Here is a 55541-nt window from a genome sequence, read left to right as displayed (position 1 = left end):
GCCGCCAGCGGCCCGGTCACGTCCTGGATCTGGAAGTCGCGGAATACAAGGAAGGCGACGTCCCGCGAAGCGGGACTCGCGCTCGATGATGTTGGGTTCATAACACTCTTGCACAACGGTCGGAAGCAGGCTCCACCGCATCCTGGCTACCGGCCCGTGCGTGGACGAGATCTGATAGTACACACCCAGCATGGTGGCGGGTAAGACATATATACCTCAAAAACCGTCACCCCGGCACGACGAGACACAGCCTGCCAGACGCAAGGGCGAATCACGTATTCCCACCCCTGAACGAAGAGAGTTTCACCGTTATGGCGCGCATTAACTGACGCATCGCATCGTCCCAGCATCGAAAATTTCAGAATATCCAGTCCGCACGCCATGACCCTAAAAGAGGGAACTTAGTCCTTTTGCCATTGGCTCGCCGGCCGGAGAATCTGCACACGTTGAAAGCCTGGGATAACCCGGATTCACATCGCTCGACGCGACTCCCTCACGCGCCGGGCGGATTGTCTCGGGCCAACGAAAGCGTCTATGCCAACGGATAGTCCGTAGAAGCGTGGCCGACGTACGCATGGCGCATTCGAGTCCTCTTACATAGCGATATCCAACATGATGCATAGAGAGTCCAACCCTGCGTGGAGTGCAGCCGCATGACCCGTCCACGCCTTCCCTCCCGCACGGGAGCAAAACCGACCTTCCTGCGCGTGGCTCTGCTGGCCGCGGGGCTCACCACCGCAACGGCATGCGCCTTGTTTCTACTGCCCGGCAAGAAGTCGTTGTCGGCCGGTACCTTGGAGCCTCCCACGGTATCCGTCGCATTGCCGGTGCAGCGCACCGTTATCGAATGGGACGACTATGTCGGCCGTTTCGAAGCGAGCCGCCGCGTGGAAGTCCTTCCCAGGGTGTCGGGCCAAATCGTAGGGGTGCATTTCAAGGACGGCGAAATCGTCCAGCAGGGCCAATTGCTTTTCTCCCTCGACCCGCGCCCCTACCAGGCCGCCTACGCCGAGGCGCAAGCCGGCCTCGCGAGCGCGACCAGCGAGCTCACGCTGGCACGCGCCGACCTCGCGCGAGCGCATCGACTGGCGGGCGACAGCGCGATTTCAAAGAGCGACATCGATCAGTTGCAGGCGCGTGTGCGGACGGGAACGGCAAACGTCGCCGGCGCTCAAGCCCGCGTCGCGCTGAAGTCACTTGAGCTGGAATTCACCCAGGTACGCTCGCCCATTACGGGCAGAGTCTCTGACCGACGCGTCGACCCGGGCAACCTGGTCATGAGCGGAGAGGCCGGTAGCGGCACCCGCCTGACCACCATCAACGCGCTGGATCCGATCTATTTCACATTCGACGCGTCGGAAGCCTTGTACCTCAAAGCTATGCGCGCACAGGAACCAAGCGCGGCCCAAACCCAGGTCGAGATACGTCTTCAGGATGAGCCTGATTACGCCTGGCGCGGCAGGCTCGACTTCACGGATAACGGGATCGACCCCCGCTCGGGAACCATACGGATGCGTGCCGTGATCGAGAATCCGAGATTGTTCCTGACACCGGGATTATTCGGAAACATGAGGCTAGCAAGCGGATCCGGCACGCCTGCCTTGCTGATCCCCGATTCCGCGGTCCAGATGGACCAGACGCGCAAGACGGTTCTCACCGTTTCCGCCGAAGGCACTGTGCTCGTCAGGGCCATCGAACTCGGCCCGCTCATTGATGGGCTCAGGATCGTACGTGGCGGCCTGGCCGCCGACGACCGAGTGATCGTCGCCGGGCAACAACACGCCATTCCAGGCGCAAAAGTACAAACGAAGCCGGAACCGGCGGCCTCCCAAAGCGGGATAGGGAACTCGAACCCTCTCATTTCCGGCAGCAAGCCCGCGTCCGCGTCGTAATGATGCGCTGGCGGCTGTCCTAAAGGAAAAATCTCATGCGCCTGTCGCGCTTCTTCATTACGCGCCCGATATTCGCCGCGGTGCTGGCGATCGTCATCACGATTGTGGGTGCGATCTCCTACTTTGCACTTCCCGTTGCGCAGTATCCGGACATCATCCCTCCCACCGTGGTCGTTTCCGCGACCTACCCTGGCGCGTCGGCGGAAACCGTCGCGGAAACCGTTGCCGCTCCTATCGAGCAGGAAATCAATGGCGTAGAGAACATGCTCTACCAGTCCAGCCAGTCCACGGCGGACGGGAAGGTGTCCATATCGATTACGTTCAAGGTCGGGACCGATCTCGACGCGGCCCAGATGCTCGTTCAGAACCGGGTGGCGGCGGCCGTGCCTCGCCTGCCGCAAGAGGTTCAGCGACTGGGTGTCACCACCCGCAAGACTTCGCCCAGTGCCCTGATGGCGATCAACCTGGTTTCTCCAGATGGCTCGCGGGATCAAACCTATCTTTCAAACTATGCCCTGACGCAGTTGCGCGACAAGCTGAGCCGTATCGACGGAGTCGGCGAGGCTCGAATTTTCGGCAGCCGTGAAGTGGCCATGCGCGTCTGGATTGACCCACGGCGCGCCGCCGCGCGTGAGCTGACGGCCGGCGAGATCGTCGCCGCCATCCGTGCCCAAAATGTGCAGGTTGCCTCGGGAGCCCTAGGCCAACCGCCCACCCCGAGTGCCGACGCCTTCCAGCTAAACGTTCGGACACAGGGCCGGTTGAGCGAGCCGGAGCAGTTCGCCGACATCGTCATCCGCACGGATCCCGCTGGCCGGCAGACTCGCGTTCGCGACGTCGCTCGCGTGGAGCTGGGTGCCGACGACTACGGAACCAATGCCTATTTGTCAGGCAAGCCATCCATCATGATCGGCATATTTCAACGGCCCGGGACCAACGCGCTTGAAACCGGCATCACTCTCGAACGCGAGATGCAGGCAGCGGCCAAGGCATTTCCGCCAGGGCTTGAGTACCGGATTATGTGGAACTCAACGCGTTTCATCGCGCAGTCTACCGAAGCCGTCCGGGATACGCTTTTCGAAGCCGCGGCACTCGTTGTGCTCGTCATCTTCATCTTCCTGCAGAACTGGCGCGCCGCCATCATCCCCGTCGTGGCGATTCCCATCTCGCTGGTCGGCACCTTCGCCTTGCTGGCGATGTTTGGCTACAGTCTGAACAGCTTGTCGCTGTTCGGGCTGGTCCTCGCCATCGGCATAGTGGTGGACGATGCCATCGTCGTGGTTGAAAACGTGGAAAGAAACCTCGCTCAGGGCCTGAGCCCGCTAGAAGCGGCTCGCATCTCGATGGACGAGGTTTCGGCGGCGCTGGTGGCCATAGTGCTCGTGCTTTGCGCGGTTTTCATTCCCACGTTCTTTCTGACCGGCCTTTCTGGGGCGTTCTACAAGCAGTTTGCGCTCACCATTTCCGGCGCTACCGTCATTTCGCTCGTCTTGTCGCTAACGCTCTCGCCGGCCTTGGCCACGGTACTTCTGCGGGCGCACACGAAGGAGAAAAGTCGGCATCAGATCATTCGGCGTATGCAGTTTGCCGGCGACTGGTTCAACGAACGATTCGACCGGTTCAGCGCGAGCTACGGCCGATTGACGCAATGGCTCGTGGTGCGCCCGAAGCGTGTCTTGATCAGCTACTGCGGACTTGTGCTCGCGACCATAGGCATTTTCTGGGTAACGCCCACCGGCTTCGTGCCCTCACAAGACCAGAGCTATCTAATATCGATCACTCAACTTCCACCGGGAGCCTCGCTGGCGCGTACCGATGCCGTCGTGCAAGAGGTGTCCAAGCGCTTGTTGAAGATCGATGGGGTCCGAGGCACGATCATGCTGCCCGGCTACGACGCCGCGTCGAACACGAATTCCCCGAACACCGCCACCGCCTTCATCCCGCTCAAGCCATTTGAACAGCGGTCCCGCCCCGCCAGCGACATCCTCGATGAAGCACGCAAGGCCGTCTCGGACATCGATCAAGCGCGGGTTCTCATCATTCCTCCTCCGCTGATCGACGGCATCGGTTCGGCGGGCGGCTACCGGATGATGGTGCAGGATCGCGGCGGCCACGGCTACAAACCGCTGGGGACGATTTCCGATCAACTCATGGCCAAGGCGAACGGCACCGAAGGTTTATCGCAGGTCTATTCATTCTTCAACACATCAACCCCCCGCATCTTCGCCGACATCGACCGGCGCAAAGCCGAGGTGCTGGGCGTCCCGCCAGATCGCGTCTTCGAAGCGCTGCAGGTCTATCTCGGCTCGGCCTATGTGAACGACTTCAACCTACTAGGGCGCACGTTCCGGGTGGTTGCCCAGGCAGAGCAAGGCCAGCGCAACAGCGAATCCGACATTGCCAATCTGAAGACGCGCTCCGATAGCGGCGCCATGGTGCCCATCGGCTCGGTCGCCACGTTCAAGAGCGAAACGGGGCCGTTTAGGGTCGTGCGCTACAACCTGTTCCCCGCGGTCGAGGTCGACGGAGACACGGCCCCGGGTTCTTCCACGGGCCAGTCGCTAGCCACGATGGAAAAGCTCGCCGACCAGATGTTGCCCCCGGGATACGGCTACGAATGGACGGGCATCGCGTTCCAGCAGAAGATCGCGGGCAACACGGCTGGCCTCGTCTTCGCGCTGGCGGTGGTGTTCGTGTTCCTGGTGCTGGCGGCGCAATACGAAAGCCTCACTTTGCCCCTGGCCATCATCCTCATCGTCCCCATGTGCCTCTTCGCGGCCATGGTCGGCGTGAATCTTCGCGGAATGGACAACAACGTCCTGACGCAGATCGGGCTCGTGGTGCTGATCGCCCTTGCCGCGAAGAACGCGATCCTGGTGGTCGAGTTCGCGAAACAGGCGGAAGAGGAAGACGGCTTGAGGCCGGCCGCCGCGGCGGTGCGCGCCGCGCAGACCCGCCTGCGCCCGATCCTGATGACGAGTTTCGCCTTCATTCTTGGCGCTGTGCCGATGCTCCTAGCCTCGGGCGCGGGCGCCGAGTTGAGGCAGGCCTTGGGCACCTCCGTTTTCTTCGGCATGGTCGGCGTCACCGTCTTCGGCCTGCTCTATACCCCGACGTTCTACGTCGTTTGCCGCAATCTCGGAGATCGGCTGTCCCGGCAGACCGGCGCCCGCTCGCTGGAATCGCGGCACGTACCATCAGGAAGCATCAAGTGATTCGATTGCACACCCTATCGATGCTGGTTGCGCCGCTGCTCTTGAGCGCGTGCGCGGTCGGCCCGGACTATGAGACACCGCCATTCCCGGCTTCCGCGGCGGGGCCTTTCCTGACCCAAAGCGATGCGACCGCGCCCGACGCCACGCCCGTTTCCGCCGACTGGTGGAAGCTCTACCACGACCCGGTGCTGGACAGGCTGGTACAAGATGCGCTCGCCTCGAATACCGACCTGCGCGTGGCGATCGCTCGGCTCGCCCGCGCGCGCGCCCAACTTCGCCAAACGTCCGCCGATCGGCTGCCCAGCACTGAGATCGCCGCAGGCGTGAACCGCCAGCGGCAATCCGCCATCCAGGCCTCGCCCGGCGTCGATCGCGAGAATACCGTTGTCGATGCGGGCCTGTCCGTCGCGTACGAGGTAGACCTTTTCGGCCGCGTACGGCGGAACATCGAAGCCTCGCGGGGCGACTACCAAGCGGCACAGGCCGAGCTGGACGCCGTGCGGGTATCGACCGTAGCGGCGACGACCCGCGCTTATCTGGGAGCCGCCAGCGCCGCGCACCGCCTGGCCGTGGCGCGGCAGATCGTCGAGTTGCTGGACCGCTCGGTCGGCGTGACGAGCAGCAGGGAGGACGCCGGCCTGACGACTTCGCTCGACACCGCGCGCATCACGGCGCTTCGGGAGCAGCGACGATCCGACATTCCCAGGATCGTTGCCGAGCGCCAGGCCGAGCTGTTCCGGCTCTCCCTGCTCACCGGCCGGGCGCCCAAGGACCTCCCGTCTGAGGCCAGTGCCCTCGCGGCACCGCCCACGATCCTGCAGCCCATCCCTCTCGGCGACGGGATGGCCCTCCTCACCCGGCGGCCGGACGTGCGCGCTGCGGAACGACGGCTGGCGGCGGAAACGGCCAGGATCGGCGTGGTGACGGCGGATCTGTATCCGCGCGTCTCCATCGGCGCGTCGGTCGGCTCTACCGGGTTACACCTAGACGACTTCTTCGGAAGTGGCCCGCTACGCTGGCTGGCTGGATCGCTCCTCTCCTGGTCGTTTCCGAATCAGGAAGCGATCCGCGCCCGCATCGACGGCGCGACCGCCGACGCCCAGGCCGCGCTGGCGGCGTTTGATGGGACGATATTACAGGCCTTGAGCGAAACGGAAACCGCGCTCTCGAACTACGCCCAAAGCCTGGACCGGCGCTGGTCCTTGGCCGCGGCCAGGAACCAGGCGGAGAACGTGGCGCGCATCGTTCGGGCACAAGCGCGGGAGGGACGCGCCGACAGTCTGGCTCTGCTCGACGCCGAGCGCACCTATGCTGACGCACAGGCACAGCTTGCCGAAAACGAAGCGCGGGTCGTGAATGCTCAGGTGGACCTGTTCAAGGCGCTCGGCGGTGGCTGGGAGTCGGCCCGCGCTGACCGCGCGGTTGCCAAGTAGTTCACCGTCTTCTGGATGGGCTCAAGGCGGATTATCCCTGGATGGAGGGCGTGGCGCATGAAGGCAGATATCCCGACGGCGATTCTGGGCCCGGCCCGCTCGTCATCCAACGCGCTCCGAGCGAACATACAGCTGAACGACATTGCCATGTTTATCGAGGTCGCGAGGCGGGGCAATTTCAGCCTGTCCGCCGCGGCGCTGGGCGTTCCTCCGTCGACGCTCTCCCGGCGAGTGAGCGGATTGGAACGCGATCTGGGAGTGCAGTTGCTCAGGCGCAGCACTCGGAAAATTGGCCTGACCGAGGCCGGCGCGCTCTACTTCGAGCGTTGCCGGGACCTCATCGATGAAGCTCGTGTTGCGCATGAGCAGCTGCATACAAGCATCGCCTGCGCCAGCGGGCAACTGAGCGTGTCGCTACCCGCCTCACTGGCCCAGGCACTCGTACCTAAAGTGATCGACGCCTTCCACCGCCGGTATCCCGATATCCATTGTCATTTCGAGTTGGGCAATCAGTACGTCGACCCGATCAGCAGCACCTGCGACGTCGCGTTGCGCTTCGGCCATCAACCGAGCTCCAGCCTGATTGCCCACGTAATCAGCGCGATGACGCCGCGCCTTTACGCATCCGTTGACTATCTTGACAGGCATCGCGCGCCCCGGTCACCGGCCGACTTGGCCAGGCACCAATGCCTTGCCGGCGCGCGCAGGGGCGAGTTCGAATGGGTGTTGCAATCCGGGGCACGAGTGGATCGGGTGCGGGTATCGGGCAAAGTCGCGGCTAACGATTCCAGCATGATCCTATCATTGGTCCGCGCAGGAATCGGCATTGGCCCCCTCATGAAGTTCGAGGCCGCAAAGGCCGGCGGCGACGACAAGATTTCCCAGGTTCTGCGCCAATGGTCTTTGCTGCCTGTGCCGCTCGTCGCCTTGCTCCCTAGCCGGAAGGTGCCGGCGCGAGTCAAGGCGTTCCTGGATTTCATTCATCCTTATCTGCAGGATTGCTGATGTCTTCAAATGGCATCTATAGCCATTGCCACGCTGATCAGCACGACTGCAGCGATGGAAGCCGCGAACACCCGCCGCGCCCAGCGCACATCGTCGCCGGCCGTAAACCCGTCCATGGCAGTTTTCAGCCAGTACAGTCCGCCTAATAGAACTATAGAGATGTAGAGATTTCCCACGTATCCAAGCGCCGCCAGGGAAAGCGCGGCCACAAGGAATGCGGCAATGTACAAAACGATGCGCTTCTTCGCTTGGTGCCGCCCCTTCACCAGGGGCAGTATGGGGATACACGCCGCTTCATAGTCCTTCCATCTAAACATGGCGATGGCGTACGAATGAGGGATTTGCCATATTCCGAAGATCACGAAGAGCGCGACAGCGGCCGTGTCGATGGTTCCGCGTACCGAACAATAGCCCACGACAGGCGGGATCGCGCCCGATATGCTGCCGACCAATGTGGCGTGGACCGATCTGCGTTTCAGGAAAAGCGAGTACAGGCCTACATAGACAATGTATCCGATGAGCATCAGGACCAGCGGCTCAATTCGACGCGTCGCGGCATACAAAAGCCAGAACCCGACGAAACCCAGAAGACAGGCAAAGGTCAGAGCCGACCTTATCGAAATGCTGCCGGCGGCCATCGGGCGCGTACAGGTGCGTTCCATGAGTCGGTCGATGTCACGGTCAATCACGTTGTTGGCGGCGCATCCGGATCCGATTACGAGCGCGACTCCAGATATCACCAGTGCAATATGAATGGCATCCACGACGCCTCTCGATGCGAGCAGGTAGCCCCCGACGAGAGATACCAGGTTACCGGCCACGATGCCTGGCTTGACCAATTCGAAATAAGTGCGATGCATAAAATTTGGTCGGGTCGGACTGACCGCAGACAAGGAACAGCGAAACAGGCTTGGATGACAGGAAGAACCGTGATCACGCGATCGGTGGGCCAAAGCCGGGGCCTGTCGGATCAACCGGAAGTCACTGCGATACGTCGAATGTGGCGGAGGGGTCTTGAATTACGGAACGCTTCGTTGCAACTGAAGCTTTATACCTTCTGGACGAGAGAGCACGAAAGTGAAATGTCGGACAAAGATCCCGCAGATACCGACGCCACGAATGACCGATGACGACGGCCGTCTTGGGACGATTTTGTTGCTACCTTCGCTGTTCGGCATCATCGCTCCGAGACAGGCTTAGCCCGGCCCGGACACAACAGCCCCCCGGGCCGGCCCACGAGTCCACCACCATGTCATCAGACCGGCAGCCAGCACCACCGGCAACATGGCCGCGTTCAGCGCTTCCCACCCGAAGGCGTCCAGCGCCGGTCCGGCCGCCAGCGTGGCCAGCGCGGTAGCGGCATAACGCAGTATCTCGGCCACGCCTTGCGCGCCGGCGCGTTCCGAGGGACGGTAGGACTGCGCCAGCAGTACATGCCGACCAAGTGCCATTTTTAGATTGGACGGCATATGGGGCTGCGTAGGTGGTTGCATACGGCGTTACGCCAGAAGCGCCGCCGGGGCACGGCCGGCCATCATGTCTTCGAACAGGGCCTCGAGATTCGGGGAAACGACGCGGATGTCCTCGGATTCCGGCTCGATGTCGTGCACGATGCGGCCCGATTCGCGTTCTATCGCCATGCACTACCGACCTGTATATAGAACGCGTTCTGATCTTTGCTGTGAGCGATATCCACACCGACAGACAGTCCGAGTTTTTTTGCGATGAGGTACCGGAATCCAGTGCCAATGCTGGCAACATTGGAGGCTTCGCTGAAAGACTTCCAGCGGCCATAGGCTTTGCCAACACCACTAAAGCCAAGCAATGACCATCGCGGCGTCAAGTTCCAGCGCATTTCAACTTCAGTCGTAAGCGCTGTTTGGTCCTGATATCGTCCTCTGGACACTCCCCGCAAATCGACGTATGGCTGCGCATAAAAGGGTACCGAGCCGCTCGTCGTCTGTCCATCCGCACGCAACCCCAGCGTCCATTTCTGATTCAATGGCAGCCAGGTATAGCCCCGGGCCCGATAGGTTTCGAAGGACTGAGAGCTACCCAGCCATCCTCGCGCAAACTGTGCTTCCAACTCCGCGTAGCTACCCTTTCCGGGAAAAAAAATATTGTCCCTGCTGTCGTAGTCGACGACAACGCCCAGCTTGCCGATGCGGCGTGCCTGATCGGAAATGTTCAACTCAGAGGCGGATTCACCCGTGAAGTGAGTGGTCGAATTAAAGTAGGTATACCGCGGCCCCACATACCAGCGCGAATCGCCAATTCGAGCCAGAATTTGCTGAACCAGGAATGTTCCCTTGAGTTCATAGCTGCGCCCGCGATTGAGCAGCCCGTAGTAGTCCAAATTCATGCGGCCCTGTGCGAGAGCACCCAGATATCGGTAGCGATCTCCATCCCAGGTCCGAAAGTGAAAAAGTCCAGCGGCTCGAGACCCATTTTCCGTCATCATTCCGCCCACACCGGTCACATTAGGCGGCGACAGGGGCTGGCCTTTCTCCTTTGCTCTTTGACCCGCTTCAGCCATCGATTCAGAAAAGTAGAGCAACATGAGTCCGCCGCCGTACCCCACCGCAGGTTCCGTGATGATCGTCGGCACCGGCATCACGCCTTTGTGATGCAAGAGAAAGTCACTGATGTCGAAAGCACCATCTTCGGGGTCTTTGAACGACAGGGATTGTGCCGTTGCGGGCGGGGCATAAAGGCAAAGAGAGGCAATTGCACCCATAATGAGAAACCGGCCATCGCGAGACGGAGTTTTCATTGGTAAGCACGGCTGGTGAGGGGTTAGAGATCGTTTACTCCAGACAGTGGAAAGCGCACTCCCCAAAGCTGTGTGAGCGATGCTGCGAAGTCGCTGCCCGCAACACGGGTCAGCCCTGTTGACCGATGCCCGACTCAAAACACCAGCGTGGCGGTCCCCATGACCGTGCTGGTGCTATCAAGCCGGTTAGTGCTGCTTATCGTCGGAACCCAGCGCAGGCTCAGCGACAGTGAGCGCTTGTCCGCCAGTTTCGTATCGTAGGTCACGATCGGACCCAACGCCCAGTCACGTCCCTTGAAGCCATTGAGCCGATCGGCTGTCGGGCCTTTGTCGCTACCCAGCTGCTGCTGGGTGCCCAGGATCAGGCCAGCGCTGACGCCATTGCTGAACGTCTTGCGCCCCATCACGTCCAGGCTGAAGACGGGTGCGTTGCGGTAGTCCGTGGCGCTGTTGCGGGTATAGAACTGCACCCCGGCCACCGTATCCAGCTGGAAGCCCGACTCCGGAAAGATCTTGGTGTAGGCCACCTGCGGAATGAAGGTCCAGTTGTTCAGGCTGGGGTTGGCCATGTCGCTGGCGTTGTACTTGCCCGTGGGCGCCCAGATGTTCAGGCTGAGCGCCATGTGCGAGGTCTCAGAGAAGTGGTAGCCGGCGATGATGGGCGAGAAATACAGGTCGAACAGGTTCGACGCGGTATCGCTTTGCCCCACCGTCCGGCCGCCCGGCCCCGTCAGCTTGGAATCCACCTTGGTCCAGACATAGGGCAAAGTGAAGCTGGACGCGAAGTTCCAGCGCCCTGGCCCCGTGTCCCAGGTCTTCAGGACGGTGGCCAGCGTGAACGCCACCTTGCCGTCCAGCCCCAGCGACGTGCGTCCGCCCACCGGGACTTCACGACTGCCACCGATCTTGCCGTCCAGATAGATCTGGGCGAAATTGACGGCCCAGATCGGCTCGGGCGAAACGATGCCGGCATTCGTCTGCACGTTCGTGCCGGTTACCTGCCGTCCTAGCGCCCCTTCGGTCGCGACGGCGGCCCCGGGCAGTACCACCAGGACAATCGCCGAGCCCGCCAGAAGCCCTCGCAATTCCGCAAATACACTTTGCATGCGTTTACTCCGTCAATACAGAAGCCGCTTGCTGCCCTCAATGGCCAAACGTGATATTGAGGCCTGCGAAAACAGTAAACTGCGGCAAACCCTCGCCCTTGTGGGCCACCGTCCATTGCGGCTCCACAAATGCATTGAAGATATTCTTACCCACGCGCCAAGCCTTGCCCGCGCCAAGTCCCACAGGGATGTAGTAATTGTTCTTCTGCAGGTCAAAAGTCCATGTTCCCGTCGACCGCAGGTACCACCCCTGTGGCAGGTTGCGAATGACAAAGGGCTGCAAGGTCGCGGTATGAACCGTGTCGCGTTGACTCTGTCCCGCGAACGAATGCTGCCACTGCACCAACCCGCCGAGCAGGCCCTCCTTGCTGGAATGTACCGCCACCGCCGCCAGACCCCCCGACCACTTACCCGCACCCAGTTCAGAGCGGGTTGCCGTAGGCAGAGTCACTAGCGGCCCGACGCCGATGTCCACTTCGCCCTGCTTGAGCAGAAAGATGTCGAATAGATTGATGTCACCCAAACCTGTCTTGTAGCTACCGTCGGCCTCTGGACGAGTACTGAGAGGCGCGGTCATGCGCAGGATCTGTGGCACGCCGATCAAGTCACCTGGCGCAATGGGAATCGTGGGGCGCACGAGAAAATCGTTGGTGTGCGCGTTGGTGCCGAACAGCTTCGGGGTGTAGTAGTTCTGGAAATTGAGCGACGGGGCCAGATTGAGCGGATTGTTGCTCTTGTTCGCATCATCGGCCGACTGCGCAAAGGCGATGTGGCTCGCACTGCACGCAATGCTGGCCACGGCTAGTTTCTTCCACATTGTTGAATCCCTGGAAATTGGAGCCGCGCCTGCCCGCTCGCCGCGGCTAATCCTTGTTGGAGTGGATTCGTTCCGGCGCCCCGCTCTCGGATGGAGTCAGGGCGCGGAAGCTTCCTACGCCTGGTGTCACTTCACCTGTTCGATATCCCCTGGCTTCCAGCTCTTGTCGAAGGCGGCCGGCTCAGGACCATAAATGCGGATGTAGGCAAACCAGCCTTTGCCAGGCGGCGTTTTGATCCACCGGCCCTCCCCGCCTTTGGGCGCTTTGGGCCCGAAGTACAGATCGACGGGTTTGGTTTTATCCACGCCCTTCAGTTCGAACAACGAGCGCAGGGCCGCCATGTCCTGATCCGTCTGGACTTGCGAACGCGTCGCGGCGTCATACACCGTGACCGACCAGAACAGCTTGCCCGGCACGGGTTGGGGAATCGTCAGCTTGTATTGCTTGCTGCCATCCAGATAGGCGCCCTTGCTGTCGCGCGCGCCCAGCCAGTACAAAGAGCCGGCGCCGGCATCGCGCCGGAACATGGCGGGCGACGCCACGATGGCTTGGGCGAACCAGCGGTCGCGCGCTTCCAGGTCGATGCCCGCCGGCGTCTCAAATTGCGCGTTGGTCGGCACCAGGCCCGCCCACTCCCATTGCCGATCCGGCCAGTTCTTGCGATCAGGCCGCGTGCTGGCGAAGGCGCCCACCAGCATCTGGTCCCGACCTTCGCGCGCGGCGCGCGTCAGGATGCCTTTGGTGCGCGCATCGGGTTGGAAAGGCTTGCCCTTTTCAATGCCAAGTTCCGCCAGCAGGCCGTACATGGGCAAAAACTCGGGAACGCGTGCTTCGGCCTGGATGATGCCGTTGAGCTGCTCCCAGAATTGGAAGTTGTCTTCCCAGCGCAATGACGTGCTGTCCATTGCCTTTTTGGACGTGTCGACGGCAGTCAGGGGTTGCGGGTTATCGGCGCTGGCCAGCGGGTAGATCTTGATATTGCGCAGGCCGTCCAGCGCCTTTTGCAAATCGCCTTCGGCTGGCAAGGCTCGGACGGCGACCAGATTCTTGAAGGACTTCGAGTGCCCGACGTAGTAGCCCTCAGGGATCTTGCCGGAGTATCCCGGTGGCAGCACCAGATGCTTGCCGCCTTTGCCCGCGTCGGGACCGGGCAGGCCCATGTCCAGCACCCAGCCTTGGTTGTGGTCGTCCACCAGGCCGATGAACGGTCCGGGAGGCAATTCGATCACCATCGGACCCTCTTTCAAATCCAGCACGCCTGAACCGTACGGCGTATCGGAATTGAGCGTGAACCCCACCTGGCGCGGGCCCGTTGCCGCAATGCCCCACTGCTTGCCGTCTTCAATGCCGACGGCCCGGTTGCCGTTGAAGATGCCTTCCACGGACACGGTGGGATACCAGAAGCGGTACGCCACGATCGCGCGCTGCAACGCGGCGTCGTCGCGCGCGCGCTGGCTGGCCTTTTCAGTCGGGAAACCTTTGTTGAACGGGTAGGAAGGCGCCGCGGCGGGATCCGCGGCGTGGGCGGGCAGACCCGCGGCAAAGCTCAGGCTCAAGGCGGCCAGGAAGGTGCGTTTCATCGTTTCATCCCAGATTGAATGCATATGTGGCCGCCGTACCGTCGCGTGGCGCAGGCGGGATCCGCAGAGATCGGGTCAGGGCGCGCGCAGGCCAAGCCTGCGCGCCTTCGGCTTGCTACTTCAGTTTCTGGACATCGCCGGGTTTCCAGCTTTGGTCGAAGAACGGCTGTTTCGGCCCATACAGGCGCAGGATCACGAAGAAGCCCGAGCCGGGAACGGTTTTCAACCAGTTCTTGCCGTGTCCTGCCGGTTCGGTGGGGCCAAAATAGATATCGGTCGAACCGTCAGGATTGACGTCGGGCCGGTCCATGGTGTTGATGGAAGGGAATGGCTGCCCGTTGGCCAGGCCCGCCGCGGTTTCGGGCCGGTACACGGTGACGGACCAGAAGATGCCCGCCGGAATGTCCTTGGGCAGGTGAAGCCGGTAGGACTTGCCGCCGGATAGCGGGTCGCCGTCGGCATCCCGGAACGCGACGGGATACTTGGCGCCCATGCCCGCCATGTTCACGGCCATCGCCGGACTGGCGGAATACGCCAGCGCGAAAAAGCCGGTCCGCAGATCCAGGTACTTGAACGAAGGCCCCGTGAACTCGGTATTGACCGGGAAGGGATTCACCCATTGGCGGTCGGAATACCAGCGCGTATTGGGGACGACGGGCGGAGGGTCGTAGGCAATCGCGCGGCCAATCCGGTAGGCCGTCTTGCCGGCCTTGTCCAGGATTTCCCGCGTGTGGGCATCGGGATTGAACGGCTGGCCCTTGATGATCCCGATACTGGCGAGCATGCCCCGCATATCGGCGTCGACGGGGTCCACGTATTCGCTGTCGATGAACCGCGACAACATGTCGAAAGCCGTGCCGTCAGTGGGATACAGCATATTGGGCGCTGCCTTGGACCCATCCGGAAACTGCATGGGTTTGGCAGATGCCTCTTTACCCAACGGATAGATTCGGGTGCGGGTGATCAGGTTGACCGGGTCGCCGAGATTGGCGGGGTCCTTGAAGAATGCGCGCCAGAAAACGAAGACGTTGTAGGTGCGCGATTTGTAGACGATATAACCCTTGGGTATCTGGCCTTGGTAATCGGGCGGAATGACCAGGTATTTTGCACCCTTGCCTTTGTCGGGGCCGGGCAGGCCCACGTCGCCGCACCAGACATCCTTGGCGTACGGCTCGGGATACCAGGTTTTCTCCGTCACTGGCGTCGGATTGCATATGGGACGCTGGAAGAAGTCGTCAAGAATGCCCTGAAGGCCCGGTGGCACCTCCAGCACCATGGGCCCATCCTGCTTCAAATCCAGGTAGCCCATCGCGTAAATGACGTCCGAGTTCGGCGTCGTGACCAGCGTGTTGGCATTGAGCCGTTCTTTCCACACCGGAAGGACGTTGTAGCCCTTGCCGAACAGCCGTTCGGAGCCTTCCTTCATGGCGAAGATGTTCAGCGCCGGTTGCGCCCACAAGTAGCTTTGGACGGCTCGCTGATAGAGCAATTCGTCTTTGAGCGTTGCGGAATCCGCTTTGGAAAGATACCCCTCTTGCAGGGGAATTTGCGAAAGCTGGTCGTACCGGGAGGATTTCTGAGAAGGCGGCGTGCCGCAACCCGCAATCAGGGAAGCCACTGCCAGAGTCGAGCAAATTGCCTTGAGCGCCATACGGGTTCCTTAACAATGATTATTGATAAGTCACTTGAATGCCCCAACTGCGAATGCATCGAAAGAAAATGCCGAGCCAGATTATCACGATTTTTAAGACGAATGAATATAGTCGCGCAGCACCGCTCGTGCAGGGCCGCTTTGCGGGAAGCTGCCGGGCTGAAGCGCTGGACGCAATATTGCACTGACCGTCTGAATCCACAATCGCTAAAAACGGGGGGATCACCTGGCGACTTCACCAGGGCTCACCCCTCATCCGACGGGTGAGCCGCATTGAGCATTTCCTCAAGTGCCAAGGCCTCTTCGGTACTCAACAGGTAAATGGGATTGCCCCCGCCCTGGCCAGCTGCCCAATCCGCGTACTCGCCAGCCCTTCCGTTCGGGGCCGACACCCGATCACAGTAGTCAAGGCGCCCCTCGTAATAGCAGACCCAGACACCCCAATCGCCCACTTCGTAACGCGCTTCGCCCTTGTAGGGAACAGGCCCTTGCGCCGCGATGGCTATCTCTCGTCGTATGGCGCGCCGAAAATGCGCCGCGACCTCCTGCGCTGACAAGGTCTTCATGTCTTGCGTTGGCTCCTTGGTTGGCCGTCAATAATGCCTTGAATCCGTTCAGATGACGAATACAACGCGACACCTTGTCAGGTGCACTTTGCTCAGAAATCCATCTCCAGCGCGCTCTGGCAAGCGATTGACGCACTCAACTTCCGCCGGTCGTTTCCGGGCAGTTTCTTCAGGCAATCTCAGATCCGCTCGGCGCTGTTGTCGCGACGTGATCCCATTGATCGAAAGCCGACGTAACGGCAATCAGAAAAACTCATCCAGCAGGCAATAGAACGCCATGCGTTCGCGGTCGGGTTCCACGCCGTATTCACGGAAGAATGGCGCCACCCATGCTTGCCCGAGATTGCGCGCGATGCTTCGTGCGGTCAGTGCAAGATCCTGGTATCTGTCACTGACGCCTAAGCGGCCGCAGTCGATGAAGCCCGTGAAATCGCTTCCGGCTGCCATGAAATTGGGCAGGCAGGCGTCGCCGTGGGTCACGACTGGATCACAGGCCAGCGGACGCGTCGACAACAGCTCCACCAGCACATCCGAAGCGCGCTGCCCTTGGCGTTCATCGTCAAAATCCGTTTCGTCGACGAGTCCCAGGCGCACACGATTGCTGGCGACAGCGATACGTTCTTCCAAGAGGTGGTGGAACGGACACATTGCGATCGGCACCTCGTGGAGACGACGGAGTGCCTTCGCCAGAACATCCACGATTTGAGCGGAAGGCAGGTCATCCGCACTGGCCAGATCACGCCCGGGAACGGCAGTCATGAGCAGCCAGTGGCGGTTATTCTCCGATGTAAAACCGACCACGGTCGGCCCCGGCAGGTCCAGCCGCCGCAGCCACTGAAGGCGTTCAACTTCGCCAGGAAGCTCGCTCGACAACCCCATGGGTTCGGACTTCAGGAATAGTGCTTGCCCGTCATCGCAATGGATGCGAAAGACTTCCGCGCCGGATTCTCCAATGACTTGTCGTTCGATGACCGCGCCAGCCAGTCTTTGTTGCCACACTTGCGGGATATGCATGTTGTCCACGTGTTGTTTTCCAGCGGAATCTACGTTGCGCGCAGCCGTCTATCGCCGACGCCCTCGTGTTTCAGCGGCGCCGCCCCCCGGCCAAACTTATCCCGATATGCCGCGGGACTCGTCAGCACGATACGCCTGAAGTGCCTGCGCATCGATTCCTCCGACCCAAACCCCGCCAGCTCCGCAATCCGTCCAATCGGCAAGGCCGTCTGCGCTTCCAGCATGTCTCGCGCCGCTGCCACGCGTTCACGCACCAGCCATTCATACGGCGCCATGCCGGTGGCATCGTGGAATTGCCGTTGCAGCGTGCGCGGGCTCATCGCCGCGCGTTCCGCCAGCGAACGCAGCGTGTGCGGCAAGGCGGGATGCTGACGCATCCAGTCCATCAGCCTGGTCAGGCGTCCGCTGTCGTCCAGGGGCATGGGGCGCGGCACGAACTGCGCCTGACCGCCTTCCCGGTGCGGCGCCACCACCAGCCGCTGCGCGACCCGGTTGGCCACGGCGCCGCCGTAATCGCGCCGTACCAGGTGCAGCAGCATGTCCAGCCCCGCGGCGGACCCCGCCGACGTGATGATCCGGCCTTCGTCTATATATAAGGCGTCCGGCTCGACCCGCACGTTCGGATAGCGCCGCTGCAGCGCGGCGGCGTAGCGCCAGTGGGTGGTCACGGTCTTGCCGTCCAGCACGCCGGCCGCGGCCAGCACGAACACGCCCGAGCAGATCGAGCACAGCCGCGCCCCGCGCTGGTAGGCCCTGCGGATGCGCTTGAGCAGTGGCTCGGGCGGCAATTCGTCGGCGTCGCGCCAGCCGGGCACCACGATCGTATCGGCGCGATCCAGCATCTTCAGTGTGTAAGGGGCAGCGACCGTGATGCCGCCTGCGGCCCGCAGCGGGCCCGGTTCGCTGGCGCAGACGGCGAAGCGATACCAGTCGACGCCGAGCTCCGGGCGTTCCAGCGCGAACAGCTCGGTGACGCAGCCGAATTCGAAGGTGCAGAGCCGGTCGTAAGCCAGCGCAACGACAAGATGATTAGCCATGGCGTGATGTTACCGAAGAATGGCATTTACGCCACTACTGTCAATGGCGGCCGTCGGCCAGAATGACGTCACAGGAATCGGGTTTCCAGGCCCTTGTTCATCGAACCCTTCACGCAGAGCTCAACCATGTCGACCCCCAACGCCGTCACCGCCATCCCCGCCGCCCACAGCGAAACTGCGCTTGCCCATTTTCGTGCGGCGATGCAGTTCGAGACCGATTGTTCCGACGTTTCCAGCGCGCTGGCCAGCGGCGCACCGGGTTTCGTGCTGCTGGATGTGCGCAGCCCGGCGCTGTATGCGCACGGCCACGTGCCGGGCGCGCTGAATCTGCCGCACGGCAAGATCGTCGAGTCCAAACTCGTGGACTACCCGGCGGATACGCTGTTTGTGACGTACTGCGCCGGGCCGCACTGCAACGGCGCGACGCGGGGCGCGATACGGTTTGCCCAGCTGGGGCGGCCGGTGAAGGTGATGATCGGCGGGATTACCGGGTGGCTCGATGAAGGCTTCGCACTGGAGACGGGCGTTGCGGCGCATCGCAGTGAAACCGCTCAGCCGGGTTGATGGCCCGGCGCGGGACGACGATCCGGGCAGGGGCGGGTTGCGTCGGCTACCCGCGCACCACGCTGCGAAACGCGGCGGAAAGCGCGGCCAGCGCGTCCTGCGTGCGGGCATCCTGGCTTCGGGTGTGAAGCATGACGGGCAGAGACGGCAATTCGGGCAGCCCGAGTTTCGCGCCGATATCCACGGCGCCGAATGGCAGCATCCTCGGCGCCAGCGCGGCTACGCCCAGTCCCGCCATGACCGCCGCCGCGACGGCCGCCACGCCGCCGCCGACAAAGACTTCTCGCCAGGGAACGTGCGCGGCATCCAGAAGACTGGCGGCCAGCGCACGAACCCCGCAGGGCTCTGCCAGGGTCGCAAGCGGCAGGGGTTCGTCGGCCCGGTATTGCCAGCCCGGCGCGGCGAACCAGCCCAGTTTTTCTTCGGTAATCAGGGTCCCATCGCTGCGGCCGGCATTCAAACGGACAATGACCGTGTCGAGTTCGCGACGGTCGAAGCTTTGCAGCAGGTCGCCGGACGAGCCGATCCGGATGTCGATCAACAACTCGGGATCTTGCGCGTTCATGCGGGCGATCAGCGCAGGCAGTTCCGGTCCCGCAACGTGATCGCTGATGCCGACCGTGATGCGTTGCCGAGCGCTGGAAAATGCCGCCAGGGCGCGGTCATGGGCCGCCAGCAGTTCACGCGCATGTTCAAGAAACATTGCCCCGCTTGCGGATAGCTCGACATACCGGGGCGTGCGCTCGATCAGCCGGGTATCCAGCCGGTCTTCCAGCCGCTTGAGCTTCAGGCTGATGCCGGCCTGCGTCGTCTGCATTGCCTCGGCCGCCCGGGTAAAGCTTCCCAGCTCTACGATGCGGACGAAGGCCTTCACGGCATCGAGGTCAAGCGAATGCGCAGTCATTTCAGATATTTATCGTTGAAATAAACATCCATAGCTTATCAGAATGATTAGTATGGAGCGGCCCAACCTAAGGAGAGCCCCAACATGCCACTCGTTCATATCTCAATGCGCACCGGAAAGAGCGACGCCTACAGACAGGCCATCTTCGACAGCGTCTATCGCGCGCTGCGTGACACCTTCAACGTTCCCGAAGACGACCAGTTCATGACCATTACCCAACATGACGCGGCGGACTTCCGCTATGGCAAGTCGTACCTGGGCGTTGCGCGTAGCGATGACCTGGTGTTCATCCAGATCACCGCCAACAACACCCGCACCCTGGAACAAAAGAAGGCGCTGTTTGCGCGGACGGCGGAACTGCTCGCCGAAAGCCCAGGCATTCGCCCTGAGGACGTGTTCGTGAATCTGGTGGAGGTGGCGAAAGAGAATTGGTCGATGGGCAATGGCCTCGCGCAATATGCCTGATCACCTGCCCGCTACTCCCCCATCGAAAACCCCTGCTCGCGCAAGAACTTTGCCACGATCGGCTTCCACTTCTGCGGCGAATGGGTAAACAGGCTATGCCCGTTCTCGCCATCCGGCCCCATCGGCACAAACGTGGCGTGGCCGCCTGCCTGGTTGTAGGCGGCGACCCACTGCTTGGGCCAGTCGGCACCCCAGTACAGGTCGTTTTCGGTGTAGATCCATAGCATCGGCAGGCGAGTCGACTGGCCATAGGCGGCGTAGGTGGCCTGCAACCGATCCGGCCCGCAAGGCTTGCCGGGCGATCGCACGGGGTCGCCGCCTGCCCCGCCTGCGAAGTTGATGGCGGCCTTGACCCCGGGGGGATTCTGGGCCGCCAGCGCCACAGTGGAGCCTCCGCCCACCGACTGGCCCATCACGACGATGCGCGAGGCGTCCACGTCCGGGCGTTGCGACATTGCCTGCACCACCTGGCTGATCTGGCTGGCGGCCCGGTCGAACATGGGGGTGAAGCGCCGGTCGCCGCAGGGGCCGCTGTTTTCCAGGTCGGGGCCGCCGGTAGCGCCGTAGCCCAGGCGCACCGGCACGGCCACCACGAAGCCCGCGTTCGCGAAGAATTGCGAGGCCGCCGTATAGCGCGCCCGGCCCAGCTTGGCCCGGCCGACCGGGTCGCCCGCCCGGCCATGGTTGATGACGATCAGCGGATGCTTGCCGGCACCGGCGGGCGTGAACACGGTCACCACCAGATCGCCCGAGGCCATGCCGCCGTTTTCCAGCGCGACCTTGACGGGGACTTTCTGGATGCTTTCGTTGGCGGCCTGCCTGGGCGGCGGCGCGGCGCAGGCCGTCAGCAGACCCACGCTTGCGATCATTGCGATTCTTGTCAAAGCACCCATGTAGACCCTCGTCGTGAACAGGCTCGTCGCCCGGGTAGCGGCAAGACTACTCCCGCCGCGGCCGGATCGCCATTACCGTGAACCCGCCCCGCCGATTCATTCCACTTCAGACTTATTCCATGAAAATTACTTGTTTGTCGTGATCAACGACCGGGCCTAGGATGGCTGGCAACGCCAACGATTCCACGAAAAAGACATTGCCATGACCGCCCCCATTCCCGCCTTTGCCCACAGCCTCGTCCAGCGCGACGAGCGCGGCGTGTACACCTTGCAGATCCACGATGCCAAGAGCCTGAATATCCTGGCCACGCCCGTCACCCTGGGCCTGACCGAGGCCGTGCGCTGGATCGCCGCGCAGCCCGACGCCCGCGCGCTGGTCATCCGCGGCAGCGGCGACAAGGCCTTCGTCGGCGGCGCCAACATCTATGAAATGGCCGAACTGGACCCGGCCGGCGGCCGCGCCTTCATCACCAACCTGCGCCGCCTGTGCGACGCCGTGCGCGACGTGCCGGTGCCCACCATTGCCCGCCTGCCCGGCTTCTGCCTGGGCGCCGGCATGGAACTGGCCGCGGCCTGCGACATCCGCCTGGGGTCGCGCGATGGCGTGTTCGGCATGCCGGAAGTGCATGTCGGCATTCCGTCGGTCATCCACGCCGTGCTGCTGCCCGCCCTGATCGGTCCGGGTGCCACGAACTGGCTGCTGCTGACCGGTGCCACCGTCGACGCCGACCAGGCGCTGCGCTGGGGCTTCCTGCAATTCCTGTGCGAACCTGGCGCCGAGGCGCTGGACGCCCTGGTGGAACGCACCGTCGGCCCCATCGCCGCCAGCGGACCGCTGGCCGTGCGTTCGCAAAAGGCGCTGCTGCGCTATTGGGAAACGTCCACCCTTGAAGCCGGGCTGGACCGCAGCGTCGACGCCTTCGGCAACGCCTTCACTACCGACGAGCCGCGCCGTCACATGGCGCCCTTCCTGGCGCGCAAGCGCGCCCCGGAGGCGCAATGACCGCCGCCCCGGCCACCGGCCCGCTGGCCGGCGTGCGGGTGGTGGACATGACCTCGGTCGGCATGGGCCCGTACGCCACGCAGATCCTGGGCGACATGGGGGCCGACGTCATCAAGGTCGAGTCCCCGGACGGCGACGTGTTCCGGGCCTCGGTGCCGGCCGCCTCGCCCGGCATGGGCGCGGTGTACCTGAACCTGAACCGCAACAAGCGCAGCGTCACGCTGGACGCCAAGCAGCCCGACGACCGCCAGCGCCTGCTGGAACTGGTCGACGGCGCCGACGTGTTCATCTCGAACGTGCGGCCGCGCGCGCTGGCGCGGGCGGGGCTGGACGCCGCCAGCCTCTGCGCCCGCAACCCGAGGCTGATCTACTGTTCGGCGGTGGGTTTTGGCCAGGATGGGCCGTACGCCGCGCAGCCCGCCTTCGACGACATCATCCAGGCCATGAGCGGCCTGGCCGACCTGCAAGGCCGCAACAGCGGTGCGCCCGCCTATATCAACACCATCATGGCCGACAAGGTGGCCGGGCTGACCCTGGCCTATGCGATTCCGATGGCGCTGTACGAACGCGAGAAGTCCGGGCGCGGCCAGGCCATCGAGGTGCCCATGTTCGAGACGCTGGTGTCGTTCACGCTGATCGAGCATATGGGCGGACGCACCTTCGACCCGCCGCGCGGCGACATGGGCTACCGCCGGGTACTGTCGCCCGAACGCCGGCCCTACCGCACCCTGGACGGCCATCTGGCGCTGCTGCCCTATACGGATGCGCAATGGCAGCGCTTCTTTGCGCTGGCCGGGCGTGCCGACCTGGCCGCCGACCCACGCTACGCCAGTCCGCCCGCCCGCGCCCGCCACTTCGATGCGCTGTACGCCGACCTGGCCGCCATCGTGGCCTTGCGCACCACGGACGACTGGTTGGCGCGGCTGGCCGATGCCGACATCCCGCATTCCCGGGTCAATACGCCCGACGCCCTGTTCGACGACCCGCACCTGGCCGCCACGGGCTTTTTCCAGCAGGTCGAGCACCCCACCGAGGGCACCCTGACGGCCACGTCCATTCCGGTGCGTTTTTCGCGTACGCCGGGGTCGATTCGCAGCCTGGCGCCACGCCAGGACGCGGATCGGGATATGCTGGGTCGGCAATAGGCCTGCCGGGGTGCGACGACATCTGCCGCCCCCGGCCCGCCGCAAGCGTATCCCCTGCCCGCCCCGACCATGAATATCACTTTGAAGCAGTTGCGCGCGTTCTGCGCGCTGTATGAATTGCGCAGCTTCACGGCCGCCGCCCGCGCGGCCTTCATCACGCAATCGGCCGTCAGCAAGCTGTGCGCCGAACTGGAAGCCGAGGTCGGCCAGCCGCTGTTCGAGCGATCGACCCGCAGCGTCACGCCATGCGAAGGGGCGGCCGACTTCTACGCCTATGCCCAGGAAATCCTGGGCACCGTGCGCGCCGCCGAACGCAGCATGTCCGGCATGCGGGCGTTGGAGCGCGGCACGGTGGGCGTGGCCTGCTCGCCGATGATGATGGTGGGCCTCTTGGGCAACGTGATCGCGCGCTACCACCGCAGCCATCCGGGCGTGAAGCTGGACCTGTTCGAGCTGAACACGGACGAAACCATCGAACACGTGCGCCACGGCCACGCCGACTTCGGCATCGTGTCCACCGAGATCGCAGGCGACGGCCTGGCCGCCCGGGTGATCTACCGCGACGCGATGCACGCCGTCTGCGCCCCCGACCACCCGCTGGCGCGCAAGAAAAGCGTGCGCTGGGCCGACCTGGCCGCGTATGAACACATCACCCTGCGCAACGTCTACAGCGTGCGCCGCGCCGTGGACCGCATCAGTGGCGAACTGGATCTGCAGTTTCGCTCGGGCATCGAGGCCGGCATGCTGACATCGGTACTGAACCTGGTGCGCGCCGGCGTGGGCATCACCGTGGTGCCCGGCTACGTCTGCGCCTTTGCCCGCCAGTTGGGCCTGCGCACCGCACCTATTGGCGGTGCGGGCCAGCGTGGGCATGCGCTGTGGCTGATCCAGCGCCACAACGCCCGCCTGCCGCTGGCCGCCAGCGCCTTTCTGGCCAGCCTGGAAACGACGTTGCAGGCCCGCGAGGCCGCGCCGGATCCGACGCGGTTCGATGAGGCGCCAGACGGCGCTTCGGTCAGCGCGTCGGACAACGGCTGACATCGGCCGGCCTTGCCGCCGCGGCACCGCCGCAAGACCCGCCACTTATCGGGATACGGAATAGGTCTATGAAAATTAGTCCCTTGTTGGGATAAGCCGGGCGGCCGCATCATGGCGCAGGCCTGGACGACCCGCAGGCGATCCGGCGCGGACCACCCGCACACGGTTCGACGCACGGCCGGGCCCCAAGAAAAACACAGGAGACTTTCATGACCCCCATTGCGGACCGCAGCCACCCGCGCCTGTTCGCCGCCGCCTGCGCCCTGGCCCTGGCCGCCTTCGCCAGCGCCGCCCAGGCCGAAGACGCCTACCCCAGCAAGCCCATCACCATCGTCGTGCCGTTCTCGCCCGGCAGCGCCACCGACACCAGCGCGCGCATCCTGACCGAAAAGCTCGGCCCGCGCCTGGGCGTGCCGATCGTCATCGAGAACAAGCCCGGCGCCTCGGGCACCATCGGCTCGTCGACCGCCGCCCGCGCTACCGCCGACGGCTACACGCTAATCCTGACCAGCAGCTCGACCCACTCGGCCACGCCAGCCCTGTTTCGCAAGCTGCCCTATGACCCGACGGGCGATTTCATCCACGTCATCCGTATCGCCACCATCCCGATGATGCTGGTGGTGCGCGAAGATTCGCCCTACGACTCGGTGTCCAAGCTGGTCCAGGCAACCCGCGACAAGCCGCTGAACTACGCCTACGGCTCGCCCACCAGCCAGATCGCTGGCGCCACCTTCAACAGCGTGGCCGGTGCCGCCGCCAACGCCGTGCCCTACAAGAGCCAGCCCCCCGCCGTCACCGACCTGCTGGGCGGCCACGTCGACTACCTGTTCGCCGACCTGTCGGTCGTGACGTCGTTCATGCACAGCGGCAAGCTGCGCGGCATTGCCTTCACGGGCCAGGCGCGGTCCAAGGACTTTCCCGCGGTGCCGACGCTGGCCGAGCTGGGCTACAAGAATTTCGACCTGGTGGTGTGGGTCGGCGTGGCGGCCCCGAAAGGCACGCCTGCCCCCGTGGTCGAACGCCTGAACCGGGAAATCACGCAGATCCTGCAGGAACCCGACAGCACGACGAAATTCGAGACCCTGGGCATGCAGGTCGCGCCCAATACGCTGGCCGAACACCAGGCGTTTGCCCAATCGCAACGCCAGATCTGGACCCAACGGGCAATCGACGCGAAGATCGAGCCGCAGTAAGTCCAGTGCACGGCCTCAGCCCCTTCTGACCGGGGCGGAGGCCGCCTGCGCAAGGGGTGCCACGGCCAGCCGCAGCCCCATCGCTCGGAGGATGGCGAGCAGACTGCTCAGGGCGGGATTACCTTTGGGCGACAAGGTGCGATAAAGCTGAGTCGGATTCAGCCGAGCCTGTTCAGCCACCATCTGCATACCGCCGAAAGCCAACGCCATCTGGCGCAGCACGATAAGCAATTCTTCCTGATCTCCATCCGCGAGAATCTGATTGACCAGTTCCAGCGCAAAGGCTGGGTCATCGCGGTACATCTCGGCCATCGCCTGGTCATTAGGCTTACTTCTCATCGTCTGTTCTCCGTTGCCAATCCCGCCAGTACTCCACCGCACAAGCGATATCGGCGTCTTGCGTCCGCTTATTGCCGCCAGCCAGCAGCAGCACCAGGCGGTGTCCCGTCAATGCGTAATAAACGCGAGAACCTGGCCCCACATCGATACGCAGTTCCCAGACCCCATCACGGCAAAAGCGATGGTCGCCGAAATTGCCTTTCTCCAGCCGCATGATTCGGCGCAAGATCGCCATTTTGGCCGACGCATTCCGCAAGCCCCTGCAGCCAGACTATATAGGGATTCTTGAGCTTGTCGGCAGTGAGATAGTGATCGATCTGGTACATACAATTTTCGTCAATAAACGAATTTCAGTCAAGTTGGCATGGCCCACGTGCCATCGCTCGCCAACATAGAGCACCCTTGTCTTAGTTGCTAAGAGAAGAGAGAGCATTTCGTCACTGACGCCCGCCCCTCCGAACGCAGACTCGTCGAACTGAACACGAAAAAAACGGGCGCCGAAGCGCCCGTTCGTCTTGCCGGAACCGTACGATCAGAAGCGATACTGCGCCGTCGCCACCACCGTGCGCGGTTCGCCCACCAGGATCTGGCCGGCGCTGGTGGCCGAGGCGTAATAACCCTTGTCGGTGATGTTGCGCACGGCCAGGCGCCAGTCCCAGCGGCCGGTGCGATAGCCGACCAGCGCGTCCCAGGTGGCGTAGCCGGGCAGCACGGCCGAGTTGGCGTTGTCGGCGTAGCGCTGGCCGACGAAGGTCAGGCCGGTTTCGCCGTACAGGCCCTCGGCCGGCTTGTAGGTCAGGAACACGCTGCCGTTGCGCCGCGCCACGTTGTTGACGCGGTTGCCGGCCAGGCCGTTGTTGTCTTCGACGATGGCTGCGTTCTGCAGGCCGATGCCGCCGCGCAGGTACCAGTTGCCCGTCAGCCGCCCGGCCGCCGTCAGCTCGATGCCGCGCGAACGTTGCAGGCCGGTCAGCAGCACGATGGTCGGGTCCACCGGATCGGTGGTGCGGCGGTTGTAGAGCTCCAGCTGATACAGGGCCAGCGTGGTGCTCAACTGGCCGTCCAGCCAGTCGCTCTTGACGCCGACTTCGTACTGTCGCGTGTGTTCCGGGTCCAGGTCGTTGGTGTTGCCGCGCGCGTTCGGCGTGATGCCGATGGTGCCGCCGCCCGTGGGCGAGAACGTCTTGCTGTACGAGGCGTAGAAGGAATGGTCGCGCACCGGCGTCCACACCACCCCGGCGCGCGGGCTCAGGCCGTGGCTGTCGCGGTTGGCCGAGGCGTCCAGCAGGCGGTTGGTGGAATCGATGCTGAAGCGGTCCATGCGCAGGCCCAGCAGCACCTGCCAGGCGTCGTCCAGCTTGATCTGGTCCTGCACGTAGTAGCCCTGGCTCTTGACCTTGTGACGCGCGTCGCTGCTGATCGCCATGGCGCCATTGTGCTGCTGCGACAGGTCGGGGTCGTACAAGTCCAGCGACGGCACGGCCTGCGCGCCGGGGCCGCGGGTGGCGGTGGTGTAGAGCTTGGGCGAACGGTCCTGATTGGCCAGTTCGACGCCGAACAGCACACGGTGTTCGATGCTGCCGGTATGGAACAGACCTTCGGTTTCCAGGTTGTTGGTCAGGTTGCGGGTGGACAGGTCCTGCTGCCAGCGGGTGCGCGCGACCTTGCGGGTGGCGGCGTTGTAGCCCGTCAGGTAGGTGTTGTCGAACTCGCTGTCCAGCGCGAAAACGGCCAGCGTGTAGCGCAGTTGCCAGCCCGGAGCCAGCGCGTACGTCAGGCGCGAACGGAACGATTGTGCGCGGTCGTCAATGTAATCGCGGTCGGGGTTGCCGTAGACGGTGCTGCGGCCCACGTCGGCGGGGCGGCCGTTGACGCTGGGAATGCCGCGGTCGGGGGTGCGGTCGTAGCGGCTGTATTCGTATTGCACCAGCCAGTCCAGGTCAGGCGTGATGCGCCAGTTCAGCGACGGTGCGACCAGTTGGCGGGTGCCGCCGATCTTGTGGCGAAAGCTGTTGGTCTCTTCCTGGCCGATGTTCAGGCGCACGCTGACGTGGTCGGTGGGGTCGGCGCTCAGGTCGCCGTAGACACTGCGCAGGTCCCAGCTGCCGGCCTGGGCTTCGAAGGTGGATTCGCGGCCCGGCTGCGGCGCCTTGCTGACGCGGTTGACGATGCCGCCCTGGCTGCCGCGGCCATACAGCACCGCCGCCGGGCCCTTCAGCACGTCGATCCGTTCGATGTTGTGCAGGTCGCGCACGTACTGGCTGTCGTCGCGGATGCCGTCCAGGTAGAAGTCGTTGCTGGCGTCAAAGCCGCGGATGCGCAGCGAGTCAAAGCGCGTGTCCTGCGCGTTGGTGACGTTGGGTATGCCGGCCAGGGCGTCGCCCAGCGTGCGGATGCCGTAGTTCTGCAGGTTCTCGACCTTGACGCTGTCGATGGCCTGCGGCACGTAGCGGGCCGGGGTCTGGGTGCGGGTGGCGGTGGACGTTTCGGGCAGACGGGGGTCATCCGCATTGGCGCCTTCGACACTGATGGGCGCCAGCTGCGCCGGCTCGGCGGCAAGGGCAGAAAAAGGGAATGGCAAGGCAAACGCGGCGCCCAGGATCAGGGCGCGCGGAACAGGAAACGAAGACATCGCGAGCAGTATGCAGGTTTTATCGAGCCGCGATGATATCGATAATGAATCTTATTAGTAAATGAGATTATTCGCATTTAATGGGATTCCCTGATTTCTGTTGCAGCGTCACAACGAGGCCTCGTTCGCACCGCCGCAGCACGCGGCCACAAGCGTCTGCCCCCTCCTTTTGCATGAGGCCGCGGCCCCGCATCGCGGCAACGCCGATCCTCGCGAATTCGCGACGGTCCTCATCCGCATTGACGAGGCGCACGTCATCCACGTGCATGATCGGGCGCCGCCGATGCAAAGTTTTCCCAACAATCACTCGGATGTTTGCACTACAGAGAACTCTGGCCGGCCGAACGAGGTTTGCATGAGAGGGACTGGGCGCCAGCTGGTTTAGGCTGGCCCCGCAGTACTCCGACTCACCTTGATCGATTGGACGAAAGCTAATGAATCAACTCATTCATCCGGATTGCCATCCCTTCACCGCCGCAGGCACTCTGAAGCAAGTCTCCGCGTTCTACGAAGAAGGACGACGCGTCATGTGGATGATGCTGCGCGCCCAGCCGCGCCCCTGCTTTAACCATGAACTGATCGACGAAATCATGACCCTGGCGCGCGCCGCCAAGGACTCGGGCCTGCCCATCGACTTCTGGGTCACCGGTTCGCTGGTGCCGCAGATCTACAACGTGGGCGGCGACCTGAACTTCTTTGCCGAAGCCATCCGCACGGGCAAGCGCGAGGCGCTGCGCGCCTATGCGCGCGCTTGCGTGGATTGCGTGCACGCGGCCACGCGCGGCTTTGACACCGGCGCCGTGTCGCTGGCTATGATCGAAGGCACGGCCCTGGGCGGCGGCTTCGAGGCGGCGTTGGCGCACCACTTCGTGCTGGCGCAGAACAACGCCCGCATGGGCTTCCCCGAAATGGCGTTCAACCTGTTCCCCGGCATGGGCGGCTATTCGCTGGTCGCGCGGCGCTCGGGCATGAAGCTGGCCGAGGAACTGATCGGCTCGGGCGAATCGCACACCGCCGAATGGTTCCAGGCCCGCGGCCTGGTGGACGTGGTGTTCGAGCCGGGCGACGCCTACAAGGCCACCCGCACCTTCATCGACGTGATGCGGCCCAAGCTCAACGGCATGCGCGCCATGCTGCGGGCGCGCCAGCGCGTGCTGCAGCTGACGCGGTCAGAGCTGATGGACATCACCGAAGACTGGGTGGACGCCGCCTTCATGATCGACCCGAAGGACCGGGCCTATATGGAACGGCTGGTGATGGCGCAGAACCGGCGTTCGGCCGGCGGCGCCGAGACGACGCTGGACGCGACGATGCATTGAAAGGGGCAGGCCGCGGCGGGCCTGCCCGCCGCCACGCACGGCGTCAGGCGATGAGGTGCAGCCGGCGCCGCTGCGCCAGCCAGGCGGTGAATTCCGCCGCCGGCATCGGCTTGGCGTACAGGTAGCCCTGCTTGGCGTCCACGCCCAGCGTATCCAGGAAGGCGGTTTCCTCCTGGGTTTCCACGCCTTCGGCGATCACCTTCAGTTCCAGCGTGCGGGCCACGGCCACGATGGCCCGTGCCAATGCCTGCGACACCGGGTTCTCGTTCACGCCGCGCACGAAGCTGGCGTCCAGCTTGATCGCGTCCAGCGGAATGCGCGCCAGCTGCGACAGCGACGAATAGCCGGTGCCGAAGTCATCCAGGTGCACTCGCGCGCCCAGTTGGCGGAACTGCTTCATCAGCTCGATCGCGGCGACTTCGTCTTCGATCAGGCAGCTTTCGGTCAGTTCGATGTCGAGCAGGCAGGGATCCAGCCCGGCATCGCTGACCGCCCGCATGAATTCGCTGACCACGCCCTTGTCATCCAGTTGGCGCGCCGACATGTTGACGGCCACGCGCAGGTTCAGGCCATCGCGCTTCCAGGCCGCGGCCTGGCGCGCGGCCTCGCGCATCACCCAGACGCCCAATTGCGAGATCAGGCCGGATTCCTCGGCGTAGGGAATGAAGACGCTGGGGCAGATCATGCCGCGTTCCGGCGAGCGCCAGCGCAGCAAGGCTTCGACGCTGTCGACGTCGCCGCCGCGGCCGGCCAGCTTGGGCTGGTAATACAGCATCAGGTGGCCTTCGGCCAACGCCTTGCGCAGGTTGGTGTCCAGCCAGACGTAGTCGGCGTTGCGGCGGTCCATGTCGGGCTGGAACACGCGGTACGTGTGGCGGCCGGCCTCTTTGGCCACGTACATGGCGATGTCGGCGCTGCGCACCACGCTGTCCAGGTCTTCGCCGTGCTGCGGGTACATGGCGATGCCGATCGAGCAGCTGGTGTAGACCTCGATCAGCTCCTGGCGGAACGGCTCGCGCAGGCGTTCGATGATGCGCTCGGCGGTGGCTTCCAGCTGCCAGGCCTGCGCGCCTTCCTGCAGCACGATGAATTCGTCGCCGCCCAGCCGCGCCAGCGTCTGGCCCGGCGACAGGCAGCTGGAAATGGCCACTGCCACCGACTTGAGCAGGCGGTCGCCAAAGCCGTGGCCGTAGTGGTCGTTGATGCGCTTGAAATTGTCCAGGTCCAGGAACAGCACGCCGCCGCTGGCGCCCTCGCCTTCGGCCAGCGCCGCCTGCAACCGCGCCGTGATGGCGTGGCGGTTGGGCAGGTTGGTCAGCATGTCGGTGTTGGCCAGCACCCGCAGGCGCTCCTGCGCCTGGCGTTCTTCGGTGATGTCGGTGCCCGAGCAGATCAGGTAGACGCGCTTTTCGCCACTGCCGCTGGTGACGAACTTGTTGCGGAACAGGAACAGGCGCGGGCCCTTGACGGTGTTGATCAGCCGTTCGACCTCGTACGACTGGCCACGCTTGTAGAACTCGGCGATGTTGCGGCGCGAGGCCGCGGCCTCTTCGCGCGTCATGAACATGTCGAACACGCTGCGCCCGACGATGTCCTGTTCGCGCTTGCCGGTGTATTCCTCGCTGACCTTGTTGAAGCGCTGCACGCGGCCGTGCTGGTCGACGATGACGATGACCGAATTGGCTTCGGACACCACGGTCTCGGCGAACGAGAGGCCTTCGACCAGGTCGCGCGCGACCGAATCGGTATCGGTGTGGGCCGACGCGGTGCCGGCCCATTCGATGGGGTTGATCTTGCGGCCGACCAGGTGCAAACGTACCGGCTCGCCGTACAGCGAGATGTCGATACGCAGGCTTGAGGTGATGCCGGTCAGGGCGCGTATGGCTTGCGCCTGCTCGGGCTGCAGCGCCATGGCAATGTTGGTGGCGCCCTTGACGGCGGATAGTTCGATCGCATCGCTGTCGGCCGCCAGCCTCCAATACGGGCTAGGCGTACCGAAATGCAGGTACAGGATCGACTTTTCGTCCTGAGTCTCAGTCATTGGAGTCCCCCGCCGTCCTAGGAAGGCTGCAAAGAACATTACGGTGTAGTCAGTTTGGGGTCAACCACCCGGCGGACCGGCGCCGATGCTGTATTGCGGAATATTTCAATATAGTGGGCGAGTGTGCGGGCCTGCCGGACACCGGCGCTATGAATGATTCCTCAATCTATCCCAATCTTCATGTCCGTTGCGTGCTGCACCGCAATGCACGCAAACAATAACGCCGAAAATTTGTGACTATTTTTGGCATGTGGCGCAAAAACGGCATCCGGCAGACGCAACAATGCGGCCCGCCGGATGCCGGGGGGCCGCTAACGGGCGGCATCCCAGCATGCCGCCCTGTTTTCCGACAGAAGCGCCGGTTTATTCCGGCTTGACGCCGGCTTCGTCGATGACCTTGGTCCAGCGAGCCAGTTCGGCCGACACGCGGGCGCGGGCATCGGCCGGGCTGGTCCATTCGGCGATGGCGCCCTGGTTCAGCAGCGACGCCTTGACCGTGGGCTTGGCCAGGATCTTCTTCAACTCGCCATTCAGGCGGTCGATGACCGGCGCCGGGGTGTTGGCGGGCGCGACGATGCCGAACATGGAGCTGACTTCGAAGTCCTTCAGGCCGGCCTCGGCCGCGGTGGGCACATCGGGCAAGGCTTCGACGCGCTGCGGCGACGTCACCGCCAGCGCGCGCAGCTTGCCGGCCTTGATGCTGGCTTGCGAGGCCGGCACGGTTTCGATCATGCTCAGCACCTGGCCGCCCATCAGGTCGGTCATGGCCGGGCCGCTGCCCTTGTAGGGCACGTGCAGGATGTCCACGCCAGCGGCGCGCTTGAACATTTCACCGGCCAGGTGCTGCGGCGAACCGTTGCCGGCCGAGGCCATGGTGACGTAGCCCGGGCGCGACTTGGCCAGCGCAATCAGCTGCTGCAGATTATTGGCCTGCACCGTCGGGTTGACCACGAACACCAGCGGCACCGTGCCCACGATGGATACCGGCGCGAAGCTCTTTTCCACGTCGTACGTGACCCGGCCGCGGTACAGCGCGGCGTTGATGGCATGGCTGGTCAGCGCGCCCATCAGCAGCGTGTAGCCGTCGGGTTGCGCCTTGGCCACCTGGTCGGCGCCGATGTTGCCGGCCGCGCCCGCGCGGTTTTCCACGATCACCGACTGGCCCAGCGCGCCGGTCAGTTCCTGCGCCAGCACGCGGCCGATCACGTCGGTGGCGCCTCCGGGCGGGTACGGCACGATCAGGCGGATGGGCTTGTCGGGGTACGCATCGGCAGCCATCGCCGGGGTCGCGGCGCCGGCGCAGACGGCCAGCAGGGAAAGCAGCAAGGCGCGGCGGGGCCGCAGGCGCAGGTCGGACATGGGTAGGTCTCCTGCCGGGATGAGTATAGGAATGAAACGGACGCCCGGCTCGTCAACCGCGCCAGTGTAGGAGCCGACACTTGATAGATGAATCAGAATTTTTCTATCGACTGATCGTTTATTTTGATCAATAAAAAATCCTGCTGAAACCGCTTGCGGCGACTTTCAAAGGCTGGATATGATCATGCCCCTGGATTATCAATAATATTATCGGGAACAAAAATGACGGACGACACCCAGGGCGGCAAGCCCGCCAAAGGCCCCTTCGACAGCGACGGCGCGCAGTCGCGCGGCGTGGCGCGCGGGCTGACCAACTACGGCGACATCGGCTTTTCCCTGTTCCTGCGCAAGGCCTTCATCAAGGGCGCGGGCCTGTCCGACGACGCGCTGTCGCGCCCCATCATCGGCATCGTCAACACCGGCAGCAGCTACAACCCCTGCCACGGCAACGCGCCGCAGCTGATCGAAGCGGTCAAGCGCGGCGTGATGCTGGCCGGCGGCCTGCCGATGGACTTCCCCACCATCTCGGTGCACGAGAGCTTCTCGCAGCCCACCAGCATGTACCTGCGCAACCTCATGTCCATGGACACCGAGGAAATGATCCGCGCCCAGCCCATGGATGCCGTGGTGCTGATCGGCGGCTGCGACAAGACCGTGCCCGCGCAGCTGATGGGCGCCGCATCCGCCGGCGTGCCGGCGATCCAGCTGGTGACCGGTTCCATGCTGACCGGCTCGCATCGCGGTGAACGCGTGGGCGCCTGCACCGACTGCCGCCGCTACTGGGGCCGCTACCGCGCCGAAGAGATCGATGCGCCCGAGATCGCCGACGTCAACAACCAGCTGGTGGCCAGCGTCGGCACCTGTTCGGTCATGGGCACGGCCAGCACCATGGCCTGCATCACCGAAGCGCTGGGCATGATGGTGGCGGGCGGCGCATCGGCCCCCGCCGTCACGGCCGACCGGGTCCGCGTGGCCGAGCGCACCGGCGCGACCGCCGTCGCCATGGCCGCTTCGCGCCTGACGCCCGACCAGATCCTGACCGGCAAGTCCATCGAGAATGCGCTGCGCGTGCTGCTGGCCATCGGCGGCTCGACCAACGGCATCGTCCACCTGACCGCCATCGCCGGCCGCCTGGGCATCGACATCGACCTGGCGGGCCTGGACCGCATCAGCCGCGAGACCCCGGTGTTGGTGGACCTGAAGCCCTCGGGCCAGCACTACATGGAAGACTTCCACCATGCCGGCGGCATGCCCGCCCTGCTGCGCGAGCTGCGCCCCTTCCTGCACCTGGACGCCCTGACGGTATCGGGCCGCACCCTGGGCGAGGAACTGGACGACGCCCCCGCCCCCTTCAAGCAGGACGTGATACGCAGCGCCGCCGACCCGATCTACCCCGTGGGCGGCCTGGCCGTGCTGCGCGGCAACCTGGCCCCGGGCGGCGCCATCATCAAGCAGTCGGCCGCCAACCCCAAGCTGATGGAACACGAAGGCCGCGCGGTGGTATTCGAAGACGCCGAGGACATGGCCCGCCGCATCGACGACGAGGCGCTGGACGTGACCGCCGACGACGTGCTGGTGCTCAAGCGCATCGGCCCCACCGGCGCGCCGGGCATGCCCGAAGCCGGCTACATGCCGATTCCCAAGAAGCTGGCGCGCGCCGGGGTCAAGGACATGGTGCGCATTTCCGACGGCCGCATGAGCGGCACGGCGGCCGGCACCATCGTGCTGCACGTCACGCCCGAGGCCGCGATTGGCGGCCCGCTGGCCTACGTGCAAAATGGCGACCGTATACGCCTGTCGGTGGCGCAGCGTGAAATCGCGCTGCTGGTGGACGAGGCCGAGCTGGCCCGCCGCATGGCGGCCAGCCCGGTCGAACGCCCCACCGCCGACCGCGGCTACCGCAAGCTGTTCCTGCAGACCGTCACGCAGGCCGACCAGGGCGTCGATTTCGACTTCCTGCGCGCCGGGGTCACGCGGGATACGGTGCCCAAGAAATAACCCTGCTCCCTGCCCCGCACCATGAACGCCATCACCCCCGACGCCCTGCAACCGCAAGCGCCCGACGCCGTCTCGCAAGCGGTGGCGGCACTGGAAGAAGACATCGTCTTCGGCCGGCTGCATCCGCGCGAACGGCTGACGGAAGACGAACTGATGGCGCGCTTCGGCATGAAGCGCCATGCGGTGCGGCAGGTGCTGGTCGACCTGGAACTGCTGGGCGTGGTGGAACGCAAGCGCAACGTGGGCGCGGTGGTGCGGGCGTTTTCGGTGAACGAGGTGATGGAGCTGTACGCGCTGCGCGAGGTGCTTGAAGTGCATGCCGCCAGCCTCATGCCGCTGCCCGTGCCCCCGGCGCGGCTGGCGGCGCTGACCGCGGTGCAGCGCGAACACGACGCGGCGGTGGCCGATGGCGACGCGCGCCGCGTGTTTCGCAGCAACCAGCGCTTTCATCGCGAATTCTTCGGCTTGCTGGACAATGCCGTGCTGGGCCAGGCCATCGAGGAATACGCCCGCCGCACCCACCCGATCCGCTTCGGCTCGCTGGCCGCGGCCAACTACCGCGAACGCGCCCGCCAGGAACACTGGGCCATGATCCATGCGCTGCGCGATGGCGATCGCGACACGCTGATGGCGGTGTGCCGGGACCACCTGCTGCCCTCGCGTGACGCCTATCTGGCGTCGGAGCAGGCCCGGCGCGGGGCCTGAGGCGCGAGAGGTGCGGCGCCTGAGGCGGGCCCTCATGGCCTGGCGCCCTGCACTGTGCCCCGCTCCCGCCGCGGTTTCCCGCCTGCCGTCAGCGCGCCGGGTCCGCCAGGTATTCCCTCAGCGTTGCCACCAGCGCGGCGGCCGCTGGCGGCAGGCTGCGATTGCGCGCCGTGACCAAGCCGATCGACCGTTCGGCCACCGGCCCGATCAGCGGCCGCTGCACGATGCCGTTCTGCGCCACCGCCCCCGCCGCAATCTCGGGCAGCGCCGCCACGCCAAAGCCGCATTCCACCATCGCGACGATGGTGGTCAGGTGCTCGGCCTCGAAGGCCGGGGTGAAGCGGATGCGGTTCTGCAGAAAGGCCCATTCGGTGTACTGGCGCACGCTGCTGGGATGCACCATGGACACGTGCGCGGCAGACGCCGTGTCGGCCCAGCGCAAAGGCCCGCGCGATTTGGCCAGCGGGTGCGCCTGGGGAATCAGCAGGATGAAACTGTCGGACATCAACGGCACGTAGTGCAGGTCGGCGTGCTGCGGGTCGGCGGCGGTCAGGGCAAAGTCCACCTCGCCGGCCCGTACCAGGTCGAAGGCGGGGCCGGACAGCGTGTCGCGCACTTTCAGCGCCACCTGCGGGTGGGCCTGACGGTAGGCCATCAGCACGCGCGGCAACAGCCGTGCGGCCAGCGACGGCAGCGCGGCGACCGACACCTGGCCGTGCTCGGCGCTGGCGATGCCGCTGACGGCGGCGATGGCATCACGAAACGCCACCTGCAACGCCGCGGCCTGCTGCATGAAGACTTCGCCTGCGGCCGTCAGCCGCACGGTGCGCGTGGTGCGGTCGAACAGCTTGACGCCCAGCGATTCCTCGATGCGCTGGACCTGGGTGGACAGGGCCGATTGCGACAGGTGCAACTGCGCGGCCGCCTGGCGAAAGTTGAGCGTGCGCCCGAGCACCAGGGTGGTGTCGATATCGCGCATCGAAAGATTGATCTGCATGCTGTCGGCGGCCTTGATTATTGATCTGCTTTATCGATCATTCTATCCAAAAAATCTGATTCATCAATCAAACAAGCTTCTCTACACTCGGCGCCCAATACTGATGCAGCAGCGGTTTCAGAATAAGGAGCGAACCATGCAGACGGACGCGAAGGCCCTGCCCAATCCGGGCGCGGCGCATGCGGTGGTGGTGGGCGGCGGCACGATGGGCGCCGACGTGGCGGTGGTGCTGACGCGCGCCGCGTGCCGCACGACAGTGATCGAGCCGGACGCCGTACGCGCCGCCGCGCTGCCCGCCCGCGTGGCGGAAAACCTCAAGACCATCGGCCGCGAGGCCAACGCGCCGCTGCTGGGCACTGCGCCCAGCCTGGACGCGGTGGACTGGGCCAGCGTGGACCTGGTGATCGAGTGCGTGCCCGAGCGGCTGGACATCAAGCAGGCGCTGTTCGCCGACCTGGTGCGGCGCGCGCGGCCGGATACGGTGCTGGCAAGCAATAGCTCCAGCTTCCCGATCAGCGCGATCAGCCAGGGGTTGATGACGCGCGAACGCATGCTGGGCCTGCACTTTTTCATGCCGGCGCACCTGGTGCCGCTGGTGGAAGTGGTGATGGGCGAGGCCAGCGACGAGGCCCGCGCGGATGCGCTGATCGCGTTCATGCGCCGCTGCGGCAGCGTGCCGGTCAAGGTGCGCCAGGATCTGCCAGGCTTCCTGGCCAACCGCTTGCAGCACGCGCTGTCGCGCGAGGCATTCAATCTGATCGACCGCGGTATTGCGTCGCCGGAAGACGTGGACGCGGCGGTGCGTTTCGGGTTTGGCTTCCGTTTCCTGGCCGCCGGCCCGGTCATGCAGCGCGACCATGCGGGCATCGATGTGCACGCGGCGGCGGGTGCGACGATGTATCCCACGTTCTGCAACGATGACCATCCGGCGCAATGCCTGGCGGAGCGCGCGGCGGACGGACGCTACGGGATGAAAGCAGGTGAAGGGTTCTATACCTGGACGCCGGAAACGATCGCGGCCGAACGCGCGCGCTACGACCGGCTGCTGCGTGCGGGGCTGGACCTGATTGCGCCGGAACTGCCGGAGATCCAGCCATGAGCGCGGCTACGTTTGCCCGCGCGGCGCTGGCCGAGTCGCCGGTGATCGTGACGGTGGCGCCGAACGGGGCGTACAAGAAGGCCGCGGACCATCCGGCAGTGCCGATGACGCCGGACGCGCTGGCGTTGGAGGCGCGCGCCTGCCTGGACGCGGGCGCGGCGATGATGCACATGCACGTGCGCAAGCCGGACGGCAGCCATCTGCTGGATGCGCACGCGTACCGCGAGGCGCTGGCGGCAGTGGACCGCGCCGTGGGCCGCGAGCTGCTGGTGCAGGTGACGAGCGAGGCGGCGGGGGTATACAAGGCGGCGGAGCAGATCGCATTGGTACGCGAGTTGCAGCCGGAAGCGGTGTCGATGGGACTGCGGGAGATCGCCGTGCCGGAGATCCCGGAGGCGGAGCTGGCGGCGTTCCTGGCGTGGGTGGCAGAGCGCCGGATCATGGCGCAGATCATTCTGTATGACGAAGGAGATGTGCGGCGCTGGCTGTCGTTGCGGGCGCGGGGGCTGGTGCCGCCGGGGGCCTGGTCGGTGCTGTTCGTGCTGGGGCGCTATAGCGTGGGGCAGACGTCATCGGCTTACGATCTGCTGCCGTTTCTGGCGGCTTACGATCATTCGCTGCCTTGGGCGATTTGCGCGTTTGGGGCCGAGGAGAATGCTTGCGTGACGACGGCGGCGGCGTTCGGGGGGCATATGCGAGTGGGGTTTGAGAATAATCTGAAGTTGCGGGATGGGTCGGTGGCGGCGGGGAATGCCGATCTGGTTCGGCAGGCGGTTGAAGGCGCGCGCGCGTTGGGGCGGCCTGTGGCGGATGCGGCGCAGGCTCGGGCCATCTATGGGGCGATTGCTTAAGCCTCTGTTGGTTTTTGTTTGCTTGCCTGGTGCTGTGTTCTTGGGCCGCCCGGGGCCCCGCCGGCGGCCTGCTGAGCGGGGCCCTGCCGCTGGCCGCGGCCCTGTTGTACGGCCACCTGGGCAATCCGTGCGCCGCCGCCGCGCTGGCGCTGGCGGATCCGGCCCCTGAAGTCCGCCCCCCCCCTCGGCAAGCCACATCCACGCCCCTCCCCCTGCACTGGCACACGGGCACTATTTTTCAGATAGTTCTAATTCTCGGAAGCCTTGGCGTGCCCTAGAGTTGCCGCTGATTGGTGCGTTTCCTCTCCTCCCATCCTAAGTCCGTCCCCAGTATCTTGAGACAAATCGTTGTAAAATTATGACAAATTAGTACAACTAATGCAGTTTGCGTCATCCTTTGATCGCATTCCTGCAAGCCGTTTTCGTACCGTTTCTTGGTCGTAAAGACTCCCCGCTCGGGGGAAGCATCAACTGGAGAACCGATGTTGAATAAGCTGGTGAAAATAGGGGCGCTGACGCTGGTGTCGGCGGCAATAGCGGGATGCGCGACCGAGCGCTCCCAGTCCCTCGTGGTGCCAACCACAGCGGCGGCGACCAAGGCATACCAGGGCGTGCGCAGCCCGATCTCCGTGGGCAAGTTCGACAATCGCACGAACTACCTGCGCGGCGTGTTCTCCGATGGCGTGGATCGCTTGGGCGGCCAGGCCAAGACCGTCCTGGTCAGTCACCTGCAACGCACGGGCCGCTTCCAGGTCATGGATCGCGAGAATCTGTCCGAAATCGCCCAGGAAGCCTCGTTCAACAAGCAGGCCAACCGCATCAAGGGCGCACGCTACGTCGTCACGGGCGACGTCACCGCCTTCGGCCGCAAGGTCACCGGCGACCAACAGCTGTTCGGCATCCTGGGCCGCGGCAAGGAACAGGTCGCCTATGCCAAGGTCGACCTGAACGTGGTGGACGTCACCACGTCCGAAGTCGTCTATTCCGCCTCGGGCGCCGGCGAGTACAGCCTGTCCAACCGCGAGGTGGTCGGCTTCGGCGGCACGGCAGGCTACGACTCCACGCTGAACGGCAAGGTCCTGGATCTGGCCATCCGCGAAGCCGTGGACCGCCTGGTCGAAGGCATCGAGCAAGGCGCCTGGGCGCCGGCCGGCAACTAAGGGGAACGGCATGCAAACCACCATGGCGCAACCGCGCCGGACGACGCGCGCCTTGCGTACACTGACGATCGCCGCATTGGCGGGCCTGCTGGGCGCCTGCGCCCAGCCATCCAAGTCGATGTACAGCTGGGATGCCTACCAACCCACCGTCTACAAGTATCTGAAAGAAGACGGCGCCGACTACACCGTGCAGGCGCAGGCGTTGGAACAGAACATCGAAAAGGCCCGCGCCACCAATGCCACGCTGCCGCCGGGATTCCGCGCGCACCTGGGCATGCTGTACCTGAAGATGGGCGACGAAAGCAAAGGCATCGAACAGTTCGAAGGCGAGAAGACCGCCTTTCCCGAGGCCGCTCCGTTCATGGATTTCCTGATGCGCAACGCCAACAAGCCCGTCGTCGCGGCCCCGGCCAGCACGGCCGCTGCCAATGGTGGCGCAGGATCCGTCGAACCCATCGCGCCTACCACGCGCAAACCCGGAGGTTGATCATGATGAAATCCTTGCGTATCACCCTCCTGGCCGCGGTCGCGCTACTCGCCGGTTGCGCCGGGCCGCAGCGTAACGTGGACTACACCGCGTTCCGTGAAAGCAAGCCGGTATCCATCCTGGTGCTGCCACCGCTGAACTCGTCGGTGGACGCGGCCGCCACGGCGGCGGTGTTGTCGCAGGCCACCCTGCCGTTGGCCGAATCCGGCTACTACGTGGTGCCGGTGGGCGTGATGGAGGAAACCTTCCGCCAGAACGGCCTGACCACCGCGGAAGACATCCATGAGCTGCCTGCCTCGCGGCTGCGGGAAATCTTCGGCGCAGACGCCGCGCTCTATCTGACCGTCAAACAGTACGGCGCCAGCTACCAGGTCGTATCCAGCAACGTGACGGTCTCCATCGACGCCGCGCTGGTGGACTTGCGCAACGGCGCCAAGCTGTGGGACGGCACGCGGACCCTGTCCCAGGGCAGCAGCAACAGCGGCGGCGGCCTGATCGGCATGCTGGTGCAAGCGGTGGTCGACCAGGTCGTCAATACCTTGTCCGACCGCAGCTACGGCGTGGCGGGCATGACCAACAACTCGCTGCTCAGCGCCGGCACGCCCGGCGGCATTCTGTACGGCCCGCGCTCACCGCGCTACGCCACGCAGTAACTTCCCGCCCCTTGCTTTGCACCGAGCGCCGCATTCATGCGGCGCTTGGCGCTTCCAGGGGGCGTGCACGACATCCCCGTCACGGACGATCGTTCTGCCCGATCACGCCGACAGGGTCAACGCCTTGCGCCAGGCGGCAAGCTTTTCTTCGAATCTGGCGGCCGCGTGCGCCGGGCTGGTGGAAGGCAGGTCGACATATTGCAAGGGCCGCCCGGCATCCAGCCCGGGCAGCACATGCCGACGGTAAAGCGCCGCCGCCTTGCCGCCATTGAAGCAAACGCGCACCACGTGAGGATGCTCTGCCAGGAAGGCGGCGAAATCATTGGCGACCAGGGTGTCCGGCCGAATGGCCGCGTCCAGGCTGCCGGGGCGCTCGCAGGCTTGCAGCACGTCCCAGAGCGCGATGCGGGCGCGTTGCAAGGCCGCCAGGCGTTCGGGGTAGTCCTGGACGGGATCAAAGCCCAGGACCGCGCCCGCGATGGGCCAGAAGGCGTTGCGCGGATGGGCGTAGTAACGGGCTTGCTTGAGCGAGGCGATGCCGGGCATCGAGCCCAGGACCAGGATGCGGGCGTCGGCGGCGGCGACAGGGGCAAAGCCTTGGACGTGGTCGGCGGGCTTGGCCCGCGAAGGAGCGGCGGGTGAAGACATGGCGCAAGGATACGTGAGCCGACAGGAACGCGCCCAGTGTCCTGTTGATGGAACAGTGCTTATCAATACCGAGGCCTACCGAAACAAGCCTGTCGCCCTTATCTTGGTAGGTATGACGAACGGCCCCAAAGGGGCCGCGCAACAGGAATGACGATCATGAAGAAGATTCTGGGTGTGCATGCCAGCCCGCGTCCTCACTGGGTGGGCGACGGCTTTCCGGTGCGTTCGATGTTTTCCTATGGGGACAAGGGCAAGGATGTCAGCCCCTTCCTGCTGCTGGACTACGCGGGCCCGGCGCAATTCGCGCCGGCCACGCAGCCGCGCGGGGTGGGCCAGCATCCGCACCGCGGGTTCGAGACGGTGACGATCGTGTACAGCGGCGAGGTCGAGCATCGCGATTCCACCGGCAACGGTGGCGTGATCGGGCCGGGCGACGTGCAATGGATGACGGCGGCATCGGGCATCCTGCACGAGGAATTCCATTCGCCCGCCTTCACGCGCCAGGGCGGGGAGCTGGAAATGGTGCAGCTGTGGGTGAACCTGCCGGCCAAGGACAAGAAGGCCCCGGCCGGCTATCAAAGCCTGCTGAACGCGGATATTCCGGTGGTGTCGCTGCCTGACGATGCAGGATCGCTGCGCGTCATCGCCGGCAGTTTCGCGGGCCAGGCGGGGCCTGCTCGCACCTTCACGCCGATCGACGTGTGGGACGTGCGCCTGGCCGCCGGCAAGTCGGCGACGTTCGCAATTCCCGCGGGCCGCAACAGCATGCTGGTGATGCTGCGCGGCACGGTGCTGGTGAACGGCGAATCGGTGGCGCGCGAAGCGCAGCTGACGCTGTTCGGCCGCGACGGTGAATCGATCACGGTCGAAGCCAACAACGACGCCGTGTTCCTCGTGCTGAGCGGCGAGCCGATCGACGAGCCGGTGGTGGGTTATGGACCGTTCGTGATGAATTCGCAGGCCGAAATCGTCGAAGCGATCCAGGACTTCAACGCCGGCAAGTACGGGCAGATGCACTAAGGCACGTGACCCGGCGGGCGGGGGCCGAATCGGCGCTCCTGCCCGCCAGCCGATCCCCACGGCAACGCAAAGCAGCGCGGCCCTGCATTGCGCAGGTGGCCGCGCTTATTGTTGCGCCGCAATACCTGACGCCGTCGCCGCATCCGGCCTGACGCCTGTCTCGCCCCCACCGGTTTTGCGCAGTCCGCGGATAGGCGCTGCGAAAAGCGGATAGTTTTTCCGCCTCCAGGACGGGTTTTCCAGCAGGTCAGCAGGGCCGACACCGCTTTACTATTGGGGCCATCAAAAGGCCCACGCCGCAAGCGGCGCGACGGGCCTGGGACCCGGCAGCGACAGACCGGACACCTGGACACGAGCGAGGAAATCCCGGCGATGCTGAACACGATGCAGTCCGATGCCGGCACGTCATGGGCGTCCGTCGAGCCGCGGTCGGCCGAGCGTGGCCCGGCCGTGGCAAGCCCCACCTATCGCAGCAATGCCGAGCGCAGCCCAACCCGGCCTGAAAAAGCCTGTCCGTCCGCGCCAGACGCCCGATCCGCCGCCTGGCGGATGGATGCGGTATTGGCGATGCCGGCGCAGCAGCTGTTCGCGTCGGGCGATCTGGACGAAGCGCGGTCGATGGTGGGCCGAGTGATGCGGCCGCATCTGCTGGGCGTGGTGGGGCCGCGGCAACGGCTCGATGCCCGCATGCATCACCAGCCGCTGGGCGAGGTGTCGCTGAACCGGCTGCGCTATGGCGCGGATGTCGAGATCCGGCCGGGGCCGCTTGAAGATTTCTTCCTGGTGCAGATGCCGCTATCGGGCACGGCCACCATCGAAAGCGGCCCGCAACGGGTGGATTCGACGCCCGACGTGGCCTCGGTGGTCAGCCCCGACGACGACCTGGCGATGCGCTGGGCCGACGACAACGACCAGTTCATGCTGCGCATCGGCCGTTCGCTGCTGGAACGCACGCTGGTGGGCCACCTGGGCGTCACGCTGGACCGGCCGCTGCGCTTCCAGCTGGGCTTTCGCTGGCGCGAGTGCCCGGCCTGGCGTTGCCTGATGGCGTATCTGCTGGACTGCTCGTCGCAGCACGGCGACCTGGCCGAGCACAAGCTGATCGTGCACCAGATGGAACAGCTGGTGGCCGCGACGCTGCTGTCCGCCCTGCCCCACAACTACAGCAACACGCCGGCCAGCCGCCGCGCCGCGGTGCTGCCGCGCCACGTGCGCTGCGTGCAGGACTACCTGCAGGCGCATGCGCACGAACCGGTCAGCGCCGAACAGCTGGCACGCATCGCGGGGGTCAGCGTGCGCAGCCTGTATGCCGGCTTCAAGGAATTCCTGGGCGTCAGCCCGATGCATTACCTGCGCGACCTGCGCATGGAACGCGCGCGCGCCGAACTGTTGTCGGGCGAATGCCAGAACATCGCCGGCGTGGCGCTGCGCTGGGGCTTCGCGCACCTGGGCCGTTTCAGCACGGGCTACAAGGCGCGCTACGGCGAAAGCCCCAGCCAGAGCCTGCGCCGCCACGGCTGACGAATTCGTCGGACGAGGCAAGATCGACAGGACGCGCGGGACCTTTCGCTCAAACGATCACCGAGGGCTAGCGCGGCTTCCAGGTCAGCCCGTCGGTCGAGCGGTATTCCGGCGTGCCCGTGCAGCAGCCGCCTGCGCCAAACGCCTGACGGCCAATGAAGGCCTTGATGAAGCCCTTGCCCACCGTCAGCTCCTGGCGCACGCAGATCGTGGGCAGCGGGTAGAAGTCGCCTTCCAGCACCAGCGTCCAGGCCACGTTGTCGCCCTCTGCCGGGTCTACCTTGTAGACCTTGCATTCATGCATGAGCAGGTGGATGGGCTTGCCCGCCAGCGTGCCCTTGAACTGGAGTGCTTCCGGGGTTTCCTGGGTGGCCAGGGTTTCAGCCGTATACCTGGACCCGGCGGGCGGCGGTGGCAGCGACGAATCGCAGCCCGCCAGCGCCACGGCCACGCATGCGGCCAGGGCCAGGCGGCGGGCGGCGCGTGGCATGGCGGCAGCCTGGTCAGGCCACGTTGGCGTAGCGCTGTTCAAGGTAGGCAATGATGTCGTTGGACTCGTACATCCAGCGCGTGCCGCCTGCCTCCTCGATGCGCAGGCATGGCACCTTGACCTTGCCGCCGCCGGCCTGCAATTCGGCGCGCGCCTGGGGATCGCCCTTGGCATCGCGCAGCGCGACGGGCACGTTCAAGCGGTGGATGGCGCGCCGCGTCTTGACGCAGAACGGGCAAGCATGGAATTGGTAGAGCGACAGCGCGGCCGCTTCGCTGTTGACGGCGGCCTGGCCTTGCGCCGAACGCTGTTGCGGGCGCGGGCGGGTAAGCGCGTCGCCCAGGACGATCAGTTGACCCACACCGACACGCAGGGCTTTCACAATCATGGATGGCAACTTGAAACGAAGAGAGGCCTTGAGTCTAGCCCATTCGCGGCGACAGGCGGGTTACGCCCCGTCCCGCCGCCCCCTTCCCCGCGGCGGGCCCGCTGCCGGGCGGACCCGCCGCACGCTGTCCTAGAACGGAATGGCCAGCTTGATGTAGAGCTGCTGGCCTTCCGGCCGGTTCTTGACCTGGAATTCCTGCTGCCATTTGGCGGTGAACAGCCAGCCCCGATCGTTCATGTAGCGCACCGACGGGCCGACGCCAAAGGCGCGGGCGCGGCCGGCGGCGCTGTTGGGGCCGTTGTCGTCGGTGACCTGCTGGAAGGCATGGCCGCCCACGCCCAGCACCCAGCCCTTGCCCACGCCCCAACCCACCGCGTAGTCGGCGTGGATGGCCTGGCCCGAACGCGTGTCGGTGGCGGAATTGCGGAAGTTGAAGTCGTACATCAGCTTCAGGTCGGCATTGAAACCATCCGGACTGATGCGGCTGAGCGCGAACACCGGCTGCGCGGTCCAGTAGTTCTTGCCCAGGCTGGACGGATCGTTGCGGCTGTATTCGCCGGTGGGCGCGTACATGTCCAGCCCGACCACGTAGTGCAGCGATTCGGACAGGTGATAACCCAGCGCCACGCCCAGCGTCATGTCGCCCAGGCCCGTGCTGCGATAGCGCTGGCCGCCCGCCTTGAAGGTCACGTCCAGCAGCGGCGCGATGGCATGGAAAGCCAGTTGGCCGCCCAGTACCTGCTGCGGCGTCACCCAGATCAGGCGCGGGGCCAGCACGTTGACGTCGACCTTGAAGTCCGGCACCGGCAGGCGCTCGCCGTCGTTGCCGCGCAGCTTGTCGTAGCGCGCGCCACCGCCGTAGATCAGCATGTGCACGCCGGGCGGCGGCAGCGCGCCCGACATGAAGTTCTCCAGGCCGTCCGGATAGATGCCCAAGCCGCCGCCTTCCGTGGCTTGCGCCGCGGTGCTTGCCAGCGCCAATGCCGCGGCGCAAGCCAGCCGGCGTGTCAGGTGTCTCTTCATGTTCCGCTCCTGCCCCCGCGGGGCGCGAGATGTTGCGCGACGAGATAGCCGGAACCGCCACCCAGTCCGGGGCCCGGATGGGTGGCGGCGCCGATGTGGAAAAGATTGCGCAGCGGCGTGCAATGGCCGCGCGCGCCGTGGCCGCCGGCAAAAGGCCGCAGCCAGAAGAACTGGTCGGGCGAGCACACGCCCGCGTACGGATCGCCGCCCACCAGGTTGCAATTGAGCGATTCCAGGTCGGCCGGGCTATAGCTGCGGCGGCCGACGATGCGGGGCGCCAGGCCCGGCATGACCTGTTCCAGGCGCGCCTGGACGCGGTCGGCCATGGCTTCGCGCAGCGCCTCGGTCCAGCGGCCATCGGCAGGCGGCGCGATCAGGCCGGCGGCATCGCCCTTGATCCGCACCGGCAGTTCCTGCATCTGCACCCACAGGATCCAGCCGCCGTCCGGCGCACGCGACGGGTCCACCGCCGTGGGCTGGCCGATGGCCAGCGTGGGCCGCGCGGGCAGCAGGCCGTTGTTGGCCTCGGTGACCGACGCACAGACCTGTTCCATGCTGTCGGTCAGGTGCACCAGCGGCACGTGGCGCAGTTCCGGCGTCCGCCAATCGGGCGGCGCGTTCAGCGCGAAATGGATCTGCATGCCGCCGCGGCCATGGCGATAGCCGGCGGCGCGCTGGCGCACGGGTTCGGGCGCGTCCGGCAACAATGTGCCGTACAGCTGGCCGGGCACGACGTTGCACACCACCGCCTCGGTCGCGCGAAACTCGCGGCCTGCGGCCCGCACGCCCACCGCGCGGCGACGGCGGCCTTCGCCCTGGGTCAGCACGCGTTCGACCGTGGTTTGGGTCTGCAGCCGGCCGCCGTGCTGTTCGATCACCTTGGCCAGCGCATCCACAACGCCTTGGCTGCCGCCCTTGACCACCGGCATGCCGCCCGCCACCACCGCGGCGAAGGTCAGCTTGCCGATCAGCGCCGAACAGGCATCGTCCGGGCCCAGGCCGGTGTGCAGCACCCAGGGCGCGATCAGGGCGCGGGCGCCATCGGACTGCAGCTCACGCTCGGACCAGCGGCGAAAGCTCTCCAGGGAATCGGCGGCAAAGCCCAGCAGCCCGTCCAACCCGCGCCGGCGCCATTCCTTGAACAGCAGCTTGAGCATGCCGGCGCCGTAGGGATTCTGGCCCAGCAGCCCGAAGGTCAGCGCCGCGTCCTGGCCGAACAGGCGCTGCGCCATGGCGCCGAACGCCTGGCCGTCACCCGGAGCCCAGGCCTCCAGGCGCCGCACGCTGTCTTCGATGTCCTGCTTCAAGGCGATGCCGCTGCCGTCCGGCAGCGCCAGGCCCGTGGTGTAGCCGCACTGCGCGAACTCCAGGCCGGCGGCCTGCAAGGCGGGCTTAAGCGCGGCATACGCCGGGCTGCCAACAAACAGCGGGTACCAGCTGGACAGCACGTCGTGGTGATAGCCCGGGAACAGTTCCTCGGTGCGAATGCAGCCGCCCAGGCGGTCGTTGCGCTCGAGCACCAGCACCGATTTGCCGCGCTGCGCCAGCAAAGCGGCGCACACCAGCGAATTCATGCCGCTGCCCACCACGATGATCTGGGCGTCGGACGTACAAGAGTGAGTCATGATGGGATCAGGTCGGTTGCGTCAAGCCTGGGACGCAGGTTGGGTTCGCCAGCGCGGCGGGCCGGTCCGCATGGATCCGGTTACGTCAATCCGGTTGCAGCAGTTCGGTGAACCGCCCCGCGTGGAACACCAGCGGCGTGGCCGCCTGGCTGGCCACGCGCAGCACCCGGCCGAACAGCAGCAGGTGGTCGCCCGCCGGACTTTGCTGGTCGTTGGCGCAGACCAGCGTGGCCACGGCGCCGGCAATTGCCGGCACGCCCTCGGGCACCTCGTGCAACGCGGTGCCGTCGAACTTGTCCGGCACCGCCGGGTCGGCAAAGCGCCGCGCCAGCGCCTCCTGGCCGCAGGCCAGCACGCTGATGGTGAAGTGGCGGCAATCGCGAAACGCCGCCAGGTTGGGCGAGCGGTTCACCAGGCTCCACAGCACCAGCGGCGGGTCCAGCGACAGGGACGCGAACGAATTGATGGTCAGCCCAACCTTGCGGCCGTCGGCGCAGCGCGTGGCCACGATGGCCACGCCGGTCGGATAGCTGCCCAGCACGCCACGCAGGACCTTGGGGTGCAGGTCGGTGCTGCCCCAGTCCAGGGCCGCCATCACGCAGCCGCCCGCGGCGACTTGGCGGCGATGAAAGCCTCGCACGCCGCCGGATCGCTCCACCACGGAAAGAAACTGGGCGGATGGTTGAAGCCATTGGCCACGGCGTGGGCCAGATCGGGCGCATCCCCGGCGGCCTGCAGCAACTGCAAGAGGTGCGGCGGCGGTGGCAGCAGCATCGAATTGGTCCAGTCGACCACCGCGCTGGCGTAGTCCCAGAAGCGCTCGAAGGTCTGCTGCATCCACTGCGCCGTGAATTCGCCATCGCCGTGCGCCAGGATCGCGTCCAGGTAGACGGCGCAGGCCTTGGTGGCGTTGTTCGAGCCCTGGCCCGTGATCGGATCGTTGGTGACCACGGCATCGCCCAGACCGAACACCAGCCGGCCCGACGGCAGCGTCATCACCGGCTTGCGCACGGTGGGCGCGAAACTGCCGGCCAGGATGCCGTTGGCGTCGGTCAGTTCCACCGACCCGCAGCGCTCGGCCTCCCACGGCAGGAAGGTGTGCAGGATGTTCAGGCTTTGCAGCAGGTGTTCCTGCGGGGTCTTGATGTCGCGCCAGCAATCCATGGGACCGCCGGGAATGCCTTCGAACACCATGATTTCGCAGGGGCCGCCGGTGGTCAGCGCGGGGAACACGAAGTATTCGCCCACGCCGGGTATCAGGTTGAAGGCCACCCGCGAGAATTCTGGCGCCGGCTTCATGCCGAACACATAGGTCAGCGCCAGGGCGCGCTGCGGTTTGTCAAAGCGCGAGCGGGCGACATCGCGCTCGAACAGCTTGACCACGTCGCCCTTGCCGGCGGCCAACAGCACCAGGTCGTGCGAGGCGGCCAGGATTTCCAGCTCGGCCACGCCGCCGTCCTGAATCAGCAGGCGGCCGCCGCGGGCCGCAAACAATTCCATCCAGGCGGGCATCTTGATGCGCTGGTCCACCGCCTGCGCCGGCTTGTCCAGGCGCGCGGCCCAGTCGATCAGCTTGTGGCCAGGGCGTTCGGGATGCGGCACGGCCAGGCCGATGCCTTCGACGGGCGGGCACTGGGCTTCCCATTGGTTCAGGCCCAGGTCACGTTCGATTTGCAGCGAGGCATCGAACATGCACTGGCTGGACATGACCTTGCCCTGGCGGATGTTGTCCGGTTCGCGATTGGTGACCACGGTGACCTCGTAGCCTTTGTCCAGCAGGCCCAGGGCCAGGGGCAGACCGGCCTGCCCTCCTCCGACGATGGCGATTCGACGCATGGGGTGTTCTCCTGTTTGGGTGCGGGTCCGTCGCGGTGGCGGACCGTTGCATGGGGTCGGGTGCGCCCGGCTTGGCCTGGCGCGGGATGGGGGTCGATCGCGCCTTATTCGGCCAGGCGCGGGATGGCGGGACGGGCCTGTTCGGGGCCCATGGCGGAATAGCCGCCGTCGGCGGCGTAGTCGGCCCCGGTAACGACGCTGGCGTGGTCGGACAGCAGAAAGGCCACGACCTCGGCGACTTCGGCGGGATCGCCCACGCGGCCCAGCAGGTGATAGTCGGCGGCCACGCGGTCGGTCTTGGCGCGGTCACCGCCGGTGATCTCGTCCATGACGCGAGACCAGGTCCAGCCGGGCGACACGGAATTGACGCGGATCTTGTCGCCGGCATAGTCCATGGCCAGGCTGCGGGTGACTTGCAGCATGGCGGCCTTGGACACGGGATAGAGCCAGCGGCCGGTCTGGGCGACGCGCGACGAGATGCTGGTGAAGTTGACGATGGCGCCGCCGCCTGCGACAACGAGGTGCGGGTGGACGGCGCGCGCAGCCATGACGGCGCTGACGACGTTGATGTCCAGGGCGCGCAGCCAGTCGGCGCGGCCGGACGCGGCGCCGTCGTCCAGGTAGGTGGCGGCCAGGTTGACCAGGAAGTCGATGCGCCCGAAGTGGGCGGCGGCGTCGGCAACGCCGCGGGCAAGCTGGGCGTCGTCGGTGATGTCCAGGGGCCAGAAGCGGATGCCGTCGGGATCGGTGGCGGCCAGGCGCTCGCCGCCGGCGGTGTCGATGTCAAAGACAGCGACGCGTACGCCGTAGGCGCGCAGCGCGGCAACGACGCCGGCGCCGATGAGCGTGGCGCCGCCGGTGACGATGGCGGTTTTGTGAGCCAGACCTTTCATTGCGGGACCTCGTGGAAGACGGGATGACGAGGTGAATGGTGGCTTGGCTGGCGCGGGAGGGACTAGCCGGATTTGGCGTTGGGTATCCGGGGGGTGCAGGGATTTTGAGAAGCGTTGATTTGCGGGAGGAGGATTGTCCGGCAAGCGCGGTGGGTATCCGGATTTGGCGAGGCGGAGACGGGAGGTGCCGGATTAGGGTCAATCTCTGCTAGTCAATGGGTAGCGAACCTGGCCATCGAGGTGGGCGTGTCCATTCCTTCGGCGCGCCTGATTCGCGTATTGAGCCGCTTGATCGATTGCTATGGGCTTCCCGACGCAATACGCCTGGACAATGGCCCGGAAATGATCTCCGACGCCTTTACCGAGTGGGCCGCGGCAAAAGGCATTTCGATCCGCTATATCCAACCGGGCAAACCCAATCAGAATGCCTTTATCGAGCGGTTCAATCGCACTTATCGCACCGAAGTTCTTGATGCACATCTGTTCGCCAATCTCGAGCAGGTTCAAGCAATTACCGACCGATGGCTGGTCGATTACAACGAATATCGCCCACACGAATCGCTGGGCGGTCTCCCACCGGTGCACTTCATGCCTCGGTTAACCCTTGCTCCGATCGTCTATCAGCCAATGTCTACTTGACAGGGGTGCTTACGGGGGTACCACGTGGTGGTCTCGCGGGTGAGGCGGCCGTGGGCGTCGTAGTCGTATGCGATCTGGTCCAGCGCGGGGCCTTCGTGGAGGTCGTCGCCGGAGGCATGACCAGGATGACGCTGGTAACGCTCGATAGCACTAAGCTGACCATCCTTGTAGTGGTAGCAAATCAGTTTCGGGGGTGAAGCCACCCAGCCCTGTGTGGTGCTTTAAACAACCGCCTCAGTTCCCATGGATCAAGCTCGCTGGGCGCTGGATCAAACATGCAGGGTTCAAAGTAGGACAGAGGGTAAGGGTTGCCGTCGAGCACGGTAGGCTTGTTATTACCGCCGAATAGGTGAGCAAAGGACTGCGTCATGCAGCCCTGCGCTATCACGACGCCAATAACTCTCTTGCCTCTTTAATAATAAAAGCATTAGAAAGATCACCGGATCGGTACATACGCTTGATAGCATATACAGTCTTTAATTCACCAATCATCGGAATAATGTATCTATCAATCATTCCTGCGACATCTGACGCCTTTTTTTTTGAGAATGATTTTTCAATATAAAGAATTTCACTAAAATTTACCTCTGGATTCCGCAAAGCCAGAAAGCTGTCAAGGCGAAATCTCACATGACAGAGATTTTCCTTTGGAAAATCATTTTCTCCGCCAATGATATTCAGCCATATGCCTATGTTTATAAAATAATCATCGCCATAATTCGATTTTTGAACATTTAAGACCAGAGTCAATTCATCCCCCTTAAAAAACAGACTTCCTTTTACAAGGGTGAAATCGAGAGATGCAAGCTTAAAATTAAATAAATCGTCTAATTTTTTCATGGTTGATATGTATCCACTATGCCAGTCCATTTTTGACCAGTCATTTTTTCCAATTCTGCAACATAGCCAGCAACTTGATTTTTCCCTTTCCTTATAGCGCGAGTATTATTTGGTTTGAGCTCTCTAATTGTATTAGTACTCCAATCAATGGCATCAATCCGCTTTCCGCTCGGAAGCGTAAATTCAAATTCGTGAGTTCCAGGCAACGCATTTCGATAATTTTTATGTGCCTGCCGCCCTCTGGCAGTTGCAGAAGTTTCACCACTTGTCCCGGAACATGCCAACCCCCACGGATCAATCCAGCTCACCGGATTAGGCGCGTACTGATAGACGTTCACCCCGCCGGCATACCCGATGGGATCCTTGCTGATGAACCGCCCCACTTCAGGATCGTAATACCGGTAGCGGTTGTAATGCAGCCCGGTCTCATGATCATGACATTGCCCCTGAAACCGGATCGGGTTCGTGACGGGCGCATGGCCCGACGCTTTCCGTATCGCCTCCTTCGCCACACCCCACGCGCGGCACGCCGCCGCCCACGCAATCTCGCCCTTTCCATCGGTGACCTCCTGCGGCGTGCCCAGGTGATCACACGGGTACCACGCCACGTGGTCGATGGGCGGGGCAGGCGCGCGAGGGGGTCTTCGCGCACCGCCTGCGCGAGGGGCACAAAACTGCCCGGCTCGTACACGTAGTGCGTGGTGCGCGCGCCCAGCAGCCGGTTGCCGCCGGGCGTCTGCCCGGGCGGGCCCGGTTGGCCCGGCGGGCCGGGGGGCGCTCCGCGCGCCAGCACCTGCTCGCCCAGGCGCCCCAGCGCATCCCACTGCTGCGTCTGCAGCAGGCGGTTGCCCAGCAACCGCGTGACCTCGCGGTGCAGGTCGTCGCGCTCATAGCTGGCCAGTTCCTATTCGTCCAGCTGCAGCGCCAGCAGGTGCCCGCTGCCATACGTCAGTCAGATCACCCGGTGGTCGTCCGGGCGGATCGTCGCGCTGCGCTGTTCGGTGCTTACTGAAAAGCGATGCGCGCGTGGTGCGCACGATTGGCCCGCTGGCCTATCCTGCACTAGACCAGAAATTTTGACCGGTCAAAATCTGCTTTCAATTTATTTGCGCCGACCTCGGCGGCTGGTCTCTCCGATCAGGGAGAAATGAGTAAGTGCAGGTTGGCCGACTTCCGAAGTTCAGCGCCTAGAAACAGCAAGGGCCGCTTATGCAGCCCTTGCTGTTTCACTGCCCCATTCGGATGCGGTCGATCAATCTGGCGCAAAGTGGCTATGCAAATCCGAATCCGTGTCGTTGATTGGAACCCTGCGCCCGTCACGATCTTCGGCACAGATAACGAATCGTTCGACGGTTTGATCTACCACGCGAGCACCATCGACAACTGCAAATAACCCAAATAGTGCAGCTCTTACGGATTCCGCGATTACCCGATCCAACAACTCACGGTCGTGATCGCTGAGGTTCGAACGCCACGCGGCTACATCCACCAAGAATTTTTCCGGCTTCCTGCCCGGAGGAGATGTGAAGAGCTCGATTAAGTCATTGATCGTCGCGTCCTTCACGTGTTCGTCTATCAGTGAAAGTAGTTCGGCTGTGTTCATGTGCTTAGCTCACGCGTTGGTTATTTCTTCGCGAACGCACCAGGGTACGTCTGCTTGTTCAGGTCAATCAAGCTCCGCAAACAGTCGTTTGATGCCCCGGTGCGGCTCCTGAGATCGCGAATATCTTTCGCGAGCAGATCCCTAGCGGTGCCAGCATAAGTGCCTTTGATCGTCGGAATTCGTAAATGCTCTGGCCTCGGAACAGCAATTGCCGGGGCAGTTTGATGATCATAATTCGGCACTACTTGACCAGCCGGGTTGCTTTGGTATCGCCTCCCTTGCCTCACCCCACGCCCGGTACTCTGCCGCCCACGCGATCTCGCCCTTCTCATCGGTGACCTCCTGCGGCGTGCCCAGGTGATCGCACTGGTACCATGCCACGCGGTCGATGGGCGGGGCAGGCGGTGGCGGCAGCCACAGCGGGTCTTCATCCTGCCGGTAGTAGTCGCCGTACACCGGTTCATCCAGCAGCGCGAGGGTGTCTTCGCGCACCGCCTGCGCGAGGGGCACAAAACTGCCCGGCTCATACACGTAGTGCGTGGTGCGCGCGCCCAGCCCTTCTTCATCGGCGATCCGGCTCTCCCACGCCAGCGTGTCGCCGTCCCAGCCATACAGCGTGAAGCCGCACTGCAGTTCGCGGTTGCGCTTCACGCGTTCGCTCCGGTTCCAGTGCGGCCCGGCTTCCCGTCTTTCCTCGTAGTGCGCCTGGCTGTGTGCAAATAGCGAACCAGACTACGTTTTCAATTAAAACGTAGTCTGGTTCGTTATCTTGTGATTATTGAAGGCAGAACGCCGGCGCAGATGTTTGATGTCGGCAAGACGCAGCAGCCGGATCCGAAGGACGTGTACGCCGAGGCTGCTTGAGAAAGCACCGGCTTGGGGCCGGTGTCAGGTGAATACCATCTCAGCACAGATAATTAAACATATTGCAAAATGACCCGTATCGGGCATATGTTTTAGTGAATAAACAATAACGGCCCCCCATCGTCCGTCAAAAAATTGAGAAAATTATCCGGTGCCCCCGAGGTCCAATCAACCTCATTAACATTTTCAAATCTTACACCGGCAACGACTTCTCTTTTTATTGCCTCTTTAACAAATTTCTCCGAGCAAAAAATAGGATCTTGTCCTGCAGTTATATTTTTAATCTTAAAAAAATCCCTCGACAATTCACTTTTTAAACTAATATTTTCAATAGAAAAAATTCCACCGCTCTCGTTTGGGGTGAGTATGGAATTTTCACCAACAACGCTATCTATATTTTTATATAAACTCTTGCAAAAAATTATAATGAAATATTTTTTTTCCGCAATATTCAACGCCTTTGAGTTAACAACATTTAAGGATTGAATTTCTTTAATAGGAACCGAAAAATATTTTAGCAATTTCAAGAATTCTTGACTTACCACATGAAATGTGGGTCCGGCACCGCTAGCCCTAATGTCATATGCAATCAATTTATCTCGTGAAATCAAAAACATTTCCCCGGGAAGAATATTTTCTCTCTGCGGCTGACTGACATACCAGGGTTTTAGCCCATACTCTACCTTTTTCAGATTTTCAACAAATCTATCAAAAACAACACCCTGCATAGTACCTACAGGACAGCCACGCTCCTTTTTTTCTATCAATACGTAATATTTCATGATATTCCTCAGAAAATACGAATCGGGCGACTACCAGGTGCCATCAACGCCAATCTACTTGTAGATTGTAGTTGCGATATTTTCTGGCGAGCAACCGCTTTATTAATTTTCCCCTTACCCAAATAATTTTCAATATCTTTCACATTTTCATCAATTGCCGCAGAATATACGGCATGTGGTCCGCAGTGATGACATTTCCGTTTCATTTCCCTTGCCTTATCGGCACTATCAGGCATGAGCAGCCCATTTTCTTTAGCATCCTTCTCCCCACCTATTTCAATCTTGTCGAAAAATGCTTGGTGCTTCTTGACCTCATCCCCCGAAGTGGACAGTCTCAGGCTGGAGAAACCGGCAGGGTTGACCTCCTCCCCCGAAGTGGACAGTCTCAGGTTGGAGAAACCGGCAGGGTTTGGTCGGTAAAAAACTGACGCGCA

Annotated in this window: 54 protein-coding genes and 3 pseudogenes (1 of these 57 running past the window's edge); 22 read left to right on the top strand and 35 right to left on the bottom strand. The window is 64.0% G+C overall.

Features of this window, described 5'->3' with window-relative positions; translation table 11 throughout:
- Positions 1-101, bottom strand: partial view of a GlxA family transcriptional regulator gene (locus AC3WMR_RS05190; RefSeq protein ID WP_492263893.1) — the 5' portion only. It extends 898 nt beyond the left edge of the window; the window shows 101 of its 999 coding nt (coding positions 1-101); the start codon lies at positions 99-101; its stop codon lies off the left edge, out of view.
- A 552-nt stretch (positions 102-653) separates the two neighbouring features.
- On the opposite strand from AC3WMR_RS05190, the gene AC3WMR_RS05185 reads away from it, so the two are divergent.
- The 4 genes from AC3WMR_RS05185 to AC3WMR_RS05170 are packed head-to-tail and all read left to right on the top strand — an operon-like array spanning position 654 to position 7545.
- Complete coding sequence (locus tag AC3WMR_RS05185) at positions 654-1892, top strand: efflux RND transporter periplasmic adaptor subunit (protein WP_492263894.1); 1239 nt, start codon at positions 654-656, stop codon at positions 1890-1892.
- 35 nt (positions 1893-1927) lie between these two features.
- The gene (locus AC3WMR_RS05180) at positions 1928-5107 is read left to right on the top strand and encodes an efflux RND transporter permease subunit (RefSeq protein WP_492263895.1); all 3180 of its coding nucleotides are present in this window, start codon (positions 1928-1930) and stop codon (positions 5105-5107) included.
- Positions 5104-6540 (top strand): efflux transporter outer membrane subunit, encoded by a 1437-nt coding sequence (locus AC3WMR_RS05175; RefSeq protein WP_492263896.1) that lies wholly within the window; start codon positions 5104-5106, stop codon positions 6538-6540. Before AC3WMR_RS05180 ends, AC3WMR_RS05175 begins: the two co-directional genes overlap by 4 nt.
- A 57-nt stretch (positions 6541-6597) precedes the next feature.
- Entirely contained in the window at positions 6598-7545 is a 948-nt protein-coding gene (locus AC3WMR_RS05170) for a LysR family transcriptional regulator (RefSeq protein ID WP_492263897.1), read from the top strand.
- A gap of 5 nt (positions 7546-7550) precedes the next feature.
- Here AC3WMR_RS05170 and cyoE read toward each other — a convergent pair whose 3' ends face one another.
- The 11 genes from cyoE to ftrA form a co-directional block, all read right to left on the bottom strand.
- Positions 7551-8405 (bottom strand): heme o synthase, encoded by an 855-nt coding sequence (gene cyoE / locus AC3WMR_RS05165; protein ID WP_492263898.1) that lies wholly within the window; start codon positions 8403-8405, stop codon positions 7551-7553.
- Positions 8406-8741: 336 nt separating this feature from the next.
- Complete coding sequence (locus AC3WMR_RS05160) at positions 8742-9014, bottom strand: hypothetical protein (RefSeq protein WP_492263899.1); 273 nt, start codon at positions 9012-9014, stop codon at positions 8742-8744.
- 30 nt (positions 9015-9044) lie between these two features.
- Positions 9045-9185 (bottom strand): hypothetical protein, encoded by a 141-nt coding sequence (locus AC3WMR_RS05155; protein ID WP_492263900.1) that lies wholly within the window; start codon positions 9183-9185, stop codon positions 9045-9047.
- Positions 9176-10282: a BamA/TamA family outer membrane protein gene (locus AC3WMR_RS05150; protein WP_492263952.1), complete on the bottom strand. Its 1107-nt coding sequence runs from the start codon at positions 10280-10282 to the stop codon at positions 9176-9178. Before AC3WMR_RS05150 ends, AC3WMR_RS05155 begins: the two co-directional genes overlap by 10 nt.
- Before the next feature lie 170 nt (positions 10283-10452).
- Complete coding sequence (locus tag AC3WMR_RS05145; RefSeq protein WP_492263901.1) at positions 10453-11424, bottom strand: SphA family protein; 972 nt, start codon at positions 11422-11424, stop codon at positions 10453-10455.
- Between the two features lie 37 nt (positions 11425-11461).
- Positions 11462-12241, bottom strand: a complete 780-nt coding sequence (locus tag AC3WMR_RS05140) for a hypothetical protein (RefSeq protein ID WP_492263902.1) — start codon at positions 12239-12241, stop codon at positions 11462-11464.
- Positions 12242-12367: 126 nt separating this feature from the next.
- A complete protein-coding gene (locus AC3WMR_RS05135; RefSeq protein WP_492263903.1) occupies positions 12368-13822 on the bottom strand; it encodes a DUF1254 domain-containing protein in 1455 nt (484 codons plus the stop codon).
- A gap of 115 nt (positions 13823-13937) precedes the next feature.
- Positions 13938-15473 (bottom strand): DUF1254 domain-containing protein, encoded by a 1536-nt coding sequence (locus tag AC3WMR_RS05130; RefSeq protein ID WP_492263904.1) that lies wholly within the window; start codon positions 15471-15473, stop codon positions 13938-13940.
- A 245-nt stretch (positions 15474-15718) separates the two neighbouring features.
- Complete coding sequence (locus AC3WMR_RS05125) at positions 15719-16039, bottom strand: DUF7693 family protein (protein WP_492263905.1); 321 nt, start codon at positions 16037-16039, stop codon at positions 15719-15721.
- A 243-nt stretch (positions 16040-16282) separates the two neighbouring features.
- Complete coding sequence (locus AC3WMR_RS05120; protein ID WP_492263953.1) at positions 16283-17053, bottom strand: APH(3') family aminoglycoside O-phosphotransferase; 771 nt, start codon at positions 17051-17053, stop codon at positions 16283-16285.
- Positions 17054-17082: 29 nt separating this feature from the next.
- Entirely contained in the window at positions 17083-18090 is a 1008-nt protein-coding gene (gene ftrA, locus AC3WMR_RS05115; protein ID WP_492263906.1) for a transcriptional regulator FtrA, read from the bottom strand.
- 126 nt (positions 18091-18216) lie between these two features.
- Between ftrA and AC3WMR_RS05110 the strand changes: the two genes are divergently transcribed.
- Positions 18217-18654: a rhodanese-like domain-containing protein gene (locus tag AC3WMR_RS05110; RefSeq protein WP_492263907.1), complete on the top strand. Its 438-nt coding sequence runs from the start codon at positions 18217-18219 to the stop codon at positions 18652-18654.
- A gap of 46 nt (positions 18655-18700) precedes the next feature.
- Here the strand turns inward: AC3WMR_RS05110 and AC3WMR_RS05105 are convergent, their stop codons facing one another.
- Positions 18701-19558 carry a LysR family transcriptional regulator gene (locus AC3WMR_RS05105; RefSeq protein WP_492263908.1) on the bottom strand — a complete coding sequence of 286 codons (858 nt, stop codon included), beginning with the start codon at positions 19556-19558 and terminating at the stop codon, positions 18701-18703.
- Between the two features lie 84 nt (positions 19559-19642).
- Between AC3WMR_RS05105 and AC3WMR_RS05100 the strand changes: the two genes are divergently transcribed.
- A complete protein-coding gene (locus AC3WMR_RS05100) occupies positions 19643-20023 on the top strand; it encodes a tautomerase family protein (RefSeq protein WP_175217918.1) in 381 nt (126 codons plus the stop codon).
- Positions 20024-20034: 11 nt separating this feature from the next.
- Here the strand turns inward: AC3WMR_RS05100 and AC3WMR_RS05095 are convergent, their stop codons facing one another.
- Positions 20035-20892, bottom strand: a complete 858-nt coding sequence (locus AC3WMR_RS05095; RefSeq protein WP_492263909.1) for a dienelactone hydrolase family protein — start codon at positions 20890-20892, stop codon at positions 20035-20037.
- Between the two features lie 226 nt (positions 20893-21118).
- Here AC3WMR_RS05095 and AC3WMR_RS05090 point away from each other — a divergent pair, with 226 nt between their 5' ends.
- From AC3WMR_RS05090 to AC3WMR_RS05075, 4 genes are all read left to right on the top strand, one after another.
- Positions 21119-21919, top strand: a complete 801-nt coding sequence (locus tag AC3WMR_RS05090) for an enoyl-CoA hydratase (RefSeq protein WP_492263910.1) — start codon at positions 21119-21121, stop codon at positions 21917-21919.
- Positions 21916-23064, top strand: coding sequence for a CaiB/BaiF CoA transferase family protein (locus tag AC3WMR_RS05085; RefSeq protein ID WP_492263911.1), 1149 nt, complete (start codon positions 21916-21918; stop codon positions 23062-23064). Before AC3WMR_RS05090 ends, AC3WMR_RS05085 begins: the two co-directional genes overlap by 4 nt.
- 69 nt (positions 23065-23133) lie before the next feature.
- The gene (locus tag AC3WMR_RS05080) at positions 23134-24102 is read left to right on the top strand and encodes a LysR family transcriptional regulator (RefSeq protein ID WP_492263912.1); all 969 of its coding nucleotides are present in this window, start codon (positions 23134-23136) and stop codon (positions 24100-24102) included.
- A gap of 209 nt (positions 24103-24311) precedes the next feature.
- Positions 24312-25295 carry a Bug family tripartite tricarboxylate transporter substrate binding protein gene (locus AC3WMR_RS05075; RefSeq protein ID WP_492263913.1) on the top strand — a complete coding sequence of 328 codons (984 nt, stop codon included), beginning with the start codon at positions 24312-24314 and terminating at the stop codon, positions 25293-25295.
- A 15-nt stretch (positions 25296-25310) separates the two neighbouring features.
- Here AC3WMR_RS05075 and AC3WMR_RS05070 read toward each other — a convergent pair whose 3' ends face one another.
- The 3 genes from AC3WMR_RS05070 to AC3WMR_RS05060 form a co-directional block, all read right to left on the bottom strand.
- Positions 25311-25634 carry a helix-turn-helix domain-containing transcriptional regulator gene (locus AC3WMR_RS05070; RefSeq protein ID WP_492263914.1) on the bottom strand — a complete coding sequence of 108 codons (324 nt, stop codon included), beginning with the start codon at positions 25632-25634 and terminating at the stop codon, positions 25311-25313.
- A complete protein-coding gene (locus AC3WMR_RS05065; protein WP_492263915.1) occupies positions 25624-25869 on the bottom strand; it encodes a type II toxin-antitoxin system RelE/ParE family toxin in 246 nt (81 codons plus the stop codon). Before AC3WMR_RS05065 ends, AC3WMR_RS05070 begins: the two co-directional genes overlap by 11 nt.
- 297 nt (positions 25870-26166) lie before the next feature.
- Positions 26167-28266: a TonB-dependent receptor gene (locus tag AC3WMR_RS05060; protein WP_492263916.1), complete on the bottom strand. Its 2100-nt coding sequence runs from the start codon at positions 28264-28266 to the stop codon at positions 26167-26169.
- 434 nt (positions 28267-28700) lie between these two features.
- On the opposite strand from AC3WMR_RS05060, the gene AC3WMR_RS05055 reads away from it, so the two are divergent.
- Positions 28701-29585, top strand: a complete 885-nt coding sequence (locus AC3WMR_RS05055; protein ID WP_492263917.1) for a crotonase/enoyl-CoA hydratase family protein — start codon at positions 28701-28703, stop codon at positions 29583-29585.
- Between the two features lie 43 nt (positions 29586-29628).
- On the opposite strand, the gene pdeR is transcribed toward AC3WMR_RS05055, so the two are convergent.
- Together pdeR and AC3WMR_RS05045 are read right to left on the bottom strand one after the other, a co-directional pair.
- Positions 29629-31626 (bottom strand): cyclic di-GMP phosphodiesterase, encoded by a 1998-nt coding sequence (gene pdeR, locus AC3WMR_RS05050; RefSeq protein WP_492263918.1) that lies wholly within the window; start codon positions 31624-31626, stop codon positions 29629-29631.
- Positions 31627-31989: 363 nt separating this feature from the next.
- Positions 31990-32985: a Bug family tripartite tricarboxylate transporter substrate binding protein gene (locus tag AC3WMR_RS05045; protein ID WP_492263919.1), complete on the bottom strand. Its 996-nt coding sequence runs from the start codon at positions 32983-32985 to the stop codon at positions 31990-31992.
- Positions 32986-33207: 222 nt separating this feature from the next.
- On the opposite strand from AC3WMR_RS05045, the gene AC3WMR_RS05040 reads away from it, so the two are divergent.
- A complete protein-coding gene (locus AC3WMR_RS05040; RefSeq protein WP_492263920.1) occupies positions 33208-34983 on the top strand; it encodes an IlvD/Edd family dehydratase in 1776 nt (591 codons plus the stop codon).
- 21 nt (positions 34984-35004) lie between these two features.
- The gene (locus AC3WMR_RS05035; protein WP_175217926.1) at positions 35005-35688 is read left to right on the top strand and encodes a GntR family transcriptional regulator; all 684 of its coding nucleotides are present in this window, start codon (positions 35005-35007) and stop codon (positions 35686-35688) included.
- 88 nt (positions 35689-35776) lie between these two features.
- On the opposite strand, the gene AC3WMR_RS05030 is transcribed toward AC3WMR_RS05035, so the two are convergent.
- The gene (locus tag AC3WMR_RS05030) at positions 35777-36685 is read right to left on the bottom strand and encodes a LysR family transcriptional regulator (RefSeq protein ID WP_175194823.1); all 909 of its coding nucleotides are present in this window, start codon (positions 36683-36685) and stop codon (positions 35777-35779) included.
- A 136-nt stretch (positions 36686-36821) separates the two neighbouring features.
- On the opposite strand from AC3WMR_RS05030, the gene AC3WMR_RS05025 reads away from it, so the two are divergent.
- The 5 genes from AC3WMR_RS05025 to AC3WMR_RS05005 all read left to right on the top strand — a co-directional run bounded on the left by AC3WMR_RS05025 (position 36822) and on the right by AC3WMR_RS05005 (position 40935).
- Entirely contained in the window at positions 36822-37784 is a 963-nt protein-coding gene (locus tag AC3WMR_RS05025) for a 3-hydroxyacyl-CoA dehydrogenase family protein (RefSeq protein WP_492263921.1), read from the top strand.
- Positions 37781-38635 carry a beta-keto acid cleavage family enzyme gene (locus AC3WMR_RS05020; protein WP_492263922.1) on the top strand — a complete coding sequence of 285 codons (855 nt, stop codon included), beginning with the start codon at positions 37781-37783 and terminating at the stop codon, positions 38633-38635. Before AC3WMR_RS05025 ends, AC3WMR_RS05020 begins: the two co-directional genes overlap by 4 nt.
- A 482-nt stretch (positions 38636-39117) precedes the next feature.
- On the top strand, positions 39118-39795 hold the full coding sequence (locus AC3WMR_RS05015) for a CsgG/HfaB family protein (protein ID WP_492263923.1): 678 nt from the start codon (positions 39118-39120) through the stop codon (positions 39793-39795).
- 10 nt (positions 39796-39805) lie between these two features.
- Positions 39806-40282, top strand: coding sequence for a DUF4810 domain-containing protein (locus AC3WMR_RS05010; RefSeq protein WP_492263924.1), 477 nt, complete (start codon positions 39806-39808; stop codon positions 40280-40282).
- A gap of 2 nt (positions 40283-40284) precedes the next feature.
- A complete protein-coding gene (locus tag AC3WMR_RS05005; protein ID WP_492263925.1) occupies positions 40285-40935 on the top strand; it encodes a DUF799 domain-containing protein in 651 nt (216 codons plus the stop codon).
- Positions 40936-41037: 102 nt separating this feature from the next.
- Here AC3WMR_RS05005 and AC3WMR_RS05000 read toward each other — a convergent pair whose 3' ends face one another.
- On the bottom strand, positions 41038-41583 hold the full coding sequence (locus AC3WMR_RS05000) for a DNA-deoxyinosine glycosylase (protein WP_492263926.1): 546 nt from the start codon (positions 41581-41583) through the stop codon (positions 41038-41040).
- Positions 41584-41739: 156 nt separating this feature from the next.
- On the opposite strand from AC3WMR_RS05000, the gene AC3WMR_RS04995 reads away from it, so the two are divergent.
- Positions 41740-42603 (top strand): pirin family protein, encoded by an 864-nt coding sequence (locus tag AC3WMR_RS04995; RefSeq protein WP_492263927.1) that lies wholly within the window; start codon positions 41740-41742, stop codon positions 42601-42603.
- A gap of 549 nt (positions 42604-43152) precedes the next feature.
- Positions 43153-44124 carry an AraC family transcriptional regulator gene (locus AC3WMR_RS04990; protein ID WP_492263954.1) on the top strand — a complete coding sequence of 324 codons (972 nt, stop codon included), beginning with the start codon at positions 43153-43155 and terminating at the stop codon, positions 44122-44124.
- 67 nt (positions 44125-44191) lie between these two features.
- Here AC3WMR_RS04990 and AC3WMR_RS04985 read toward each other — a convergent pair whose 3' ends face one another.
- The 7 genes from AC3WMR_RS04985 to AC3WMR_RS04955 form a co-directional block, all read right to left on the bottom strand.
- Positions 44192-44614 carry a hypothetical protein gene (locus AC3WMR_RS04985; RefSeq protein WP_492263928.1) on the bottom strand — a complete coding sequence of 141 codons (423 nt, stop codon included), beginning with the start codon at positions 44612-44614 and terminating at the stop codon, positions 44192-44194.
- Between the two features lie 13 nt (positions 44615-44627).
- The gene (locus tag AC3WMR_RS04980; protein ID WP_492263929.1) at positions 44628-45002 is read right to left on the bottom strand and encodes a glutaredoxin family protein; all 375 of its coding nucleotides are present in this window, start codon (positions 45000-45002) and stop codon (positions 44628-44630) included.
- Positions 45003-45131: 129 nt separating this feature from the next.
- Positions 45132-46025 carry a SphA family protein gene (locus tag AC3WMR_RS04975; protein WP_492263930.1) on the bottom strand — a complete coding sequence of 298 codons (894 nt, stop codon included), beginning with the start codon at positions 46023-46025 and terminating at the stop codon, positions 45132-45134.
- Positions 46022-47650, bottom strand: a complete 1629-nt coding sequence (locus tag AC3WMR_RS04970) for a phytoene desaturase family protein (RefSeq protein WP_492263931.1) — start codon at positions 47648-47650, stop codon at positions 46022-46024. The genes AC3WMR_RS04975 and AC3WMR_RS04970 overlap by 4 nt, the downstream gene beginning before the upstream one ends.
- 85 nt (positions 47651-47735) lie before the next feature.
- Entirely contained in the window at positions 47736-48245 is a 510-nt protein-coding gene (locus tag AC3WMR_RS04965) for a flavin reductase family protein (RefSeq protein WP_492263955.1), read from the bottom strand.
- The gene (locus AC3WMR_RS04960) at positions 48245-49486 is read right to left on the bottom strand and encodes a styrene monooxygenase/indole monooxygenase family protein (protein ID WP_492263932.1); all 1242 of its coding nucleotides are present in this window, start codon (positions 49484-49486) and stop codon (positions 48245-48247) included. The genes AC3WMR_RS04965 and AC3WMR_RS04960 overlap by 1 nt, the downstream gene beginning before the upstream one ends.
- Positions 49487-49590: 104 nt before the next feature.
- The gene (locus tag AC3WMR_RS04955; protein WP_492263933.1) at positions 49591-50379 is read right to left on the bottom strand and encodes an SDR family oxidoreductase; all 789 of its coding nucleotides are present in this window, start codon (positions 50377-50379) and stop codon (positions 49591-49593) included.
- A gap of 228 nt (positions 50380-50607) precedes the next feature.
- On the opposite strand from AC3WMR_RS04955, the pseudogene AC3WMR_RS04950 reads away from it, so the two are divergent.
- Together AC3WMR_RS04950 and AC3WMR_RS04945 are read left to right on the top strand one after the other, a co-directional pair.
- Positions 50608-51018: pseudogene (locus AC3WMR_RS04950) on the top strand (integrase core domain-containing protein); the annotation flags it as partial.
- A 193-nt stretch (positions 51019-51211) separates the two neighbouring features.
- On the top strand, positions 51212-51367 hold the full coding sequence (locus AC3WMR_RS04945) for a SymE family type I addiction module toxin (protein WP_492281562.1): 156 nt from the start codon (positions 51212-51214) through the stop codon (positions 51365-51367).
- A gap of 35 nt (positions 51368-51402) precedes the next feature.
- On the opposite strand, the gene AC3WMR_RS04940 is transcribed toward AC3WMR_RS04945, so the two are convergent.
- The 7 genes and pseudogenes from AC3WMR_RS04940 to AC3WMR_RS04910 form a co-directional block, all read right to left on the bottom strand.
- Positions 51403-51858, bottom strand: a complete 456-nt coding sequence (locus AC3WMR_RS04940; protein ID WP_492263934.1) for a DUF4304 domain-containing protein — start codon at positions 51856-51858, stop codon at positions 51403-51405.
- Positions 51855-52061: pseudogene (locus tag AC3WMR_RS04935) on the bottom strand (hypothetical protein); the annotation flags it as partial. The gene AC3WMR_RS04940 and the pseudogene AC3WMR_RS04935, both read right to left, overlap by 4 nt.
- Before the next feature lie 78 nt (positions 52062-52139).
- Positions 52140-52564 (bottom strand): annotated as a pseudogene (locus AC3WMR_RS04930) (RHS repeat-associated core domain-containing protein); the annotation flags it as partial.
- 546 nt (positions 52565-53110) lie between these two features.
- On the bottom strand, positions 53111-53461 hold the full coding sequence (locus AC3WMR_RS04925) for a hypothetical protein (protein WP_492263935.1): 351 nt from the start codon (positions 53459-53461) through the stop codon (positions 53111-53113).
- A 228-nt stretch (positions 53462-53689) separates the two neighbouring features.
- On the bottom strand, positions 53690-54112 hold the full coding sequence (locus tag AC3WMR_RS04920; protein ID WP_492263936.1) for an RHS domain-containing protein: 423 nt from the start codon (positions 54110-54112) through the stop codon (positions 53690-53692).
- 305 nt (positions 54113-54417) lie between these two features.
- Positions 54418-55107 (bottom strand): Imm43 family immunity protein, encoded by a 690-nt coding sequence (locus tag AC3WMR_RS04915; protein WP_492263937.1) that lies wholly within the window; start codon positions 55105-55107, stop codon positions 54418-54420.
- Positions 55108-55115: 8 nt separating this feature from the next.
- Positions 55116-55541, bottom strand: a 426-nt coding sequence (locus tag AC3WMR_RS04910) for an AHH domain-containing protein (protein WP_492263938.1), incomplete at its 5' end; no start/stop codon positions are given.

This window comes from Achromobacter sp. FW305-C-28, assembly GCF_058783235.1.
The sequence above is the reverse complement of the archived record's forward strand: the minus strand, read 5'-3'. Positions and strand labels throughout refer to the sequence as shown.

Bases quoted from the DNA above. Each gene is read 5' to 3' on its own strand.
- AC3WMR_RS05170 (WP_492263897.1), top strand. From the start codon at position 6,598: ATGAAGGCAGATATCCCGACGGCGATTCTGGGCCCGGCCCGCTCGTCA.
- AC3WMR_RS05150 (WP_492263952.1), bottom strand. From the start codon at position 10,282: ATGGGTGCAATTGCCTCTCTTTGCCTTTATGCCCCGCCCGCAACGGCA.
- AC3WMR_RS04925 (WP_492263935.1), bottom strand. From the start codon at position 53,461: ATGAACACAGCCGAACTACTTTCACTGATAGACGAACACGTGAAGGAC.
- AC3WMR_RS04955 (WP_492263933.1), bottom strand. From the start codon at position 50,379: ATGAAAGGTCTGGCTCACAAAACCGCCATCGTCACCGGCGGCGCCACG.
- AC3WMR_RS05185 (WP_492263894.1), top strand. From the start codon at position 654: ATGACCCGTCCACGCCTTCCCTCCCGCACGGGAGCAAAACCGACCTTC.
- ftrA (WP_492263906.1), bottom strand. From the start codon at position 18,090: ATGGCTAATCATCTTGTCGTTGCGCTGGCTTACGACCGGCTCTGCACC.
- AC3WMR_RS04960 (WP_492263932.1), bottom strand. From the start codon at position 49,486: ATGCGTCGAATCGCCATCGTCGGAGGAGGGCAGGCCGGTCTGCCCCTG.
- AC3WMR_RS05125 (WP_492263905.1), bottom strand. From the start codon at position 16,039: ATGAAGACCTTGTCAGCGCAGGAGGTCGCGGCGCATTTTCGGCGCGCC.
- AC3WMR_RS05160 (WP_492263899.1), bottom strand. From the start codon at position 9,014: ATGCCGTCCAATCTAAAAATGGCACTTGGTCGGCATGTACTGCTGGCG.
- AC3WMR_RS05040 (WP_492263920.1), top strand. From the start codon at position 33,208: ATGACGGACGACACCCAGGGCGGCAAGCCCGCCAAAGGCCCCTTCGAC.
- AC3WMR_RS04985 (WP_492263928.1), bottom strand. From the start codon at position 44,614: ATGCCACGCGCCGCCCGCCGCCTGGCCCTGGCCGCATGCGTGGCCGTG.
- AC3WMR_RS05100 (WP_175217918.1), top strand. From the start codon at position 19,643: ATGCCACTCGTTCATATCTCAATGCGCACCGGAAAGAGCGACGCCTAC.
- AC3WMR_RS05140 (WP_492263902.1), bottom strand. From the start codon at position 12,241: ATGTGGAAGAAACTAGCCGTGGCCAGCATTGCGTGCAGTGCGAGCCAC.
- AC3WMR_RS05065 (WP_492263915.1), bottom strand. From the start codon at position 25,869: ATGGCGATCTTGCGCCGAATCATGCGGCTGGAGAAAGGCAATTTCGGC.
- AC3WMR_RS05075 (WP_492263913.1), top strand. From the start codon at position 24,312: ATGACCCCCATTGCGGACCGCAGCCACCCGCGCCTGTTCGCCGCCGCC.
- AC3WMR_RS05070 (WP_492263914.1), bottom strand. From the start codon at position 25,634: ATGAGAAGTAAGCCTAATGACCAGGCGATGGCCGAGATGTACCGCGAT.
- pdeR (WP_492263918.1), bottom strand. From the start codon at position 31,626: ATGACTGAGACTCAGGACGAAAAGTCGATCCTGTACCTGCATTTCGGT.
- AC3WMR_RS05000 (WP_492263926.1), bottom strand. From the start codon at position 41,583: ATGTCTTCACCCGCCGCTCCTTCGCGGGCCAAGCCCGCCGACCACGTC.
- AC3WMR_RS04915 (WP_492263937.1), bottom strand. From the start codon at position 55,107: ATGAAATATTACGTATTGATAGAAAAAAAGGAGCGTGGCTGTCCTGTA.
- AC3WMR_RS05090 (WP_492263910.1), top strand. From the start codon at position 21,119: ATGACCGCCCCCATTCCCGCCTTTGCCCACAGCCTCGTCCAGCGCGAC.
- AC3WMR_RS05020 (WP_492263922.1), top strand. From the start codon at position 37,781: ATGAGCGCGGCTACGTTTGCCCGCGCGGCGCTGGCCGAGTCGCCGGTG.
- AC3WMR_RS04965 (WP_492263955.1), bottom strand. From the start codon at position 48,245: ATGGCGGCCCTGGACTGGGGCAGCACCGACCTGCACCCCAAGGTCCTG.
- AC3WMR_RS05130 (WP_492263904.1), bottom strand. From the start codon at position 15,473: ATGGCGCTCAAGGCAATTTGCTCGACTCTGGCAGTGGCTTCCCTGATT.
- AC3WMR_RS05025 (WP_492263921.1), top strand. From the start codon at position 36,822: ATGCAGACGGACGCGAAGGCCCTGCCCAATCCGGGCGCGGCGCATGCG.
- AC3WMR_RS05120 (WP_492263953.1), bottom strand. From the start codon at position 17,053: ATGCATATCCCGCAAGTGTGGCAACAAAGACTGGCTGGCGCGGTCATC.
- AC3WMR_RS04975 (WP_492263930.1), bottom strand. From the start codon at position 46,025: ATGAAGAGACACCTGACACGCCGGCTGGCTTGCGCCGCGGCATTGGCG.
- AC3WMR_RS04990 (WP_492263954.1), top strand. From the start codon at position 43,153: ATGGATGCGGTATTGGCGATGCCGGCGCAGCAGCTGTTCGCGTCGGGC.
- cyoE (WP_492263898.1), bottom strand. From the start codon at position 8,405: ATGCATCGCACTTATTTCGAATTGGTCAAGCCAGGCATCGTGGCCGGT.
- AC3WMR_RS05080 (WP_492263912.1), top strand. From the start codon at position 23,134: ATGAATATCACTTTGAAGCAGTTGCGCGCGTTCTGCGCGCTGTATGAA.
- AC3WMR_RS05055 (WP_492263917.1), top strand. From the start codon at position 28,701: ATGAATCAACTCATTCATCCGGATTGCCATCCCTTCACCGCCGCAGGC.
- AC3WMR_RS05015 (WP_492263923.1), top strand. From the start codon at position 39,118: ATGTTGAATAAGCTGGTGAAAATAGGGGCGCTGACGCTGGTGTCGGCG.
- AC3WMR_RS04970 (WP_492263931.1), bottom strand. From the start codon at position 47,650: ATGACTCACTCTTGTACGTCCGACGCCCAGATCATCGTGGTGGGCAGC.
- AC3WMR_RS05145 (WP_492263901.1), bottom strand. From the start codon at position 11,424: ATGCAAAGTGTATTTGCGGAATTGCGAGGGCTTCTGGCGGGCTCGGCG.
- AC3WMR_RS04980 (WP_492263929.1), bottom strand. From the start codon at position 45,002: ATGATTGTGAAAGCCCTGCGTGTCGGTGTGGGTCAACTGATCGTCCTG.
- AC3WMR_RS05135 (WP_492263903.1), bottom strand. From the start codon at position 13,822: ATGAAACGCACCTTCCTGGCCGCCTTGAGCCTGAGCTTTGCCGCGGGT.
- AC3WMR_RS05030 (WP_175194823.1), bottom strand. From the start codon at position 36,685: ATGCAGATCAATCTTTCGATGCGCGATATCGACACCACCCTGGTGCTC.
- AC3WMR_RS05005 (WP_492263925.1), top strand. From the start codon at position 40,285: ATGATGAAATCCTTGCGTATCACCCTCCTGGCCGCGGTCGCGCTACTC.
- AC3WMR_RS05010 (WP_492263924.1), top strand. From the start codon at position 39,806: ATGCAAACCACCATGGCGCAACCGCGCCGGACGACGCGCGCCTTGCGT.
- AC3WMR_RS05085 (WP_492263911.1), top strand. From the start codon at position 21,916: ATGACCGCCGCCCCGGCCACCGGCCCGCTGGCCGGCGTGCGGGTGGTG.
- AC3WMR_RS04995 (WP_492263927.1), top strand. From the start codon at position 41,740: ATGAAGAAGATTCTGGGTGTGCATGCCAGCCCGCGTCCTCACTGGGTG.
- AC3WMR_RS05045 (WP_492263919.1), bottom strand. From the start codon at position 32,985: ATGTCCGACCTGCGCCTGCGGCCCCGCCGCGCCTTGCTGCTTTCCCTG.
- AC3WMR_RS05095 (WP_492263909.1), bottom strand. From the start codon at position 20,892: ATGATCGCAAGCGTGGGTCTGCTGACGGCCTGCGCCGCGCCGCCGCCC.
- AC3WMR_RS05110 (WP_492263907.1), top strand. From the start codon at position 18,217: ATGTCGACCCCCAACGCCGTCACCGCCATCCCCGCCGCCCACAGCGAA.
- AC3WMR_RS05035 (WP_175217926.1), top strand. From the start codon at position 35,005: ATGAACGCCATCACCCCCGACGCCCTGCAACCGCAAGCGCCCGACGCC.
- AC3WMR_RS05105 (WP_492263908.1), bottom strand. From the start codon at position 19,558: ATGACTGCGCATTCGCTTGACCTCGATGCCGTGAAGGCCTTCGTCCGC.
- AC3WMR_RS04940 (WP_492263934.1), bottom strand. From the start codon at position 51,858: ATGAAAAAATTAGACGATTTATTTAATTTTAAGCTTGCATCTCTCGAT.
- AC3WMR_RS05060 (WP_492263916.1), bottom strand. From the start codon at position 28,266: ATGTCTTCGTTTCCTGTTCCGCGCGCCCTGATCCTGGGCGCCGCGTTT.
- AC3WMR_RS05155 (WP_492263900.1), bottom strand. From the start codon at position 9,185: ATGGCGATAGAACGCGAATCGGGCCGCATCGTGCACGACATCGAGCCG.
- AC3WMR_RS05180 (WP_492263895.1), top strand. From the start codon at position 1,928: ATGCGCCTGTCGCGCTTCTTCATTACGCGCCCGATATTCGCCGCGGTG.